The following is a 57671-nucleotide window of genomic DNA, read 5'->3' on the forward strand; positions in this document are numbered from 1 at the left end:
ATATGAAGGTGAAGAAAGCTCGAAGAACGTCTTTTATACCGGCGCGGCACCGAACCAGCAGGCCATTCCGGCGACTGATTACTTTTTAGAAGAGCTCGAAGTTGAAAAATTTGCGCTTTTGGGTACCGACTACGTGTACCCGCGAACCACAAACAACATTCTTGAAAGTTATCTTCAGCAAAAAGGTATTGCCGCTGAAGATATCTTTGTGAACTACACTCCGTTCGGACATTCTGACTGGTCCAAGATTGTGGCTGATGTGGTTGCGCTGGGCGCAGACGGAAAGAAAGTTGGTGTTATTTCGACAATTAACGGCGATGCAAACGTCGGCTTTTATAAGGAGCTTGCGGCCGCAGGTATCTCGGCTGACGACATTCCTGTCGTTGCATTCTCGGTTGGCGAAGAAGAACTGGCAGGACTTGATACAACAAACCTAGTCGGTCACTTGGCGGCGTGGAACTACTTTCAGTCGGCGGACAGCGAAGCAAATGAAGCGTGGGTCGAAGCTTGGAAAGCGCGTATGGGTGAGGACCGCGTGACAAATGACCCGATGGAGGCCCATTTCATTGGATTCAACATGTGGGTGAACGCGGCAACCGAGGCCGGAACGACCGAGGTCGATGCCGTGCGCGAGGCGATGTATGGTCAGGAATTTCCGAACCTTACCGGAGGTACTGCCGTAATGCTGCCGAACCATCACTTGGCCAAACCGGTGTTGATCGGTGAAATTCAGGAAGACGGCCAGTTCGATATCATTAGCCAGACCGAAGAGGTGCCTGGCGACGCGTGGACCGATTACCTGCCGGAATCCGCCGTTCTAAAGTCCGATTGGAAAGAATTGGGCTGCGGAATGTACAACACAGAAACTGAGAGCTGCGTGCAGATCAAGTCCAACTACTAAGATCTGAAACCTATTCCTCAAGGCGTTTGCATTGCGCCTTGGGGCACCACTCTGAGGTCACTTTCCATGCTGTTTATGATCCAGCGGGCTTTGCTTCTGCTAATCATTTTGATGGCTCCGACCCCGGTGTCGGCCCAATCCGCAGACGCCCCGGTTCAGCTTATTCTTCAGTCCCACTCCGAGGCGATCGTGAAGTCTTCGCGCAAAACGATCGGCCCCGCAATTGATGCATTGGCCCAAAGCGGACTTCCCGAAGCTCAGGTGGTTCTTGAACGTTGGCAAGCGAAAGAAATGTGGGTCAACAAAGAGAGTGGTCTGTTTGTTTTTGCGGTTAAGGCAAACGGTGGGCTGCAGACCTTTGATGTCTCTGACAATTCAGAAACTGGGATAGCAGACAAGAAAACTTTCAAGCAGCTAAAGCCGAACTCCGGCATTCGCAGTATGATCGCCGCGGCCTTGGTTCAGTTTCAGTTGAATGACCCAATCCCGGAAAACCGGCAAACTGCTTTGACCGCGATTGAACGTGATGCTCAACCAAGCCACTTGATCGCATTGCGCGGGTCATTGGAAGGCGAAGAAGATCCAGCAATAAGACTGCGTAAAACGCGGCTGGAACGTTTGTTGACGATCCGTTTCGACGAGGAAGAAGCAGCGCGAATTTCAGCGATCGAAGGTTTTGATGGCGACCTAAGTGTCGAAGTCCGCGCAGCGCTAAACCCTTTAATCGCGACTGAAATACAAGTTGGGGAAGTTGTTCCCGAAGGCAGCATTCCTGTTGAAGTTGGTTCGGATGAACTGACAGAATCACAAGCTTATTCTTTTCTGGTGGAAAACGAACTGGCCCCTGCAACAGTCAGCCCACAAGCTGTCAAGGAAACGCTGATTGCAAATATTGAAGGCACTGCTGTTGCAGGTATTCAGGTCGCCTCTTTGGATGACGTTGCAGCAAGGGAAACCGCTTATAAGCTACTGGCCCAGCAAGGGCTCGCCGATCCTTTGGTGACAAATGCGCAGAGGGCAGCCGAGATAGAAAAGCACCAATTCTTTAGAACCTATGTGGGTGCAAGTCTTCCCGTGGCGTTGGCCGCGCAAGCGGCATTGGACAATATCGAAACACAAGTGGCCCTGAATAGAACGGCCGACCTGATCCTTGACGCTCTTTCACTCGGATCGATTTACTTTCTTGCCGCAATCGGCCTGGCTATCACCTTTGGCGTCATGGGAGTTATCAACATGGCCCATGGCGAATTCATAATGATGGGTGCTTACACTGGCTATGTCGTTCAGCTATTCATACCGGATTTTACGATATCTATTCTTGTGGCCATTCCCTGTGCATTCCTGGTGACGTTTTCAGCGGGAGTTGCAATGGAACGGCTGGTAATCCGCTGGCTGTATCATCGCCCGTTAGAAACCTTGTTGGCAACATTTGGTGTATCGATAGCGCTGCAGCAATTGGCAAAAAACATCTTTGGAACTCAGGCCCGTCCGCTTACTGCGCCCGCGTGGCTGGATGGGTCATTTGTCATCAATGACATTGTTTCAATCAGTTATATCCGGATTGCGATTTTCGTGCTGGCTCTAATCTTTCTGGCGTTGTTCCTGTTTGTGATGAACCGCACCCGTATGGGGCTGGAAGTTCGCGCGGTCACACAAAACCCAAGGATGGCAGCTTCGATGGGTATCAACCCTGACAAAATCAACATGCTTACCTTTGGGTTTGGATCCGGGATCGCAGGTATCGCTGGGGTGGCAATCGGACTTTACGCAAAAGTCACCTCGGAAATGGGGTCGGACTACATTGTGCAAAGCTTCATGACTGTGGTCGTAGGCGGGGTAGGCAACATTTGGGGCACACTATTAGGCGCGACTATGGTTGGCACATTGCAGAAGGGGATCGAGTGGTTGAATCCTTCGAACACTTTGGCGGCTCAGACATACATGATCCTGTTCATAATACTGTTCATACAGTTCCGACCTCGCGGTATCATCGCGCTCAAGGGTCGGGCGGCGGAGGTGTAACATGGTAGACATCACCTCCGCTGGCGCCCCAACCCGAAAACCATTCGTGATGCGATATCCCTCGGTTGCGATTTTTTTGGCGATCCTTTCCTTATTCACGATTTGCGTGACAGTTCTTGGTGAAGGATTTGGCATTGGTGTCGTTTCGACTAGTTTCATAAAAACCCTGGGCAAAACCCTTTGCCTGTGTCTAGCTGCATTAGCAATGGATCTTGTTTGGGGATACACGGGTATCCTTTCTCTTGGTCATATGGCGTTTTTCGGCATCGGCGGCTATGCGATCGGAATGTGGCTGATGTATGCGCGCACCGAAGTTATTGTGCGCGAAAGTCTTTCAGCAGCGGCGTTACCTCCGACGCCGCAGGAGATTTCAGATGGTATAGCCACCCAAATATTTGGTGTAGTTGGTGCGTCCGAGTTTCCGCCCGTTTGGGCCCTTGCGCACTCACTACCCTTGCAGATGGCAGCAATCGTGATCGTACCCGGGCTTTTGGCGCTGGTATTTGGCTGGCTGGCCTTCCGCAGTCGAGTGACTGGCGTGTACCTGTCTATTTTGACCCAAGCGATGACTTTGGCGCTGTCCCTGTACTTGTTCCAGAACGACAGCGGATTGCGGGGCAATAACGGTCTTTCCGGTTTACAGAATTTACCAGGGCTGGAGGCGGTTCCCCAATCGAAAATCTCAATTCTGTTCTTTTGGGCTTCTGCGCTTGCTCTTGGCCTTGGATATCTGCTTTGTGCATGGGTCGTGTCGGGTAAGTTCGGTTCAGTCATGCGCGCGATCAGAGACGACGAAAGCCGTGTGCGTTTTCTTGGGTATTCAGTCGAAGCGTACAAGCTGTTTGTTTTTTCGTTCACTGCCGTGATTTGTGGCATTGCCGGGGCGCTGTATTACCCACAGGCCGGGATTATTAATCCGGCCGAGGTCGCGCCGATCGCATCTATATACCTCGCTGTCTGGGTTGCTATAGGCGGGCGCGGGCGGCTTTACGGCGCCGTGATCGGGGCTGCATTCGTCTCGCTTCTTTCGACGTGGTTCACAGGCGGCCAGGCGCCGGATGTTTCCCTTGGTTTCTTCACGATCCAATGGGTCGATTGGTGGACTATCCTTCTGGGCTTATCGTTTGTCGCAGTCACACTTTTTGCGCCAAAGGGCATAGGTGGGTTGATAGACAGATTCACTGAACACCGGTCGCCGGAACGCCATGGGGCCGATTTGGGTCCGGACGCAGGTGCTTTGCGGGAAAAGGAGGCGTTGGAATGAGCAACCTTCTTGAAGTGTCGGGTGTTTCCGTTTCATTTGATGGTTTTAAGGCCATCAACAATCTCACGTTCCAGATTGGCTCGACGGAAATGCGCGCCGTTATTGGCCCTAACGGTGCTGGAAAGACAACTTTCATGGACATCATAACCGGCAAAACAAAGCCGGATGAGGGGCATGTTTATTGGGGTGACAAACCCGTCTCTTTATTGTCGATGAGCGAAAGTCAGATCGCCCGGGCCGGTGTTGGGCGCAAGTTTCAACGCCCAACTGTTTTTGAAGATCAGAGCGTTCAGGAAAACTTGATGCTGGCGCTCAAGAACAATCGCGGGCCGCTTGCCGTTCTGCGGTTTCATCCGAGCCGAAGAGATCACGAACAAGTTGCTAAACTGGCCGATGAAATCGGTTTGGCAAAGGTAATGAGCCGTAAGGCAGGCGAGCTGAGCCATGGGCAAAAGCAGTGGTTGGAAATCGGGATGTTGCTTGCGCAAGACCCTAGGCTGCTTTTGGTGGATGAACCAGCTGCGGGAATGACACCAGCGGAAAGGGAGCACACGACTGAAATTTTGGTCGAGGCGGCGAAAACCCGAGCGGTCGTAGTCGTTGAACATGACATGGAGTTCGTGCGCAGGCTAAATTGTAAAGTCACCGTGCTCCATGAGGGTTCGGTTCTGGCCGAAGGTTCACTGGATCATGTAACCCGCAACGAAAAAGTTATTGAGGTGTACCTTGGGCGCTGATTTGTTGAATGTTTCGGATCTGTCTCTTCACTATGGGGGTAGCCAAATCCTAAATGGCGTAGACTTAGTTGCGCGCCGAGGGCAAGTGACCTGTGTCATGGGCACCAATGGCGTTGGTAAAACCAGCCTGCTGAAAGCCGTATCTGGAACGCACCCGCGAAGTGGCGGCACCTATTCTCTTGACGGTGAACCCGTAGAAAAGACGACCGCCTATGACCTTGCAAAGAAGGGCGTGGCCTATGTTCCTCAGGGGCGCGAGATATTTCCATTTCTGACGGTACAAGAAAATCTGGAAACCGGGTTTGCGTGTTTGCCGCGCAGCGATCGTCGACTCCCGGATTTTGTTTTCGAGCTATTTCCGATCCTAAAGGATTTTCTAGCGCGTCGAGGCGGCGATTTATCTGGCGGACAACAACAGCAACTAGCAATTGCACGAGCACTTATTACCAAGCCCAAGCTTTTATTGCTGGACGAGCCGACCGAAGGGATACAGCCAAATATTATCAAGCAGATCGGTGAGGTTATCCGCCTGCTTCGCGACCGTGGGGAAATGGCAATCGTTCTGGTCGAGCAATATTTTGACTTCGCGTACGCGCTAGGCGACAGCTTTCTTGTCTTAGAGCGTGGAAGCCCAATTCTCCAGGGGACAAAATCGGAAGTGAGTGAAAAGCAGCTTAGATTGGGCGTTTCGGTGTAGACTCAGGCTTTTGCCTAGTTTGGATATCGCCGATGAGTTCAAAAATGCTCTGGATTTTGTGGCAGCTTAGAAAACGCCTAGCTTCCGAGGTTGACTTGACCATCGCGGGTCTAGTCCGTTGAGTTATCCGGGGCGTCCAAACAGCACCACCCACTGAAAGTCTCAATTCTGGCGAAAACACTGCTTCACATCAAAGATGATTATGAACCACGGAAAGGGCGTGGTTTAGCGCTTGTTTCGCAAACTCCGATTCGCTGGGAATTACACCGTTGTTCAAGCGTGCTTCGTCGACGGAAACTTCACCAACTTTCTGTACACGCCCTTCCATAACTGTGCCCCAAACCACAATAGCTTTTATTGCCATTGGATCCACGGCCAACGGATTTTCCTCCAGAATGGTGAAGTTAGCCAGCTTTCCCGGTTCGATACTGCCAAGCTCATCTTCCAGATGGTGCGAATAAGCGGCATTTATTGTCACCCCACGCAACGCCTCTTCCGCTGAAACCTTTTGGTTCCCGCCTGCGACCCGGCCCGAGCTGGTGACCCGGTTTACCGCACACCACATCAAGAACAGCGGATCGCCCGGTGCCATAGGCATGTCTGAGTGTAAGGACCATGATACTCCTGCCCTATCCAAATCCCCCAGCCGAACCATCTGATCGGCGCGGTCGGATCCCAGACCTGTTTCACCATAGCGGTCCGACAGTGCTGTGACGTAGTAAGGGTTTGCACTGACGATGGCGCCAAGCCTTCTAATCCGATCGACCTGATCCGGTGCGCTTACTGCGAAGTGCACAATCACTGTACGATGATCAAATCGCGGGTTGCGCAACAGGTTGTCTTCCAATGTGTTCAGAACTCGGTCGAGACCGGCGTCTCCGTTGACGTGCACATGTATTTGATAACCTGCGTCCCAATAGACTCGAAAAGCACGCTCAAAGGCATCTTTGTCCATCATCCACTCTCCGTGATAATCGCCGATGGGAGGATCCCGAAGCTGGATCGCAAGAGAGTATATTGCTCCGTCAGAAAACAGTTTGACGCTGTCTGAAACCATGCTTGTCATGCCACCATACCAATCAACCAGCGCCTTGGTTTGTTGGATCACGTCAGCGTCGTTTTCGTAGGTTGCCACCAAGCTTTTGCCATCAGGGATAAACGTCCATCTAAACGGCATCGACGGGGCGGACATCACAGCATTGACCGCGTCTTGAATAGGTTTCGCCAATATACCGCCGGGTTCATTTCCGAATGTGACGCCCTTTGCGTGCATATAGTCACGCATCGTCAGCAAGCCTGAACGAAACTTGTCCGGGTTTGCGATCATAGGTGCGATGTTCGGAAGGACTGCAAACAATCCTTGTTCCCAGAAATGGCCGTCTTCAAAGTTGGATTGCGACTATTCGCCTTCCGACCAGGATTCAACCAGCTCCTTCGTCACACCAGCCTTGGACAATGCCGCAGAATTCAGAACGAACTCGTGACAAGACCTGGCCCAAGCAAAAATCGGCCGCTCACCGCTAATGCTATCGAGGTCAGAGCGTGTGAGCGGACCGTAGAACGCCGCGTGGTACCCCCATGTGAGTAATGGCTCAGAAGGATCGCTTAGTTCAGATTCCGCCTTCGCCAGCCGGGTCATAAAATCATCTTTGTCTTCTAGGGCGGTCGTATTCCCGTCGGGAAGATCCCAATCTTCAATAGAGAGGATCAACGATGACATGGTTAAGCCTGCCAAGATGGGGTGATCATGCTGTGCAATGAAACCGGGAACGATGACATGATCCTCGAAGGTTCTGTCAAGGTCATGCGGCCGATCTCCAATTAAGACCTGCACTTCTTCAAGAGTACCTGAGGCAAGAACACGATCATTGACGATCGCAACGGCCTGCGCAGTTGGTTGTTCAGGATCGAGTGTGACAATTTCTCGAGCGACAAAAATCGTAGCCGTATCGATGCCGATGATCGCGGCCCCAACATCCGAAAGTGAAGTAGCCTGCGCTATTGCGCGATTGGCAAGAACCATCGCGGTCGAACCGGTAAGCGCCATTTTCAAGAAGTGTCTTCTGGGAAAGTATGACATTGTTTTCTCCTTAAAAAGTGCGGCCGCTGATCACGTCCCGGTTTTCTGATAACTGCTGGTTCAATGTCTAAATATAGAAATGCCTTGTTTTGTCTGAATGGCAACGTTGTTGCTTAATCAGAGTGGTCTTTTAGGAATGGGCCAATCTCATGAAAAAACTCATCGAACCCGGAATGCCCGCGTATCATGCAGTGGTTAGCTCCGGGTAGCTCAACAAACTCGGCGGTTGGTATTTCCCGCGCGGTTTCACGCCCTTCGCTGATGGGTGCTGCCATATCGCCCTTTGCATGTAGCACCAGCGTCGGAACCTTCAGGCTTCGGGCGTCCACGCGTGCATCGGTGTAAGCGTTCATTTCCATGATCCGCAGGGCGGTTTCCGGACTTGCAGAGATTCTTTGCATTTCGTCAAAACTGGCACCCTCTTCCGGCGTGGCATCCGGCATATAGCTCGAGGTAAAAAAATGGCGATAAACTGGGTTGGGGGAACCCCAACCAGCTGATACCATCGCCCGGGAAGCGTTGTAGAATTGTTCAGCTTCGACATCGCCGCGCATCATTCGGCCGCGGACATAACCGCCCAGCAAAATAAGAAACTTAACACGCTCGGGAAATCTTGCTGCAAATCTGACGGAAAAGGCCGAACCTTGGCTGATACCCAGCAGTCCGAAACGTTCAAGACCTGCGGCGTCGGCAACTGCAAGCATGTCGTCGATCATTCGGTCCTCTGAAATGTCGTCGACATCCCAGTCTGAAAGACCATTGCCCCGCTGATCAAATCGAACCAGCCTGCAAAGTTTGGACATTTCTGAAAGGAAATCCCCCCAAACCGGACTAGTCCACTCATATTCAATATGATTCAACCAGTTTGGTGCTTTCAAAACGGCTGTGCCCTGTCCGGTGGAGGCCCACGCAAGATTCACGCCGTCGCTCGATTTGCAGAACTTTACTCTTTGCTGAAGAGATACATCCGGAGCCTTTCGCAATGGTTTTGCTTGCGGGGACCAATGCCAAACTCGAATTGGGCGGCTTATATTCTTTACCCTTTGCCCACCCATATCGCGGAATGCGGCGTCTACTCTGTCTTGAACAGCCTGGTGCACGACATCAGAAACGCAAACGCCACCCGGTTCAGCCAATCCTTCCAGGCGCGCTGCAACGTTAACACCGTCGCCAAAAATATCGCCCTCGTCGAAAATTACATCGCCTAAATTGATACCAACGCGAAAACGGATTCTTTGATCGTCGTCAAGATCTGTCTCGTTAAGGTTCATGGATTGCTGAATTTTAACCGCGCATTGAACGGCATCTTGAACCGATTCAAATGTGGCCAGCATACCGTCTCCGGTCGTCTTGACGATATTCCCACGGCTTCGAGATATCTCTGGGTCGATCAATTCGCGGCGATACTTTTTTTGTCGGGACAAGACACCCAATTCGTCCGCTTCCATCAAGCGCGAGTAACCAACCATGTCGGCTGCCAGTATCGCCGAAAGTCGTTGTTCCATATCCGTTTCCCCCGCGCCTGTTGTTTCAAGAACTTCAGTCAGGCTTCATCGTGTTCGGTCGCATATTCCGAGGACAGTATACCCGGAAATCGCTTGCTAGTAACGACAGCAAAATAGCGAGAGAATTTAGAGGCTATTTACACAAAAACACCGATCGAGATTGCACTGGGTTTCAATTGTCATTCGTACTGGATGATGGCGGCCTCAAAGTCACTTTCGCTTGTAACTTTGGTGTGGTGACCGTGCCCACCTTTGTCTTCCATGTGCCATACGTCGCCCACACGTATTTCTCGGCTTTCGCCAGATACGTCGGCATAAAGTCTGAAATACTTCAAAATCATTGTCCTTTCCAAAATTCCGAATGTCACACGTGCGGCTGTGGACAAAGGTCCAACTCTCTTTTCGCACTAGATCAAAGCTGCGATCCGATGGGCAAAATAGCGAGGAAACCGGAAACGATGTGATCCCAGGCCGAGCCTGTCGGTTCGGAGTCGTATTCCAAGATTGTGCCGTCTTCATCGCGAGTTTGCCACTTAAGCTGACCGGCATTCTCCAAAGTCACCCGATATGTGTAAGCAGGCAGTACTTCGTTCAGCGCACCCATGGTTTGAGCGGTCAATGAAGGCGAGTCTATCAGGATGCCCATTTCAGTGTTGATATTTACCGAGCGTGGGTCCCAGTTGAACGATCCTACGAATAGATAACGGTCATCAATCGCGAAGGCCTTGGAATGCAAACCCGAGCGTGATTGCGCCCAATTAATTCCGCGCCGTTGAACCTGATAAGCATCGGGTCTCAATTCATATAAATCCACCCCACCGCGCAGCAGTGCCCGGCGTTTCTTGGCGTAATGGGCATAGACTGGCGCGACATCGTTAGAGCGCAACGAATTGGTTACGACCGTTACGTCGACCCCACGGTTTTCCAGTTCGGTCATCCATCTGACGCCGTTGTTGCGGGGCACGAAATATGCGGAGACTATATTCACCTCATCCCGCGCATCTTCAAAATACGGGAGCAGTTGAGACGCGAGAATTGGGTCAGAGTTGTCAACGCCCGCAGCCTTGGAAGGCGGGTCCGCATATAACCTCGCTGGAACCCAATCCAAAGACAACGCTCCATCTGCGAAGTTTTCCCTTGCGGATTTTCTCAGAGCTTCTCCGTATTGGGTTTGCTTTGCCTCTTCTACAAGGGCATGGAGCCTTTCACGGGCTTCGCTAAGACCAAATGTTTCAGGCTCTCCAACAACCACACGCGCGGGTACGGCGAACTCGCTATTCCAATAGGCGTCAAAACTTTTAGAGACCTCTTCAACCACGGGCCCGGCTGCCAATACATCGAGATCAGCATAGTTCATTTCTTCCTGGGCCAGGAAATACTCGGCACCTATGTTTCGCCCACCCACGATGGTGAATACATTGTCGGCAGTCATCGACTTGTTGTGCATCCTGCGGTTTATGCGTTTGAAGTCCGTCAGCCCGGCGACAAGAAGGCTCTGATCCCGCCAAAAGGGGTTGAACAGCCTGATCTCGATATTCTTGTGATAGTCCAGAGCAGCTGTCATAGCGTCATAGCTGGAGGTATCCATATCATCCAGCAACAGCCGAATGCGAACACCACGGTCAGCCGCCTGCAAAAGGCTGGCCGCAAAAAGGTGCCCCGTTGGGTCATTGTGCAAAAGGTAGTATTGCGCATCGATCGATCGTTCTGCAGCGGCGGCCAACAAAAGTCTTGAGACCAGTGCTTGTTCTCCATCATTAATCAGCTTTACTCCGGATCGCCCGTCCTTTGGGTCCCCAAGTCTGTTGGCGGCTTGACTTAAAGCGCTGTTCGAATTTGTGGGAACAGAGCTTGTCACTGTCTTTTCGTAAGTGCGAACTTTTGGGGCACATGCGACAAGAGCAAGCGCACAAACTATTTGAACCAGTAATTTCCAATAGTTCATTCGTATCCTCCAGCCGTTTTTTAGGACTATACACAGCGTTGCAGTTCAGCTCGATTTTTCTTCGCTTTACGCCTTGGCCGACAGCCTCAAAAATAGACGCAACTCAGAAAGCAATTCTGTTTTTCAGTCCGTTTTACTTGAAAACTGCGTTGTGTTCGTCAAACTTCTCGAATGAGTGAATATTTTGATGAGATGTACAACAGTGACGGATCACTCCGCGGACCATATGAAGAGATAGGCCGTTGGTTTGATGCCGAAGATGTTTCGCGGTTGCGGGCAAAACAACGCGAAGCGGAAGAGGTTTTCAGACTGACGGGCATTACGTTTAACGTATACGGCAAGTCAGAAGCTGAAGAGCGTTTAATTCCTTTCGATATCGTTCCCAGGGTAATTTCCGGTCGCGAATGGCAGCGGTTGGAACGTGGTATTGAACAGCGTGTTCGAGCCATCAATGCGTTTCTTTATGATATCTACCATCGTCAGGAAATTGTTCGGGCAGGGCGAGTTCCCGCTGCAATGATAGCTGAAAACGAGGCATTTCTGCCGCAAATGCTGGGTGTTTCACCGCCCGGGCAAATATACACGCATATTGTAGGGATTGATCTGGTCCGCACGGGACCCGACGAATTTTTCGTATTGGAGGACAATGCCAGAACCCCGTCTGGCGTAAGTTACATGCTCGAAAACCGGGAAACGATGCTCAAGATGTTCCCCGAGTTGTTCAGCGCGACGAATGTCCGGAACGTCTCAGATTATCCGCTAAACTTGCGACGGTCCCTTGCGGCTTGCGCACCAGATTGCGCCGAAGGGGAGCCGACTGTAGCAGTTCTTACACCGGGTATCTACAATTCTGCATATTTCGAGCATGCGTTTCTTGCAGACCAGATGGCAGTGGAATTGGTTGAGGGGCACGACCTGCGCGTCGTTAAAGGGCGCGTTTGCATGCGCACCACGCGAGGGTATCGTCCAATAGATGTTCTGTATCGTCGGGTAGATGATGAGTTTCTTGATCCTTTGAATTTTAACCCAGAAAGTGCTCTGGGTGTACCTGGTATTTTGGACGTTTATCGCGCTGGGGGAATAACAATAGCAAATGCGCCGGGAACCGGAATTTCTGATGATAAGGCGATCTATTCCTACATGCCTGAAATCGTGGAGTTTTATACAGGCGAAAAGCCAGTTTTGAAGAACGTTCCAACGTGGAGATGCAGCGAACCTGACTCGCTTGCTTATGTCTTGGACAATTTGTCAGATCTGGTGGTCAAGGAAGTACATGGTTCTGGTGGTTATGGTATGTTGATTGGCCCCACTGCCAGCAAGAAAGAGATTGCGACTTTCCGCGACAAGCTCAGGGCGCGGCCGTCCAACTACATAGCACAGCCAACGTTGTCGTTGTCGACCGTCCCAATCTTTGCCAGATCAGGTTTGGCACCCAGACATGTTGATCTACGCCCGTTTGTTCTTGTTTCACCCGAAGGCATCAAAATTACACCTGGTGGGTTGACGAGGGTGGCTCTGAAGAAAGGTTCTTTGGTCGTGAACTCCTCCCAGGGTGGCGGCACCAAAGATACCTGGGTTCTGGAGGACTAAGCCATGCTGGGAAAAACCGCAGGCGGGTTGTTCTGGATGTCCCGCTATCTGGAAAGAGCTGAAAACACCGCCAGATTACTTGAAACCGGGCAACGTATGGCTTTGACCCGAGCCCAAAACTCGATCGAAGAGTGGGCGTCGGTTCTGAAAACCGCGGGTGTTCTGGACAGCTATCATTCAAAGTATGACGAGGTAACCAAAGACAATGCTGTTGATTGGGTTTTGCGGGACGCTGAAAACCCTTCGTCGGTTCGGTCCGTCATCAAACAGGCAAGGGACAACGCGCGCCTTGTGCGAACTGCCTTAACGCACGACGTTTGGAGCGCGGTCAATGCCACTTGGATGAAGATCGACGCGGTCATGAAACGCCGTGTAAACGAGCGGGATTTGCCCGGTGTCTTGGAACTGGTTCGTCATCAGGCAGCTTTGGTCCGAGGAGCGAATCTTGGTACAATGCTGCGCAATGACATCTTTGACTTTACAAGGTTGGGTACGTTCGTGGAACGCGCCGACAACACAGGGCGCATCCTGGACGTCAAGTATTATGTCCTTTTGCCCACAGCATTTTCAGTCGGATCCTCTTTGGATAACATCCAGTGGGAAAGCATCCTGCGATCAGTCGGTGCAGGGGGTGGATACCGGATGACGCATGGCCAAAAGACGACGCCTTCGGACATAGCCGCTTTTCTGATCCTCGATCAGCGAATGCCACGCAGTCTTCATTTCTGTTGCCGCAAAATTCAGGAAAACCTTTTTTATCTAAAAAAGGACTACGGATTTTCTGGTCCGTCCTGCGAAGGCTCCGATGCGCTTTTCCAAAAGTATATGGACAAGGATATCTCCGAAATTTTTGAGTTCGGGCTTCATGAGTTCATACAAGAATTTTTGAACGACCTTTCGATGTTAAGTCGCCAAGTTGAAATCGACTATCGCTTTTATGAGTAGAGCATGAAACTGCATATCAAACACGAAACCAGATATGACTTTGATGCGCCAGTTCCGTTTGGTCTGCAGCAACTTAGAAAAACCCCTAAGTCTTTCCGCAATCAAACTATCCAAAGTTGGGATACCCGCGTCAAGGGCGGGCGCAAGGAACTGACTTTCGAGGACTATCATCGAAATACTGTCGAGCTGGTTTGTTTTGAACCAAACACAAAGAGTGTGTCTTTGATTTCGGAAGGTGTAGTCGAGGTTGAAGATACGCACGGTATTCTTGGGCCTCACGAAGGGTCAACACCGCTTTGGCTTTTCAAACGCAGCACACGCCAGACAAAACCGGGCAAAGGTGTCGCTGAAATGGTCAGATCGCTACCGCAGGGCGAACTTGTCCAGCAGCTTCATGCACTGTCAGATGCCATCAGGGATCGTGTTGAATACAAGGTCGGAAGTTCACATACGGACTGGAGCGCTGAGGACGCAATCGAAGAGGGCAGCGGAGTTTGTCAGGACCACGCGCATATTTTTGTTAGCGGGGCACGCCAACTCGGTTTGCCTGCGCGCTACGTGTCAGGCTATCTGATGATGAATGAAACCGAGCTACAAGATGCGACCCATGCTTGGGCGGAAGTGCATATTGAAGGACTAGGTTGGGTTGGATTTGACGTCTCCAACGGGATATCTCCCGACAACAGATATGTTCGTGTTGCAACGGGGCTAGACTACTCACAGGCTGCACCGATAATAGGAAGTAGAATTGGGGCAGCGGGTGAGCAGTTGACGGTACAGCTGCAAGTCGCACAGCAGTAACGGAGACAAAGAATGACCTATGCTGTGGGGATGCGGCTGAACCGCGGGTTGGTTTTCATGTCTGACACGCGCACCAATGCTGGTGTCGATAACATTTCCACCTTTAACAAGATGTTCAACTGGACGATCGAGGGCGAGCGATTCATTACTTTGTTGACGGCCGGCAATCTGGCCACAACGCAGGCAACTGTAAGTCTACTGGAAGAAAGGACAAAGGCGCCTGCTGATCGTTCGCCGTCAATTCTTGAGGCGGAAACAATGTTTCAGGTCGCTCAGTTGGTTGCAGACACACTCAAAGACGTTATTGAACAGCACGGCTGCGCGGGCCAGCAGGCCGATAGCGCGTTCCACGCCACCATGATTTTGGGCGGTCAGATCAAAGGCGGACCATCGCGGTTGTTTCTGATCTATCCCGAAGGAAACTTTATAGAAGCAAGTGAAGATACTCCGTTTTTCCAAATCGGGGAGACCAAGTACGGTCGACCGATTTTGGTCCGGGCTTTCGATCCGGAAATGAGCTTTGCCGAAACCGTAAAGTTATTACTGGTTAGTTTTGATTCAACCATCAAAGCCAACTTGTCCGTTGGCGCACCGCTTGATCTGTCCTTCTACGACGAAGACAGTTTTGCTGCTGGCAAGCGAACTAGGTTCGAGGCAGATGACGCATATTTCCGAACCATTTCGGACGGGTGGGGTGACGCTCTAAAATCAGCGTTGTCCAAACTGCCCGCATATAAAACAGAATAAATGAACGGCGATTGAACAGCGGTTTGAACACAAGATATCTGTTCTGGATTTTACGGAGAGCTTTTCCCCGGCCCAGTAGCAAGATTAAAGCGGCTCAGCCAATGGTAGTCACTTCAATGCACGGGCAAGAAAAGTGCGTGTAGCTTCCTGTTGAGGCGCTTCAAATAGCACTTCTGGCGGGCCCTCTTCAACAATACGCCCGTTTTGCAAGAAACACACTTTGTCCGCCGCTTCGCGGGCAAATCCCATTTCATGGGTGGCCATCACCATTGTCATTCCCTGCTTTTTCAGCATTAGCAACACGTCAAGAACTTCACCAACCAGTTGCGGATCCAAGGCCGAGGTGATTTCGTCAAACAACATCACTTCAGGTTGCATGGCCAGGGCCCGAACAATGGCCACTCTTTGTTGTTGTCCACCTGACAATTGATCCGGGTAGTTATGCATCCGGTCGGCAAGGCCAAATCTGGCAAAAAGCGCCTCGGCTTCGGGTAACAATTCAGCGCGTGATTTTCCATGCACCCGACGCGGCGCGAGCATAACATTTTCAATCGCCGTCATGTGAGGGAACAGATTGAAACTCTGAAAAACAATTCCGATCCTTGCTCGTACCGACTGAGGGTCAAGCCCTGGAACGGAAATGTCTTTGCCATCCAGGAAAATGGCGCCGTCTTCGATAGGTTCCAACAGGTTTATACAGCGCAGAAGCGTGGACTTTCCAGCCCCGGATGCACCGATGAGACAAACCATTTGTCCCTCTTCCACATCCAGATCAATCCCATCGCAAACTGTATCGTCGCCAAACCGTTTCACGACGCCCCGTAGCTCAAGTTTTGCCATCAGCGTCTCTCTCGCATCTGGCGTGCCATTAAATGATCGGCGTAACGCGTAGCGGGGATCGTTACGATTAGGAAAATGATGGCGGCACCAACATAAGGAGTGAAGTTTGCGAGCAAAGACTTGAACACGCCGGCCTGACGGAAAATTTCCACGGGGCCAATGAAACTAAGCAATGACACGTCTTTTTGCAATGCGATAAGCATGTTCATTTGCGAAGGAACGACATTGCGGATGGCCTGCGGTAGAACCACATCCCGCATAACCTGCCTCTCGGAAAGGCCCAGCGACAGAGCAGCTGCGCGCTGACTGTGGTGAACGCTGTCAATGCCGGATCTGAAAATCTCTGCCACGTAGGCTGAATAAGTGAGTATCAGAGCCAACGAACCCCAGATGTAAGGTGAATTCCACGGCCTTGGCAGGCCAAGGCCCGGTATGCCGAAGCCGATGAGATATACAGTCAAAATGACTGGCACACCGCGGAAGATGTCCGTAAATGCAGCGCCAAATATACGCAAAGGAAAAAGTGCGGGGGATTTCGCGTCGCGGGCTAAAGCTATCAACAAACCAAGTACAGCAATCGCAGGAGCCGACCACGCAAAGATCATTACATTAATACGAAACGCTTCCAGCAGTTTGGGAAAAGTTTTTGCCAGCACTTCGCCGTTAAAAAAGCTCTGCTGTACCTTTCCCCATCCTGGTGCCATCGGAACCAGAACGACTAAGGCAACGACGACGATTATGGTGCTTGTCGCAGCAACCAAAATAGAACGCCGTCGTTGCTGCGCTTCGTAGAGTTCACGGCGAGTTATCCCCGCCGCCTTTGATCTTGCCATCTTATTTGATTAGGGGAACACCAGTGGTGTCCTGCAGCCATTTTGCCTCGATCTCTGCCAATTTTCCGTTTGAGGCGATGGCGGCGATAGCTTCGTCAACACAGGCCTTCAGCGGATTACCTTCCTCCATCAGCATCCCGAAATGATCAGGGTTGTCGCCTTCGTCAGCAGGGAACTGACCGATGACTTTGGAGCCTTCGATCATGACGGCGCTGAGAAACAACGCAGTCGGCAAGTCAAACAGTGCCGCGTCTATCTGATTGGCCGTCATGGCCGCATTGACGTCAGCGTTATCGCCGTAAAGCAGCGGCTCATTGTCTGGTTCGATGACTGCGGCCAGTTTTGGCACCGCCGTCGTCGAACCGACTGCCCCCCATTGCAATCCTTTCAGGGCCTCCAGCGTGGGTTCCGTGTCCGTCGCATTGGAACCAACCAGCACGGCCATTGGCGCCGTGTAATAAGGAGATGAAAAATCGACGACTTGATCCCGTTCCGGCGTGATTGAGTATTGTTGCATGTTCACATCAAACTCTTTAGCGCCCGGTTGAATTGCCTCGTCGAAAGAAGACCTGACCCAAACGACATCCTCCGCAGCAAACCCCATTTCTTCGGCTACGGCATAAGCTACAGCTGCCTCGAACCCTTCGCCACTTTCGGGCGCATCGTCCAGAACCCAGGGGAAGTAGGCGGGGTTTCCTGTTGCTATGGTGAATTTGCCGTCGGTAAGCGTTTTACCCGCCGCGCAATGACCGTCTGCAAATGCGGTCGTGGAAAACAATGCGAACGAAGCCGCGGTAAGCGAAAGCATCTTGGACATTGGCGCAAACCTCCTGTTGGACTGATTGTATTACGGTAATTCTGCCTGCATGTGCTGTCCAGCGGGTTAGAAGTTGATGGAGCATCGGATTTTCCACGCGAATCGCGGATTGCGCCGTGGCGTGAAGGATTTTGTTGACGATCCAACCATATCTCGTGCAATGCTTGTTACGGAAAAAGTAACAGGATCATGGCCGTTATGATCTTTATTCAACATCCAATGATGCGCCGGGATACCGGATCCGACCTTGTTACTTAACCTGGCGGCTTAGACACCCGTTGGGCAATCGGTCTTTGAGCCGCTTTTCAGTTTTAGCTAGCAGTCTTTCTAATGAGCAATGATTCCGGATTGCGTTTGGCAATCGATATCGGTGGAACGTTCACCGACACCGTTCTAATTCAAGGACCCTCGCAGATTTTGGCGACAACCAAAACTCCGACGACACCTGATCAGCCAGCCGTGGGTGCCATTGAAGGTGCGCGTTCGGTTCTGAAAGAGGCAGGTCGTGATTGGAGCCAGATCAACGGTATGATCCACGGCACGACGCTGGCAACCAACGCGCTAATTGAACGACGCGGGGCAAGGGTAGCCACAGTTACGACCGAGGGCTTCAGGGACATCCTCGAGATTGGATACGAGCGACGTTACTCTCAATACGCAATCAATTTGGTCAAACCAGATTTGCTTGTGCCGCGTACTCGGGCACTGACAATCGGAGGACGCGTGGATGCCCATGGAAAGGAACTGACGCAACTTGACGAAGGTGCAGTGTTAAGGCTGGTCGCTGATCTGCAAAGATTGAATTGCAAGGCTGTAGCCATTTGCCTCATGCACTCTTACGCAAACCCTGCGCAAGAGTTGCGATTGCGCGCGCTGTTGACTGAAAACGTGCCGGACCTTGTGGTTTCACTAAGTCACGAAGTAAGCCCAGAGGCACGTGAATTCGAACGGCTCTGCACGACTGTTGCGAATGCCTACATTCAGCCGTTGATGGGCAAGTATTTGGCTGACTTTAAGGCACGCTTTGCCGCTGAGGGTTTGAAATGCCCAATTTTGATGATGACTGCGGGTGGAGGGATGACAACAGTCGAAACGGCGGCTCGTCTGCCAATTCGTTTGGTTGAATCCGGGCCAGCGGGCGGGGCCATCCTTGCATCACAAATTGCCGAAGAAGTCGACGCGAGAAAAGTCCTGTCCTTCGATATGGGGGGCACAACCGCCAAGCTTTGTCTAATTGATGATTTCCGCCCCCAAACAGCGAGGAAATTCGAAATATCGCGCGCCGAACGATTTATCAAGGGTTCAGGGATGCCAGTCCGAATTCCTGCAATCGAAATGATAGAAATCGGTGCAGGTGGTGGGTCAATTGCCAGTTTGGACAGGCTGAACCGGCTTTGCGTCGGCCCGCAAAGCGCAGGCTCCGATCCGGGCCCGGCCGGTTTTGGCAAAGGGGGCATTAACCCAACTGTGACCGACGCAGATATATCTCAAGGTTATATTGATCCGGATCGTTTCGCTGAGGGACGGCTGCAAGTTGATCGCGCTGCCTCAGATCGCTCTGTGTCGGCCCATATAGGTTCGAGGCTGTCAATGGAAACAGATGACGCAGCTTTTGCGATCAGCGAGATCGTAGACGAGAACATGGCAAGCGCTGGGCGTATGCATGCAGTAGAGTCAGGCAAGGATCTGAGCGCTCGTTTGATGATTGCGTTTGGTGGCAACGGACCGTTGCACGCGACCCGTGTCGCAAGGCGATCGCAGGTTAGGCGCATTTTGATACCGCGTGACCCCGGGGTTGGGTCTGCAGTGGGATTTTTGTTTGCGCCAGTTTCCTTTGAAATCGTCAGATCTTTTTACACAACTATAGATTCGCTTGATTTATTTAAGCTGAACAGTTTCTTCGCGGACCTTTATGACGAAGCAGAAGAGGTCGTGCGCGCGGGCGCGCCGGACGCAACTTTGCGAACCCGGCGGGTGGCGTTTATGCGGTATCACGGTCAGGGTCACGAAATTGAGGTCGAGTTGCCAAACAGGACGCTGACCTTTGACGACCTAGAAAATCTGCGTAGCGACTTTGAGTCAGAATATATTGGGCAATTCAAGCGCATCGTACCGGGTATGACGATAGAGGTGTTAAACTGGGGGCTTACCGTTTCCGCTCCGGTTCCAGCGCCTTTAAAACATACCAACATGATCGAAGGTCAACCTGTCGACGCTTGGGAAACGCGCGATATCCTTTGCGACATTTCCGGGGTTTGGTGCAAAGCCGGTGTTTTCGAACGATCAGCACTCAAGCCAGACGACATTGTCTCGGGTCCCGCGCTGATTGTCGAACCACAAACCACCACCTTTGTTAGCGCGGATTTTACGGCGCAGATAGATACAGTCGGAAACATTTGGCTAACGGGAATCCAGGAGATACGCACATGAGAACTTCGCAGACGCGATTGCAGGTGATGTGGAACCGGTTGCTGGCCGTTGTGGAAGAACAAGGACAGGCGTTGGTCCGTGCCGCCTTCAGCCCTATTGTACGAGAGTGTGGTGATATTTCGGCCGGAATATTTGACTTTCACGGGCGAATGGTTGCGCAGGCCGTGACCGGGACGCCAGGGCATATAAACACGATGGCCGAAGCGGTCAAAACATTGCGAACCCGGTTCCCGATTCAGGATATGAAACCCGGCGATATTTACATGACGAACGATCCATGGATCGCGTCGGGACATCTGAACGATTTCTTGCTCATGATGCCTGTATTTTTCGATGACAAGGTTGTGGGTTTTACTTCTTGCACATCGCATCTGGTGGATCTGGGTGGTTTAGGCATGGGGCCGGAAGGTTCGGACATTTATGACGAAGGTCTGCTGATTCCGCCGTGCAAATTGGTGGATGAGGGCAAGGTAAACAACCTGTTGCTTGAGATCGTCAAGGCGAACTCACGCGAGCCGATTGCCAACGAAGGAGATATATACGCGCTGATAGCTTGTTGCGAGGCTGGCGCAGCCCGGCTGCACCAGATGATGGTCGAGTTTGGTTTGAAGGATCTTTACGAGTTGTCTGACTACGTCATCGAAACTTCGCGCCGTGGTACCATCGAAGCCATCTCGGAGTTGCCAAGCGGCACGTGGAGACACGTGCTCAAAGTAGACGGTTACGGTGCCGAGATCGAATTGCATGCCTCTCTGACGATTGCAAAGGACCATCTGTTGCTTGATTTTTCCGGTACGTCAGGGTGTTCAGACAAGGGTATCAACGTGCCTTTGAATTATGCTGCAGCTTATTCTGTGTTCGCGCTTCGTTGCATCATCGGGCCGGATATCCCGAACAACGCAGGTTCGCTTGCGCCCTTTCAAGTGACCGGCCCGAAGGGCTGTATTCTGAATGCCCAGCCTCCTGCTCCTGTTGCTATGCGGCATACGCTGGGTCAGATGACGCCCGATCTTGTTTTTGGATGTTTGTCACAGGCGTTGCCTGAACTTGTCCCTGCCGAGGGGGCGTCCTGCATGTATGATCTGCCGTTGCGCAATGTCCCCGAGGCCCAGGACCTTGGTGATAAGCAGTTTGCGCTTGAGCTTGTTTTTAACGGCGGTACTGGGGCAAGACCCACACTGGATGGACTGTCCGCGACGGCATTTCCCAGTGGTGTCTGGGGAAGCCAGATAGAAACCACCGAGGCGGTAGCGCCAGTGTTATTTCATCGTCGTGAATTTCGGCCGGATTCCGGTGGCGCAGGCCGCTTTCGTGGCGGTTTGGGGCAACACATAGAAATTAGCGCGTCGTCTGATCAGGACTTTCTGGTGTTTTTGTCGGTAGAGCGCATTCTGAACCCGGCTAAAGGGCGGTATGGCGGTCAGGATGGTGCCGCAGGACGTGTTCGGATAGGCCGTAGTGGTGAAGAATTGCCAGGCAAAGGAGAATTGCGGGTTAAGGCGGGTGAAACGTTGGTTTTCGAAACTCCCGGGGGCGGGGGTTATGGGGCGCCGCAAGACAGGTGTCGTAACGCGTTGGGTTGGGATATCGAAGCTGGGCTTGTCAGCGCAGATGCGGCCAAATCCAGCTATGGTGATACGCTATGACCCAACCTATGCCCCACGTCGCGCGCATGGCGCCATATACTCTGGTAAAAGTCCCTGCTGGGGATGATCATACGTTGATCTCGCTTTCTCAGAACGAAAGCCTGCGCCCACCAAGCCCAAAAGTGGTCAAAGCAGCATCGTCGGTTTTTACAAGGTCAATGCTTTACCCGGATCCTGATTGGACGGAGTTGCGGCTTGCATTGGCGCAGCATCATGAACTCAACGCAGAGTATATTTTGTGCGGCAACGGGTCCTTGGACCTGATCGGTTGCATCGCGCGCGTGTTTGCAGGACCCGACCGTTCTATATTGGCGCCTGAATATGCTTACCCATTCTTTCGATCAGCAACGCAAATGGCAAATGCCCGTTTTGACATCGCGAGAGAGTCGTTCTTGACGGTAAACGTCCAAGCTATTCTTGACTCGGTCGTAGCAGACACAGGTATCGTTTTTGTCGCGAATCCGGGTAATCCAACGGGAACCCGGATATCCCGTGGGGAGTTGGAACGATTACGCGCTGGCCTGCGCCCAGACATTTTGTTGGTTGTCGATGAAGCCTATGGCGAGTTTGCCGATCACCTGAGAGAATCATGTTTCGATATGGTGAATTCTGAAAATACGGTTATTTTACGTACATTTTCTAAAGCTTATGGAATGGCCGGTTTTCGTGTCGGGTGGGGGCTGTTTCCGCCTGCCGTCGCAGCCGAAATGCGAAAGGTCATGAATCCGAACAATGTAAGCGCCGTCGCGCAGGCCGCGGCGATAGCAGCCGTCCAAGACGAAAAGTACATGCGTGAAACCTGCGAGATTACAACGCAACTTCGCGAAGAGGCGACCACGAAACTCAAGGACGCTGGATTCGACTTGTTTCCGAGTTTCACAAACTTTGTCCTTATCGATATGGGCGATCCGGAATCTGCGCAAAATGCGGAAGCTGCGTTGAGACGCAATGGCATCCTTGTCAGGCCACAAGGCGGCGTCGGATTGCCCCATGCGTTGCGAATGACCATTGGGGCCAAACAGGACAACGAAGCGGCCATTTCCATTCTTGCTCAATGCAAAAAGGAACACGCCCGATGAAAAGCTCACGAGGCCGCGCGCGTTTTGGCGTTTTAGTTCCGTTTACAAACTCCAATCTTGAACCGGACATGGCGATGATGTGCCCTGAGGGAGTATCGCTACACTTTGGTCGGATGGGCGGCTACGACGAGGATAAAATCCCGGATGAAAAACAAATGCACGGGTTGGGAGCCGCTGACCTGGATGAACCACTACGGCTTTTGATGGGGGTCAAACCGGATGTTGTTATTTATGGTTGTACCTCTGCGACTTTGACCCATGGGTTGCAATTCGACAGCGCCTTGGCGGAGCGGATCAGATCCAGCAGCGGGGCTAAAACGGTGACAGCTGCTGGCGCACTGGTGAATGCCCTGAAAACGCTAGGTACGCGGCGTATCGGGTTCGCATCGCCGTATGTAAAGGCAATCAATGATATGGCCGTGAATTTCCTTGACGATGCAGGAATCCGGACCATCGCTCGTTCCGAGGTTGACGAGACCTTGGACAATGAAGGGCAGGGCGCCCTTGGAACAAGCCGCGTACTTGAGTTAGGGCTACGGGCTGATCACCCCGAAGCCGATGCAGTTGTTTTGTCGTGCACTGACATGCGGAGCGTCGAAGTGCTATCCCAACTTGAACAAGAGTTGGGAAAACCGGTGATCTGTTCGAACCAGGCGATGGTGTTTCAAGCGATGCAAATGTTGGAAATCTTTGAGCCGATTCAGGGGTTTGGTCAATTGTTGGATCAGGTTGGAACCTGCAACCAACATAATTGAAATATCACTTTCGCACTGCTCTCGCGGTGAAACGGGCACTTTCGGAAAATAGCCGGATGTGTCGATTCATAACGTTCGTTCGACCGCACTTCCTTATATCTGGGTTCAAACAAATAACTACCTCTACGGGAATTCCCTAATTTCGAAAATCGCTTTGGTGTAGTAATGACTTAGATATCGAAGAATCCCGGTGGGCTTAACCACTTTCACTGGATTTCCCCGATGAGGGGCTGGTTCTAAACCCCCTTGGCCGGCCCCTCTTATACATTGAAGTTACGGGTTAAATTTCCCATCTTTTATGATCTGTGACAACAAATCCGGCATGTCCGCATAATGATCAAAGGCCAACAGATGTGGTAGCTCCGCAATTGAGGACTTACGGTATCCTTCTGTGAAAAGAAGAAAGGGCACATCGGCCCGTTTTGCGGTTTCGGCGTCCACTTCACTATCGCCCACAAAGATACTCGGGCCAATATTTGGCATCGCTTTGAAGCAGGCGTTTAGATGTTCCGGATCAGGTTTGCACTTGTTCACTGTATCTCCGCCAACCACCGAGTCAAAATGCGGTAACAGTTCCAACGCTTCAAGTATGTGACGCGCCGGCGCTTCGGGTTTGTTGGTGCAGACACCCAAGGCACAGCCCATATTGCCCAATCTGCTTAGGGCTTTTGTAACACCGGGATAAACTGTCGTTCTTTGAGTTGGTGCCGCATTGTAATGGGTTAACGTAGCTCGGCTGAGTTCGGGATGTTTTTGACTGGGTAAACCCCGGTGGACCATAGCGCGCTCGACCAGTTTAGGTAGTCCATTTCCTACAAACCGCTTTACCGTTGCCAGCGGCAAGGGATCAACACCTTCGTCGGTCAACATTTGATTCACTGCGGCGGTTAGGTCAGCAACGCTGTCGACCAGCGTTCCATCAAGATCGAAAACCACCCGCGCGGACATAGAAAACCCCCTTGTAACAACCAGCCTCAAATTGACTATTTGCTGACCAAGCTGGTTGCAACCATGCAATTCACATTTAACAAATCGGGCTCTTGACATATCTTACTGTTTTTATCAGAAATAAATCATAAGCAATTAGCCAGCCCAGTTCAGGGTTAGCCGGATCGGGAAAAGATTGGACTCGGCGTTTCGCCAACCATGCATCCGGAGATGTCACCCATGAACGCGCAAAACCCAAACCCTTCAAAAAGTTACGCTGTCTCAATGCTGCCAGCCCACAAAGCCGAAGAATTGACCAATGGCGGCAAATTGGCCCATATCGAGTTAGGCGAACAGCTTTATACCTTGCGCATAACGCGCGCGGGCAAACTGATCCTTACAAAGTGAGCGCTAAATTCTCCTGCGGTGGTACCTTTGTTGGTCGACTGTCAGATTTGACGCCTATCGAGGCTGGAGCTGTCCTGTATCTGCGCCTTTGGAGCCAATGCGCTAAGAGCTGTGCAAATGCAGTAAGAGATTTCGCCATCGCGTTAAGTACCAGTCGAGGGCGTGCCGCGATTTCGACCTTGGACCATATGTTATCGTTGTGTGCCCAACATGGCCGAAGAACTTTCGTTCAGCATGGTACGGAATGCGGATGTCTAGGCGCAGAAGAAAATTGTTTTGCGCAGATGATCGCGGCAGGTGCAGAAGGTGAATGCGAGGACGCCATGACGATGGCGTCCCTCATCGTTCGGCTTGATTATTCTCCAGCTCTTTCCTCGTTGGCCGAGGAATTTGGGATAGCGCTGCGGTGAATAACATCCACGCTCCGGGTATTGAAGATCGGCCAGAAACCTTTGTCAATCACAGCACATTGGAATACAGGGAAAATCACCGGCCCTCGCTCCGGGGATTTGCGTTCTAGCAACAACTGCATCCAGCATGATGATGATCGTGATCGCAGGTAGCTGCTGGCACATAGTCTCCGATCTCAGACAACACATTGCGCATGGCCCAAAGGATCATGTCGACGTCTTCGGCTCCGATGGTCAGAGGCGGGCGAATTTTGAGAATATTGTCCTTTGGTCCCTCGCTTCCGATCAAAATTCGATGGTCGCGCATACGGTTTTTTACATAGCCACAAATCTCGGTCCCCTCGGTTCCATCAAGGTTGACTAGTTCAACCCCCAGAAACAGACCCATACCGCGAACATCACCGATCTGCGAGAACCCATCTTGCAAATTGATTAGCCCGTCCTTCAGTCGAGCCCCCATTAAGCTGGCGTTTTCCTGCAGTCCTTCGTCATCGACGATGTCCAGAACTTCCTTTCCGATACGGCACGACAACGTTGATCCACCAAATGTGGAAAAGAACTCAATACCATTGTCAAAGCTTTCGGCGATTTCACGGGTCGTGACTACGACTCCTAAAGGATGGCCGTTGCCGATAGGCTTGCCCATCACCACGACATCCGGCAGCGCCTGTTGATGTTCAAAGCCAAAGTAAAACTCTCCCAGTCGTCCCAACCCGGTCTGAACTTCGTCGGCTATGCAAACACCGCCAGCAACTCGGACTTTTTCGTATACTGCAGACAGATAACCAGAGGGAGGAATGATCTGGCCCCCAACTGAAGGGAAAGTTTCAGCAATAAATGCTGACAGCCCGTGTCCCTTCTGTTTAAGGGATGCAATTGCAGGGTCTACCAAATCCGCGAACTTGGCGGCACGTACGGGATCGTCGCGGCGGAACGAGCCGCGATAGTCGTCGGCCACTTCGACGAGCTCTACCCAGTCGGCCTTTCCTACTCCGCGGGGTTTGTTGAACTTGTAAGCCGATATCGCGACGGCAGCATTGGTGTTGCCATGATATCCATGGTCAGGCGTAACAATTCCTTTGGCGCCGGTATGTGCTCGTGCCAGTCGCAGAGCCAGCTCGTTCGCCTCAGAACCGGAATTGACGAAATAACAGACTTCGAATTGATCCGGCAGTTTTGAAAGCAGTTTTTCGGCAAATGCGGTTTGCGCAGGATGCAGATAACGGGTGTTTGAATTCATCCTTTTCAGCTGATCCGCCGCGACCAATTGAATGCGGGGATGCGCGTGTCCAACATGCGGAACGTTATTGTAAGCGTCCAGATATGGTCGCCCCCACTCGTCGAAAAGGTGATGTTTCCAACCGCGAACCAGCATTACAGGGTCGTCGTAAGTCAAAGACAGGTTGCCGCCGAAATGTGCTTGCCGATTCTGAAGAACGGACAACTTGTCGGTCGGGCGGTAAAAAACCTTCTCGTCTGACAAGTTCAACAGGGCAGCCGGGTTGGGGCAAACGGCGTGCCACAGATCCAACTCGTCCGGATCACCCACACCGGGCCAATCGGTTTGAATGCCATCCGTTGTCAGGGCGAGCTGGAAATGAACGTGCGGCGCCCAGCCGCCGTTTTGGGAGGGATTGCCCAAGCGTGCAAATGCTGCGCCTTGCGCAACAGGATCACCTGGCTTCAGGCGCGCGCAAGCTTCGGGGTCCAAATGACCGTAAAGTGTATAGAATGGATCACCTTCTGGCGTTTCATGGTGCAGGATCACAACGCCGCCATAGTCCAAATGTGCCGTCCGGTTCTCAACAGCTTCGACGCGCCCACTGACCGGTGCGTGCAAGACGGTACCTGCCGGTGCAAAAACATCAACAGCCAGATGAACAGTCCTACGGTCAGACGCCTTCCATGGCCCCTTGCGAAATCCGGGTTCGGTATAAATTAATCGGGGTTCATTGTAATAGCCCAGCCAGAAACCTTCACCAAACTCTTCACCTACACAGGCTGCCTCATCCAAAGGCATATGAAACGGATTTTGCGGCCAGGTGGAGTTTTCGACCGAAAGTGACCCCATGGGAGCTTCGTTCAAGTCTACTTCGAACATCTTTGCAAAATGTCCGCGATGCGCGTTCAGATAGGCTAGTATGCGTTCTGCACCGTCGACCACAGGTAAATCGCAAGCTGTACGCAGGCGGGCTGACATAAGCCCCTCATTGACATTGTCGCTTTCGAGAAAGCGCCACGCCGGTGCCTGACTGATCGTTACATAGGGATCATCCGGGTGCTCAGCTGCCATCAACGTCGAGTTGACAATCGAGACTGCCAGTCGCATCCGTAGTAGCGGCCAAACCAGATCAACCTCCTCGGCGCGCAGGCGGTTGGCTGCATGATAGCCTTGAACCAGAGAGGCAAGAGCACGTTCCGGTTTTGGATGGTCAAGGACCACATATGCCCCGGCGATGGCCAGCTCGCAAACACGTGGTGCGGCGCACATGTCGCCCAGGTCGATCAAACCCGAGACGCTGCGGCGTTCGCTCAACTCTCCTTGGACCAGAATGTTGTAGTCATTTGCGTCGTTGTGAATGGCCTGTTTCGGCAGGCGGTTCAACTGGCCGGATATTCTGGTGAAGTCCCGCACAATGTCTTCAAGTATTTCGCGTCGATCAGCGTTGGTTATTATATCCAATTTGCGCCTAATCCAGCTTGCTTGTACAAGGTCCCATTTGAAATCCGATCTATTTAAACCATTGTGCGAAAATTGTTCTAAAGCACGATCCGTTGCCCCCAAAACCCGGCCGAGTTTCAGGATCAGGTCCGTGGTCTTAGGTTTAGCGTCAGCGTAACAACGCCCTGAAAGATATTCGAGCAACCAAACAAGGCGCGGTTGACCTTGCTCATCCCTAATTGACGGCAGTTCTAAGCCGTCTAGTGACGGAAAAACCTTGGGAAATGGTAGGCCCGGTGCAGATGTTGCCAAATGGTCCAGCGCTTTGATTTGTAGGTCTACCAATTCTGGTTGGCAGTCGACGCGCATAACTTTAAGCACATAATCTTGACCGTTCTTGGCGTGTACCAAAAAATTTAGGTCATATTCCCCGTCCAAACGGGTTAACCGAGCGTCAAGCCCCCAGTGGCTCCGCAGGGCTTTCGCCCAATGATCTTCCGTTCCATTCATGTGCTAATCCATTGCCCTTAAACGTTTGAGCAGCGCCGAGGTGTCCCAGCGTCCGCCCCCCAGCATTTGAACATCCTTATAAAACTGATCCACCAGCGTTGTCAGCGGCAGAGAAGCGCCATTCTCGCCGGCGCAAACAACGCGCAGATCGTTGTAATTTCCTACGCAGGCAATGACAAATTCTGCCCCGCGTGCGGCTTCCTTTGGTGTGGCTGCCGCAGAGCCGCCGTGCTGTTCGACCCAAGGCTCTGCCTTCACCAAAGTACGGTTGAAAACGGTAACTTCATGGCCAACCGCCTGCAGATGACCGGCCATTGGATAACCCATGACCCCAAGGCCCAAGAACGCGATTTTTGCCACTTGAGTATCCTTCCGAGTGAGCAGTGGTTTCCTGACTAAGAAAACCCGATTGCGGTATCCGGAACCGACAAATCAAACGGTGGTACAAAGGGCAACCCCGCTTCAGGGTTTACCTCCCAAATCTTGAAGTATCGGGCAATCTGGTCGGTCGTCGCCGGCGCAGGCCTCTATTAGGTGGCTTAGCGTGTCACGCATTGCATTGAGATCAGTAATTTTGGCCTCGATCTGTCCGAGATGCTGGCGGGCAATGCGCTTTACATCTGCACTGGCACGGGTTTCATCCTCGTAAAGGGCCAGCAGGGTCCGGCAATCTTCAATGGTAAAGCCCAACGCGCGAGCGCGCCCAAGAAAATTCAGCTTGTGGACATCCTGATTACGGAACCGTCGATAGCCGTTGTCGTCACGCAAAGGTTTGATCAGTCCGATATCCTCGTAGTACCTGATCGTCTTTGCGGGCAATCCTGTCAGTTGCGATACGTCTCCGATGTTCATGATGTAACCTCCTGCGTTGCAAGTGGTGAATCAGGCTCCGGCAATTGAACTTGCGCCCGGCGCAAACGCAGGGCGTTGGAAACAACGAACACACTAGACAGCGCCATGGCGCCAGCGGCCAATGCGGGTGATAGCAAATGTCCGCCAAACGGGTACAACACACCTGCGGCTACTGGGATAAGCAGGATATTGTAGCCAAATGCCCACCCCAAATTTTGCCGAATATTTCGCATTGTGCGATGACTGATATCCAATGCATTTGCGACCCCGCGCAAATCGCCGGACATCAACACTACATCAGCGGTTTCAATAGCTACGTCGGTTCCTGTGCCGATTGCAATACCGATGTCTGCGGCCGCTAATGCGGGCGCGTCATTAATTCCGTCTCCGACAAAAGCCGTTGTTCCATACCGGCCTTGCAGCTCTGCTATGGCTTTTTGTTTACCTCCTGGCAGAACCTCGGCCGTTACATCATCGATTCCCAAAGTTTGAGCCAACGCTTTTGCTGTCAGGGTGTTGTCCCCTGTAATCATTACAAGCTTCAATCCCATTGCGCGCAGTGCCTTCAACGCCTCCGTTGTGCCGGGTTTGATCGGGTCTGAAACCGCTAAAGCGGCAGCTGCGCTGCCGTCAATTGCGACAAATAGTGGGGTTGCACCAGTCTTGGCGTGCACCTCTGCGACATGGTTAAGAGCAGCTAGGTCCACCCCGTTCTGCGCCATAAAGCGCCCGGATCCGACCAAAACAGACTGTCCTTCGACTCGGGCACTGACGCCTTGCCCAGTTATTGAGCGAAACTCGGTAACTTCCGGTAGCTCTGCTGGGGCAGCTCGAGTGATAGCATTCGCGACCGGATGTTCGGATTGCGCTTCGACCGCGGCGGCCAGCCGCAGCACGTGTGTTCGTTCAAAACCATCTGCAGCGACAAACTCGGTAAGTTCTGGTCGGCCAAGCGTCAGCGTCCCGGTTTTGTCCATGGCAATTACTTGGGCCTGCTGAAGGGTCTGTAGTGCGTCGCCCTTTCGAAAGAGGACACCCAATTCCGCGGCTCGTCCCGTTCCGACCATGATCGATGTCGGCGTCGCAAGACCCATCGCGCAAGGACAGGCGATGATTAACACCGACACTCCGGCAACAAGCGCAAGCGGTAACGCAGGGGTCGGTCCAAGTATCATCCATGCCAGGACCGTAAGAACAGCAACCGCAATTACGACGGGAACGAAACGATGCGTGATTTTGTCGACCAGCCCTTGGATAGGCAGCTTGGCACCCTGAGCCTGTTCAACCATACGAATTACTTGCGCCAAAACTGTGTCTTGGCCAACGCGCGTGGCCCGAATTTGCAGCGCACCAGTACCGTTCACTGTCCCGCCAACCACTTGTTCCCCGACGGTTTTCCCGACGGGAACTGGTTCGCCCGTAATCATGCTTTCGTCGATGTAAGAGTTGCCGTCCAAGACCTCTCCGTCGACGGGAACTCGTTCGCCGGGGCGGATAATCAACTCATCGTTCTCTGCCACCTTTTCAATGGGTTTATCCACCCATAAACCGTCCTGAAGAACACGGGCAGTGTTCGGTTGAAGGCCCACCAGCTTTCGGATTGCGGCACCGGTTTTTCCTTTGGCTCGGGCTTCCATCAGTCGTCCAAGCAGGATCAGAACAATGATTACCGCGGCAGCTTCGAAGTAAACATTAGCAGTGCCTTTCGGCAGAGCTTGCGGCAAGAAAGTCGCGACTATCGAATATAGATAGGCTGCTCCGGTACCTAATGCGACCAGCGCATTCATGTCAGGTGTGCCGCGCAACAATGAGGGTAAACCCTTGGCAAAAAACACATGCCCGGGACCGATCATCAGCACAGATGTCAAGGCAAACTGGATCAGATGGCTGTTTTGGGCGCCAATCGTGGCTTGAATCCAATGATGAAAGGCGGGGACCATATGGCCACCCATTTCCAATACGAAGACCGGCAAAGCAAGCGCTGCGGCAATCACCGTGGTCCTAGTTAGCGTTTGTATTTCATCCGATTGCGTATCAAAGCCTTGATTTGGTTTGACGTCCTGCGCTTGACGCGCTGAATACCCGGTTTCCTTAACGACCTGCACCAAAGATGCCGGGTCACAGGCTCCTTCAACAAAGGTCACAGTCGCACGCTGAGTGGCCAGGTTCACACTGGCGCTCAAAACTCCGGGGCTTTCCTTCAGTGCGTTTTCGAGCCGACCAACGCATGACGCACAACTCATGCCATCGACTTTTAGATCGATTTTCTGTGACTTCGCGGGATAACCGGCTTCATCCAAAGCATTCGTGATAGCCGAGAATGCTCCATCGTATGTGACCTGCGCGACTCCATTGGCAAAATTTACAGACGCCGCCTTTACACCGGGAGCGTTACATAGCGCTGTTTCCACACGCGCAACGCACGACGCGCAGCTCATCCCTGAAACTTTCAATTGAGTTTGGTTTTGATCAACCATCCGAGTCGTCCTGACACTAGGTTCTTGCCTCAGATGGGGCTTCCAGTGACGGGAAGGTCAAGGGTCAATGGCATATTTTTGTAACTTAAATGTCGTTCGGGCCCTTCAGCTCTGCGAGCTCAGCCTTCAACTTTTCATTCTCTGACTGAAGTTGGGCCAATTGCTTACCTAACTCGTTCAAGTGCGGGCGCAGTTCGGCCTCGGTAAAGCGCGGTGTGATATGGCGCGGACAGTTCCAGTCTAAGGCTTCTACATGGATGATAGCCGAACGTTCCGCTTTAGCCTCTGCCCCATTTGGGTAAAGGGAGGCGGCAGCGCCAGGACTTTCTGTAAATGTCATGCGCCCTAAAACCTTGAGCCGCTTTTTGTTGGCATAATCCATTAGGATCAGGGCAACGCGGTCATTGCCGTCCAAATTGCCGCGTGAAATATATTGTCTGTTCCCAGAGAAATCTGCGTAGCCGAGCGTTTTTGAATCCAGGACTCTTAGAAAACCAACCGGTCCGCCACGAAACTGAACATACGGCCAGCCAGTTTCTGATACGGTGGCTTGATAGAACCCATCCCGGGCCTGAATAAACGCCTGCTCTGCCGGACCGATTTCATGACCCTGTTGCGGGCCAGTTTCCAAGAATTTGCTATAAGTTTCCGCTGATCCCATGCGCTCTTGATGGGCGCGGACAGAAGGCGTGAATGTCAGTTCTGAAAAGGCGCGGGGCATGATCATTTTCCTTTGCAGGCTAGAGTGCTCGGATACGTAACTCGAATAAGGTGTGCGTTGCTCCGCAATCAAGCCGAATCCCACGGTATTGTCATCGACAAGACTGTTTTCGTGATCACTTAACCGTCTGATTTAAAAAACGTTACGTTGCATTCCTCCGACACGACGTCATATGGATTGGAAGGAATCGCAGGTGAGGTTAGCTTTGGTTGACGCCAATGAACGAGGTTGCGATGCCACTTTTCACCAGTTCCGCCGCTTGGGTTACTGAAGAACATCGGATGTATGCTGACATGGCCGGCCGATTTCTGGACGACGAGCTTGTGCCCAATGTCGAGACTTGGATCGAGCAGGGAGTGGTCGATCGCGCCTTTTGGGAAAAAGCCGGGCAGGCCGGATTGATGGCTGGTGCTATCGCCGAGGAATATGGCGGCGTTGGCGGGGGAATGGGTTTTGATGCGGTAACCCTCTATGAACAAAGCGCGCGCGGCGACGCAGGTTGGGGCTACGGCATCCAATCTATCGTGATACACTACATCGACGCTTACGGCAGCGAGGAACAAAAGCAGAAGTGGCTGCCTAAACTGGCCTCCGGCGAAATGATCGGCGCGTTAGCAATGACTGAACCTGGCACAGGATCGGATGTGCAGGCTGTGCGCACTTCGGCGGACAAGGATGGCAACTCTTATTGTATAAGCGGGTCGAAGATATTCATAACGAACGGTCAGTCTGCCGACTTGATTATTGTTACGGCCAAAACCGACAAGGCTTTGGGCGCCAAAGGAGTATCTTTGATAGTTGTCGAAACGGATGGAGCAGATGGCTTTCGCCGGGGCAGGAACCTTAAAAAACTAGGAATGAAAGGCAACGATACCGCTGAACTGTTCTTTGAGGACGTGAAAGTTCCTATGACCAATCTGCTCGGTCCGGAAGAGGGTCAGGGGTTCTATCAATTGATGACCCAATTGCCTTGGGAGCGATTGACGATTGGCATAATGGCCTTGGGTGCAATCGATTTTGCCATCGCCGAAACAGTGAAATACGTGCAGGAGCGGAAGGCTTTTGGTCAGCGCGTAATGGACTTTCAGAATACACGGTTCAAATTGGCGGAATGCAAAACGAAAGCGGAAGTTCTACGCAGTTTCGTGAATGAGTGTATTGCCAAGCTTGAAACCGGAAAGTTGGATGCCGCTACGGCGTCAATGGTAAAATACTGGGGATCCGAAGTGCAAAACGAAATCATGCACGAGTGCTTGCAACTGTTTGGCGGATACGGGTTCATGATGGAATATCCGATTGCCAGACTTTACGCCGATGCGCGAGTTCAGATGATATACGGCGGGACAAATGAAGTGATGAAAGAGCTAATTGCCCGATCATTAGATGTCTGAACTGAACGCTAAGGTGCCGGAACGACATCGGCAAAACTAGTTGATCGATCGGTAGGCCAATAGTCTGTCACTGGTGTGATTTATCTGACAATTGTCCTTCCAGCCAAATACGAAACGACTTGACTGGTTCGGGCAAGGCTCGATCCTTAGGCCATACAAGATAGTAGTCTCCCAGACTGATGGCGGGTGCATTCCACGCTAGCTTTAACCGCCCTTCAGACAGATCTTTCTTGACTAAAAATGTAGGAAGCAGCGCAACACCGAGGCCGTGGATGGTTGCTTGAACCATGGTTGAAAATTGATCAAACAGCATTCCCTGTAAGCCTTGGACCGCTTGGCCTTGTGTTGAAAACCACTGCTCCCAGGCGTCAGCGCGCGTATCCAAATGCAAAAGTGGCGCATCACGCAACATTTCCAAGGTGTTCAAGCCTTGCAAGGCCAAGGCGGGTGAACAGACGGGTAAAACCTCTTCTCGCATGATTTTCAGGTAACTCACACCGGCCCAGTCTTTACGTCCGAAATGTATTGCTGCGTGAAAATGCTCATTTGAGAAATCAAAAGGTTTTAGCCTTGTACCCAAATTCACTGTCACCTCTGGATGACTTTGCGCAAAGTCAAGTAATCGTGGGGCAAGCCAGTGCATTCCAAATGCAGGCAGGATCGACAGGTTTAAAGAACCACCAGCCGGGTTCGCCGTAAGGCGTAAGGCAGCCTGCGCAAGATCCTTCAATGAGGACCGGGCGGTTTCAACATAGTCTTTTGCGGCGGGTGTTAGTTGCAGGCGCATTTGACTGCGCTCGATCAAATCGATCCCCAACTGGTCTTCAGCAGCCTTAAGTTGCCTGCTGATGGCGCTTTGCGTGAGCGAAAGCTCGTGCGCGGCTGCAGAAGCGCTGCCCAATCTGTCCACGGCCTCCAAGGCCAGCAGGGATGAAATTGATGGAAGGAAACGACGGGGCGCTATCATATGACAAATCCTCATACCTTTTGAATGCAATATCACTGGTGTTTGACGTCGGCCAGAGCCATGACAAACATGCGACCTTGCTAGTCGTGCCGTCAGTATCTGTATGGTGGTAACTGTGCAGATCGCTCAAACTGCTAAGACTGGCAGGGAAAAACCAATGACGAATTGTTGCAGGCGTTATTAAGGCTAACGATGCACTGCTGAAATTGAGGTATGCCATGGATCGCGCCCAGATCGTTCACCAGAACTTCCTGAACCGGGTCGCCAACCGTGAATTTCCGCACGGGAACGCCCCTGTATCAGGATTATCCAAAGAAGATGCGGTTTCTCTATTCCGGTCGCAGGTTCTTAGTCGGGCGTTGGATCAAACAAGCCGGACTATGCAGAAAGAAGGTAAGGGCTTCTACACGATCGGTTCGTCGGGTCACGAGGGGATGGCCGCCGTAGCCCATGCATTGCGACCGACCGATATCGCCTTTTTGCACTATAGGGATGCGGCGTTTCAGATAGCGCGTGCCGAACAATTGCCGGGCCAGCAGATCGCCTGGGATATGCTATTGAGTTTTGCCTGCTCATGCGAAGATCCGACATCCGGCGGCCGCCACAAGGTTCTTGGGTCCAAGGCGTTGATGATACCGCCACAGACGTCGACAATAGCCAGCCATCTCCCAAAGGCGGTCGGTGCGGCCTATGCGCTGGGCGCGGCTCGGCGAAACGCTCCCGAGCATAGGCAGTTGCCTGAAGACGGCATTGCCATGTGTTCGTTTGGGGACGCTTCTGCAAATCACTCAACTGCGCAAGGGGCGATCAACACCGCCGGGTGGACAAGCGTGCAGTCGACACCTCTGCCATTGTTGTTCGTGTGTGAGGATAACGGAATTGGAATATCGGTAAAAACGCCTAAAGGCTGGATTCAGATTTCTATGCAGCGTCGACCTGGCATCAAGTATTTTCAGGCCAACGGGTTGGATATCTATGAGACTTATGCCGTCGCCAAAGAGGCTGCAGAATACGTACGCACCAGGCGAAAGCCTGCATTCCTGCACTTAAAGACTGTTCGTCTTTATGGTCACGCAGGCGCAGATATGCCAACGACGTACCTAAGCAAATCCGAAGTCGAAGCGGACGAGGCCAATGACCCGCTTTTGCACTCGGTCCGATTAATGGATCAAGCCGAGGCTCTCTCTCCCGATGACGCGTTGAGAATCTATACAGACACATGTGCGCGAGCCAAACGGATCGCGGCTGAAGCATCCTCGCGCCCGCACTTGGCCGATGCACAGGAGGTCATGAAAAGCTTGATTCCCCCTAAACGTCCATGCAAGCCCACTAATGGACCGGGCGCCAAGGCGCGAGCCGACGCTTTTGGAAACGACCTGCGCGCTTTGGACGAACCGCAACCCATGAGCCGCCTGATCAACTGGGCGCTGACTGATCTGATGCTGGAACATTCTGAGATCGTGTGTATGGGCGAAGATGTGGGACGCAAAGGCGGAGTGTATGGTGTTACGCAAAAACTGCAGCAACGTTTCGGCGCTGATCGAGTGATCGATACTTTGTTGGATGAACAGGCCATTTTGGGATTGGCAATTGGAATGGGGCATAATGGATTTATCCCGATCCCAGAAATTCAGTTCCTCGCTTACTTGCACAATGCTGAGGATCAAATCAGAGGTGAAGCGGCCACGCTTCCATTCTTCTCGAATGGACAATTTACCAATCCAATGGTGGTTCGTATTGCCGGACTCGGTTATCAGAAAGGTTTCGGCGGACACTTTCACAATGACAATTCACTTGCTGTTTTGCGGGATATTCCTGGGGTCATTTTAGCGTGTCCGTCGACCGGCGCAGACGCGGCAAAAATGCTGCGGGAATGCGTGCGGCTCGCCCGCGAAGAACAGCGCGTCGTGGCGTTTGTGGAACCAATAGCGCTCTACCCAATACGTGATCTTCACCAGCCTCAGGACGGGGGGTGGATGACCATTTATCCGTCGTCGGAACAACGGATCGCACTGGGCCAGGTTGGTGTGCATGGAAACGGTACCGACCTGGCGATTGTGACCTATGGCAACGGGAACTACTTGTCGCAACAGGCTTTACCGGAATTACAGGCCGCAGGTGTTAAGACACGTGTTATCGACATGCGTTGGCTAGCGCCATTGCCTACTAAAGGAATTTTAACAGCCACCAAGGATTGTCGACACGTGTTGATCGTCGATGAATGCCGCAGAACTGGAAGTCAATCAGAAGGCTTGATGACCTTATTCTGCGAGGAACGGTCTCATATTCCGATTGGACGCGTAGTTGCCGAAGACAGCTTTATCGCAACAGGGCCAGCCTATGCGGCGACCCTGCCCTCACGCAAAGGCATAGTGAAAGCAGCTTTGGAATTGACGGGAGAAGCTATATGACCCGAACCGCCGTCGTGATTTGTCCTGGACGGGGGACATATAACAAGGCCGAACTGGGCTATCTTCGTCGCAATCACCCAAGCCGGATGGCTCTGTTTAAAGGCTTTGACGCCATACGAGCCGAGAACGGGCAAGAAACAATAACGGGCTTGGACGGTGCAGATAGGTTCTCTGCCGCTAAATATTCACGCGGAGATGTCGCCTCGGCGCTGATATTCTCAGCCTCGTTGGCGGATTCGCAGAATTTGGCTAGCGACATCGAAGTAGTCGCCGTTACCGGGAATTCCATGGGATGGTACAGTGCGCTGACCGCGGCGGGAGCACTGAGCGCAGCGGAAGGTTTCCGCGTCGCTAATACAATGGGCACGTTAATGCAGGCCAATTTGATTGGGGGCCAGTTAGTTTATCCGTTTGTAGGTGATGATTGGGTGAATGACCCCATTCGCAAAGCATCAATTTTGAAGGAAGTCGCTCGAATAAATGATGTGCAGGGACATACACTGGCATTATCAATTGATCTGGGTGGAATGTTGGTTCTGGCCGGAAATGATGCAGGCTTGACAGACTTTGAGGAATCGCAACCTGTTGTTCAGGAAAGATTTCCCCTGCGTCTTCACAACCACGCGGCCTTCCATACTCAGCTACAAAGTCCCGTCGCGGCGGAAGGACAGGCGGTTCTCAGTGAGATAAAATTTACCCAACCCAATCGTCCGATCATTGATGGGCGTGGCAAAATTTGGTGGCCCGGCGCGGTCGATACGCAAAAGCTGAGGGACTACACCTTGGGGTATCAGGTGACTGAAGCCTATGATTTCACGCGCGCTGTACGAACAGCGGCCCGGGAATTTGCACCGGATCTTTTCATCGTAACGGGTCCCGGAACAACGCTGGGTGGAGCAGTCGCCCAATCATTGGTTCTGGCAAATTGGCGAGGAATGAAAGATAAAGCAGCGTTCTCGGCAGTGCAGGAAAGTCAAAACCTGCTTGTGGCGATGGGCCGGGAAGACCAAAGAGCACTTGTAGTCGGTTGAATTTGTTTCAATTGTCGGCGCGAAATGCAGGGAACTATCTGTCTGTGAATTCTGTTGATCATTCGTTGTGGCGGAAGACCTGTGCTGAAAAGGTCGAAACGAATTCATTAACCGGGAGTGTTTCGGTTGATTTGGCAGTAATAGGCGGCGGTTACACGGGCTGTTCTGCAGCCCTTACAGCCGCAAAGGCGGGTGCTGCGGTTTGCCTACTTGAAGCGGAAGAGATCGGTCATGGCGGCTCTGGTCGCAACGTAGGGTTGGTAAACGCGGGGCTTTGGCTGCCTCCGAAGAAAATCCGCGAACGCCTGGGAGAGCAGGTTGGGAATCGGCTAATTCAGCTTTTGGCGGCAGCCCCTGCCGAGGTTTTTAAGTTGATCGAACGTCATCAAATCGATTGCGATCCGCTTCAAAATGGAACATTGCATTGCGCCCATTCAAGGGTGGGCGAGATGGATCTCAAGTCACGGTACGCCCAATTAAAAGAATCCGGAGCGCCAGTAGAATTGATTTCCGCAGAAGATACGAAATCCAAAACAGGCAGCGACCAGTTTCAAGCGGCGCTGTTTGACCCGCGTGCGGGGACGATCCAGCCATTGGCTTATTGTGTGGGACTGGCCCGAGCAGCGTCGCAGGCAGGTGCACAGATATTTGAACAAAGCGCGGTGCTGTCGCTTGATTATCTGGATAACCATTGGGTTTTGGCCACGTCGAATGGTACAGTACACGCCAAGGCCGTTATTCAGGCCACAAACGCTTATCATCAAAACCTAAATCTGACGCGACCGCAGTATGTTCCGATGTACTTTTTTCAATACGCGACAGCCCCACTAGCCGAAAATCTTCGTGCCTGCATACTGTCAGGTGGTGAAGGATGCTGGGATACCGAGTTGATTATGACATCGTTCCGTATGGATCGGGATGGTCGATTTATTATAGGCGGAATGGGTGATTTGAGCAGTTTTGGGCGCTCTTTTCATCATGGTTGGGTTAGGCGCAAACTTTCCGCGCTTTTTCCTTCGCTTGCGGATCAGCCCTTGGTTGACGAATGGCACGGCAGAATTGCTATGACCTCTGATCATTTACCAAAGATTATAAAACTCGGCCCAAATGTTTTGGCTGTGCACGGGTTTTCTGGGCGCGGGATCGGGCCGGGCACGGTTTTCGGCGGGATGATGGCCGAAAGCCTGTTGAAGGATGACCTGGCCCGGTTGCCAATTGCACCAGTGGCTCAATACAATGAGTCATGGACGCGGACGCGCCGGACTTTTTTTGAGACCGGCGCAGCGCTTACTCACCTGTTCAAGGCACGTTCTTAGCGGATTACACTGATCGCGTTATGCCACCGTCCACCCGAATATTTTGGCCGGTGATGTATCCACCGCCTTCAGAGGCCAGCAGGGAAACAACCGAGGCAATCTCATCATAACTGCGGCCATAACGACCCATCGGAATGCGGGCGCGGAATTCTTCCTTTTCCGGAAGGCTGTCGATGAACCCGGGCAGGACGTTGTTCATTCGGATGTTCTCAGCCGCATACTTGTCAGAAAAAAGCTTGGTAAAGGCCGCAAGTCCTGCTCGAAACACGCCGGATGTCGGAAATACCGGGTCGGGTTCGAAGACGGCAAAGGTCGAGATATTGATGATTGAACCGCCACCCTGTTCTTGCATTATTGGCGTCACCAGCCGGGTCGGACGAACCGCGTTCAGAAAGTATACTTCCATACCGGCATTCCAGTCTTCATCCGACAGTTCCAAAATGGGCGCTCTTGGGCCGTGGCCAGCTGAATTGACCAAAACATCTACACGTCCCCAATGTGACATTGCCGCGTCGACCAGTTTTCTCAGATCATCGTTGGATTGGTTCGACCCCGTAATCCCCACGCCCCCCAATTGTGCGGCCAATGCCTCGCCTTTGCCCGAGGATGACAAAATTCCAACTTTGAAACCATCTGTCGCCAACCTACGTGCCGCGTCAGCGCCCATTCCACTGCCGCCTGCGGTGATCAATGCCACTTTCGTCATTTGTTTTTCTCCTTTCTTTGTTTGTCGGCATTTTGCAATCTGCGCGGGCGTTTGACCAATCAGTTCTTCTGACTTTATGTTGTAGAAAAACTACTGTTAACGGTCATGTCGGCACTACCCCCACTCAATTCCATTCGCGCCTTTGAAGCTTCGGCAAGGCATCTGAATTTCCGTTTGGCCGCTGCTGAGCTAGGTGTCACTCAGGGTGCAGTTGCACAGCACGTTCGTGGGCTGGAGGCCCGACTAGGGCAGGCCCTGTTCGAACGGTTGCCCCGCGGACTGAGATTGACCGAGGCTGGTCGTCGTTTTCATTCTCCGTTGCGACGGGCATTTAGGTTGATCGAAGAAGCTGTGGACGACCTATCGGGCCATCGCCAAATAACTATCTCCGTCACGCCAAGCTTTGCGTCGAAATGGCTCGTTCCGCGCCTTAACGACTTTATAAGAAAGAACCCGGAAATAGCGGTGCAAGTAGATGCGCGTGAGCGTTTGGCGGATTTCAGAACAGATGGTGTGGACATTGCTGTTCGGCAAAGCCGCGGGCCAATTGGCGACGGCTTCAATGCAAAGCTGTTGTTTTCGAACGAGTTCATTCCCGTATGCAACCCCTCGCTGGGCGACCAAATTTCCGTTCCAAATGACCTGATGCGTTTTACCTTATTAACCGACTCACATGGTCTGTGGCCGCTGTTCCTTGAACGGGTCGAAGTGGCGGGTCGGGCTAGGACGATGAGCTTTAGTCAAACAAGCCTTGCGATTGATGCGGCAGTATCGGGGCAGGGAGTGGCTTTGGCGAACGCTGCATTAGTCGCATCTGAGCTCGCTTCAGGCGAGCTTGTTCAACCACTGAAAGAAACCTTGTTCGACGATCTTGTTTTTTTCGTCGTTGCCCCCCTAAAGCCCCGCCAACCCGAACTTGTTTCGCTTATGCGCGACTGGCTTCTTTCTCAGGCTTGAAGGTTGGCGGCAATCGCTTCGACCCGCGTGCGCAACCAGCGATGCGCAGGATCATTCGCGGATCTCTGATGCCAAACCATGTATATGTTCACAGGTTCGCAATCGAACGGGAGTTCTGCGCAATCCAAACCTGCCAGGGGTCCTTTCTTCATCAGTGCTGTGTCCGTCGAGATCAAATCGCTGCCTTTTACAAACGATGGGATCGCGTTGAAATGGGGCAGTGTCACCGTTGCAGGGTTAATCTGGCTCTGGTCGACGCCGCGCATAACGCTGCGGGCGCTGCGACCATCGGCAAAACGCACGTCGACATGCTCGCTTTGGCAATAAGTTTCCCAACTGTCCGGCGGATCGCGTCTGCTGGCGTCAAAAAATATCATCAAAGGGCTGGTTAAGAGCCGCTTTTGAAAGATATCTGGACCATCTGGCGGTAACGGCGTCAGCATCATCTGACACCGGTCACTTCGTAGCAATTCAGGGTCTGGTACTCCGGAAGATATGAACTCCAATCTCAATCGGACGTTCTCGGCGCGGACAGAACGCAGGAGATCGGGAAAAATTAACTCACGTGGCATGTCATTAGCAGCGATCTGAATATTGATTTGTTCAGACAATGGATCAAAAGGTCGCTCTTGGGTCAGAGCACGCATTCCATCCAGAACAAGCTGCGCCGGGTCTTTCAACGCCAACGCGCGTTCGGTCGGGGTCAAGCCTTGTCCCGAACGTACGAACAATGGATCTCCCAAAATTTGTCGCAACTTTGATAGTGTGTGACTGATCGCCGACTGCGTGACCCCAAGCCGATCCGCTGCTTTTGAAACCGAACTTTCCTGTAAAATTGTCAGAAAGACCCGTAAAACCTTTCCATCCAGTTCAGTAAAATCAATTTTCCTCATACCATCTATGATTATCTATGAATGGTTTTGCTGTCTACGGCGGGATACGTCACGATAACAATCAGGAGGCACGCGATGGGTATCCGTTTTTTCTCGGACAAAAACCGCCCCGTTCACATGGGGCCGTATCCGTTGGAACGGTTGGCGCGGCAATCTCGGATGCCGGATCTGTCGCAGGTTAAACCCATGCGGCGTCTCAACTTTCATCGACCTGAGCGTCCTGAAAACATCGTAAACGCGATGGGTGAGTTTCAGGCCATGATGGATGCCATCCGAGACGGAATTGTTAATCCAGTGATTTCAGAAATCCCAACCGATCCGGTCGAGCGAACAAATCATTTAAAAGCCTTTGGTTACTTCAATGATGCATCGATGATGGGGTGCGGTCCATTGCCATCTGATGCGTTCCTACCCGAGCCGCGACGAAATCCCGATATCGACCGTTTGGCTAATGCGTTAAAAACTCGTCAGACAAAAACGTTGGCTTCGGGCATCGATGTCATAATGGCTGATCTAAAAGAGAGCATGGAAGCTGCACCTGGCTCGATAGAGAACCACAGGCATTCAATCGTTTTTCTTTATGAACATCACCGGGACCCGGAACCGTCTGAACCTGGCTCTGACTGGATATTGGATGCTCAGGATCACCGAGCCTGCCTGAGGGCCACGGAAAATGCAGTCGTCATAGCAAATTACATCCGACTTTTGGGATTTGACGCGCGGGCTCATACATCCATGTCGTCAGAAGTTGATTTAGGCAAGTTGGCAGTAGCTGCAGGGCTGGCTTCGGTCGAAAACGGCGAGCTAGTTGCGCCTTGGTTGGGCCGACGCTTTGGCCTCGCCGCCGTAACGACAGAACTGGAACTCTCCCATGATCAACCTTTGTGTCCGCTGGCACAGCAGCCTTGGTTTCGTACGCAAGGACCGGCTTGGTGGCTGGGTGCCGGATTTGCCAAGAACGCGTTGAACCGAGACGCTTATGCCAAGCGGAGGTATGTGGACGGCGCGCATCCTTTTGAAAAACTCAAACGAGTCGACAACCCGACAACGTATATCGACGAAGAGAATGTTGCGCGCGTACCCAAGCGGGCAGACATGTTCGCGCGCGCCCAATTTGGTGATATGGGCAAGGCGCTGCAGGACAGTGCGAAAGGTGGTTACTATGTTCGCAAGTCGGCGCCGAGTTTTGCGCAGCGTCGGGCATTGGGTGCTTTTGTTCTCTTACAGGACGGCGAAAGCGCCAATGACGTAAGACCCTCAGATCCGGTCAGAAATGCCGAAAACATCAAGGCCGCCAGTTATTTCCTAGGTGCCGATGCCGTGGGCCTTAGCAGATGCCCCGAGTGGACTTGGTATTCTCACGACGCAACCGGAGAAGAGATTAAACCGCCCCATGATCAGGCGGTCAGTATGATCATTGACCAGGGTTATGAGACAATGGAAGGCGCAAGCGGCGACGATTGGATAAGCGTTGCCCAGTCTATGCGCGCGTATTTGAGGTTTTCGCTGCTCGGTGGGGTGATAGCCCAACAAATCCGCAACCTTGGATATAAGGCCAAAGCCCACACGGTGATGGATGGTGAGGTTCTGCAACCTCCGTTGCTGCTGCTGTCAGGATTGGGCGAAGTCAGCCGGATCGGTGAGGTTATTCTAAACCCCTATTTGGGCCCTCGCCTGAAATCGGGTGTGGTTACGACCGATATGCCGATGACTCATGACAAACCTATCGACTTTGGCCTGCAATCGTTTTGCGAAAGTTGCAACAAATGCGCCCGTGAATGCCCTTCTGGGGCAATCACGGCAGGACCAAAACTTATGTTCAACGGCTATGAGATCTGGAAGTCCGACAGTCAAAAATGTGCCACGTATAGGATCACGACGCCGGGCGGCGCCATGTGCGGGCGGTGCATGAAAACCTGCCCGTGGAACCTTGAAGGTATTTTCAAAGAACGTCCCTTTAGATGGGCGGCAATGAACGTCCCTGCCGCCGCACCTGTGCTGGCCAAATTGGATGACGCCGTCGGAAATGGTGGCTTGAATGATATCAAGAAGTGGTGGTGGGATAACGAACTGCAAGCTGACGGGGCCTATCGCCCATCGGCTAATCCGCTAAATCGGCGGGACCTGCAAAGGGATTTGGACCTGAAATACGAGGATCAGACCTTGGCCGTCTATCCCGCGAATCTGGCACCGCACCCATGGCCGTACCCTTTTGCAATGGACCGCGAAGCAGGTATCGCCGCGTATCGGACCATGGTCTCGGCCGAGGAATATAAGGCTCGAAAGTCGGATGGTGATCTTTCGGTTGTCCATCACTATCGAATTGCAGGGGATGCACCGGTCATGAGGGTCGAGCTGACCCTGGCGGACAAAATGACTGCAAATGTGAGTAAATATGAGTTCTCTGCCTTGGATGGCAAACCATTACCCAAATGGACAGCGGGGGCGCATTTGGATGTTTTGGTGGCCCCAGAATTCCTGCGGCAATATTCCATGTCTGGTGACCCGTCCGACCGAAGCATCTATCAGATCGGCGTCCTTCGCGAGGATGAAGGGCGGGGCGGGTCCGCGCTTTTACACCGAATTTTTCAGGAGGGCCGAAAGGTTTTCATTTCAAAACCGATCAACCATTTCGAACTTGAGGAAACCGCATCAAGAACTTTTTTGATGGGCGGTGGAATCGGAATCACGCCGATGATTGCATTTGCCCATCGTTTGCATGCGTTGCAGCTTCCGTTTGAATTACACTATTCGGCCAGCAAGAGGGATGCGGCAGGGTATCTGGAGGACTTGACCGCAATGCCTTGGGCGGATCAGGTTCATTATCACTTTTCTGATGAAGGTACGCGCGCCGACCTGGATGTTATTCTGGGCAGTTACCGAGAAGGTTGGCACGTTTATACGTGCGGACCAGATCGCTACATGGATGGAGTCATTCAGGCTGCGGAACGCCAGGGTTTTCCCGAGGAAGCCCGACATCTTGAGTATTTTTCAGTTCCTGAGCAACCTGAATATGAAAATCACCCGTTCAAGCTGCGTTTGGTGCGTTCAGGACGAGAACTGGTTGTTCCGGCAGACAAGAATGCGGCACAAGTGCTGAACGAAGCGGGTATCCATGTGGACGTAAAGTGCTCGGATGGAATATGCGGTGTCTGCAAATGCGGTTTAATTTCTGGCGATGTCCAGCATCGAGATTTCGTTCTTTCCAACAAACAACGTGAAGGCGCGATCATCCTTTGCCAAAGCCGAGCTGCCCTAAACGAAGGTGTTATCGAGATCGATCTATAGAGCCCTTTTCAGTCAAGGGTCGCTGCGGTAAAAAATAGGTCGCTCCTGCCATGGACGTTGGTCGAATGCTGCACTAACGTCCCCTCCGAACCCCAGTAGACCCTGATCCACAGGTGCGAGGTAAATTCATGGATTATCACAGCCCCGCCAACTTTGCAGAAGCTTCGGCTCTGGCATCCAAGGCGACGGGAATCACTCGGTTTTTAGCAGGTGGTACAGATGTTCTGGTACAGCTGCGTTCGGAACTTGTGACGCCTGATACGCTGATCGACATCAAGAAAATAGATGGCGTGCGGGACATTACACGAAACGCTGACGGTAGCTGGACGCTTGGTGTCGCAGTGACAGGCGCCGAGATGAGCGAACATCCCGATTTGGGTAACGACTGGCCCGGATTGGTCGAAGCAATGGACCTGATCGGTTCGACCCAAGTGCAAGGTCGCGCAACGCTTACCGGCAACTTGTGCAATGGCTCTCCGGCCGCTGATTCCGTTCCAGCCATGATCGCTGCTGGGGCGACGGTGACCGTAACCGGACCGAAAGGCGACCGAGAGGTTGCAGTGGAAGACATCCCAACTGGTCCTGGGAAAACTGCGTTGACCAAGGGTGAGGTAGTTTCTGCAGTAAACATTCCGTCCCGAGGAGAGAGTGGTGGTGACGCGTACCTGCGTTTTATCCCACGCACCGAGATGGACATTGCCGTCGTCGGTGTCGGGGTTAATCTGCGTTTGGACGGTGACAAGATCACCGAAGCCCGCGTTTCGCTCGGTGCAGTTGCGCCGACCGTTTTACTGGTTGAAGATTGCGCCAACGCGATCATCGGCAGCTCGCTTGATGATGAAGCTTTGGAAGCACTGGCTGTTGCGGCCTCGGCAGCGTGTAACCCGATTGATGACAAACGGGGCACGATTGAGTTCCGTACCGAGGTCGCGGGTGTTCTCGCAAAGCGTGCCGCTAAAATCGCCTATGCCCGTGCGAAGGGAGAACAAGCATGAGCAAGTTTCACGTAACTACTCAGGTCAATGGGGATGAAGTTGAATTCCTTTGCGACCCACGCGAAACCCTACTTGATTGTCTGCGGGACAAGCTGAACCTTACCGGCGCTAAAGAGGGCTGCGGAACAGGTGACTGTGGTGCTTGTTCGGTTTCGGTTGATGGCCGTCTCGTCTGTTCCTGTCTGATGCTTGGCGTGGAAGCCGAAGGAAGGGCAATAGAAACAGTCGAAGGCCTTGCCGATGGTAAAGTATTGCATCCGCTGCAGCAAAAATTCATCGAACACGCGGCGCTGCAATGCGGTATCTGCACGCCGGGTATACTGGTTGCAGCCAAAGCGCTGCTGGAAAAGAACCCGGACCCGACCGAGGAAGAAACTCGTTACTGGCTGGCAGGCAATCTTTGCCGTTGCACGGGTTACGACAAGATCATTCGCGCCGTTATGGAGACGGCGGCTGAAATGCGGGAGGCTTCGTAATGGCACTCGACGATCGCAAATCTCAATTCACTTTTGTTGGCACAAGCCCGGATCGACCGGATGGTTTGGACAAAGTTACCGGACGCGCCAAATTTGGGGCAGACGCTTATGCACCAGGGATGTTGCATGGAGCGATTCTTCGTTCACCGCATGCGCATGCTAGGATCGAGAAGATAGACACCTCAAAGGCGGAGGCGCATAAGGACGTAAAGGCGGTAGTAACCCGCGCTGATTTTGCCGATGTACCGTTTAAACCAGGGCTTGAGGGCGAATTCTGGAATGTTCTAGAAAATGTTATGGCCGGAGATAAGGCGCTGTACGACGGTCACGCAGTTGCGGCGGTCGCTGCGACTTCAGCACTGTCGGCGCGTGATGCACTAAAGCTGATCGACGTCGAATACGAAGTGTTGCCACATGTTACCGACGTAGACAAGGCAATGGCCCCGGATGCTCCGGTCATTCGGGAGGGCGCCGCTGATTATTCTGTTCCTGAAGGGATGCACCCAAACGTCGTGCGTTATCATGAAAGTGGACATGGCGATGTCGAGGCCGGCTTTGCCGAAGCCGATCTTGTAATCGAGGATAGTTTTGTAACAGAAGCGACCCATCAGGGCTATATCGAACCTCACGCGTGTCTGGCATCGCTCGGCAACGATGGGAAAGGTGAGCTGTGGTGCACGACGCAAGGTCACTGGATCGCCCAAAAAACCTGCGCTGCACTGTTAGGGATTGAAACCGCGCAACTGCGCGTTACGGCGTCCGAGATAGGCGGCGGGTTTGGCGGTAAAACCACCGTTTTCATCGAACCCGTCGCACTTGCGTTGAGCCGCAAGGCCAATCGCCCTGTGAAGATCGTGATGACGCGGTCCGAAGTCTTCAGAGCTACCGGTCCGACCTCATCTGCCTCAATGGATGTAAAGATCGGTATGAAGAAGGACGGCACAATTTCAGCCGCTCAGGGCGTATTCCGTCTTCAGGGTGGGGCTTTCCCCGGCGCACCGGGCGACTTAACGGCGATGTGCGCCTTCGCCCCTTACAATCTGACCAACGTCAAACAGACCGGTTACGACGTGATGTCAAACCGTCCAAAGCAAGCCGCCTATCGCGCGCCGGGTGCGCCAATGGCGGCTTTTGCCGTTGAATCGGTGATTGACGAGATGTGTAATGAACTGGGTCTTGACCCCGTCGAAGTTCGACTGAAAAACGCTGCACACGAAGGTACTAAAGCCAGCTTTGGCCCCAGATACGAACGTATTGGTTTGGTCGAAACGCTCGAAGCTGCGAAGGCGCATCCTCACTATTCAGCGCCGCTTAAGCCGGGGCAAGGTCGTGGAATATCCTGCGGGTTCTGGTTTAACCACGGCGGCGAAACCTCGGTCTCATTGGCGCTGTCCGAGGATGGATCGGCCCAGTTGATGGTCGGAACGCCGGATATCGGCGGCTCTCGGGCCTCGATGGCATTGATGGCCGCCGAAGTTCTGGGCATTCCTTATGAGAATATTCGGGTCACTATCGCCGATACAGCGACGCTTGGGTACAACGACGTGAGCCACGGCTCCCGCGTGACTTATGCGTCAGGTTTGGCTACGATCAAGGCCGCCCATCATGCCGTCGAAAAGCTGTGTGAGCGGGCGGCGGCAAAGTGGGGTATTCCTGTCGATGCTGTAAAATGGGAAAACGGCTGCGCAGTACCCTCGGGTTCCAACGCAGGTGACTTCGATCCGATGCCATTGGCAGATATTACCGCAGACATGGGCTCGACTGGGGGTCCTATCTCGGGCCATTTCGAAGCCACTCCAGAAGGCGCCGGGGTTTCGTTTGGAACTCATATTGTGGACGCCGAGGTCGACCCTGAAACCGGAAAGACCAGCATCACGCGTTACACGGTTATTCAGGACGCGGGCAAAGCCATCCACCCTTCCTATGTTGAAGGTCAATTTCAAGGTGGTGCGGCACAAGGCATCGGTTGGGCGCTGAACGAAGAATATGTTTATGGCGAAGACGGTCGATTGCAAAATTCGATATTCCTTGACTATCGCGTTCCGGTAGCCAGTGACCTTCCAATGATCGATACAGTTATTGTCGAGGTACCCAACCCTGGCCATCCGTTTGGCGTTCGTGGGGTCGGTGAAACCGGGATTGTTCCGCCTCTTGCGGCTATCGCCAATGCCGTTTCAAATGCAGCCGGTGTGCGGATGCGGCAACTGCCTATGTCTCCGCCGCGCATCTTGGCCGCGCTGAAGGGCAATGGTTGAAGTTCATCTCTGGTCTGGTCTCCGCTCATTGACCGGAGGCCAGCAAGTTGTTGAGGTGCAAGCGCGCACGACCGGAGAATTGTTGCGCGAACTCGTGCGTATCCATCCTCAGCTGAAGGGCCCGATTGACGCTGGTGTGTCAATCGCCGTCGATGGCCGCGTCATTGCCACGGGTTTGACCGAACCAATTCCGGAGGGCAGTGAGGTTTATCTGATGCAACGCTTAAGAGGGGGCTGACGCGGGGAATTGCAGCACAGATAAATACCGCCTTAATAAGGTAAAAAACAAAAAGGCATTTTGCTTTTAGGCCATTGTCTTCGTTCAACTTTCAAAGAATATGCAATTGGCTTTCAATGCTGAAAAAACGGTGACTTTGGTTTTTCTCAGCAAAACCTACTAGTCTTATTAGATACCGTAAATCGCGATGATCAATTCGACTAAGAAGCTACTTCGTTAATTTCTTCAAATATTGTTTGCAGACCAACTTCTTACAATAAAAATAGACAAAAACGAATTATTGAGTACATTTAACCTTGGCAACTTAGATTACATAGTTTCCGTGTTTTAACCAGTTTCGGGGGAAATTATGAAAAAGACTAAAATAGCTATCATAAGCGCATTTACGGCATCAATGATCCTAGCGGCACCTGCTTTCGCAGTTATAGAAGAGCCGGATCCGGATCCGGAACCAACTACAAGAGGCGATAACGGTTGGGGTAACGGACCCGACAGCACCAACGCTGGAAGCTTTTCCGGAGGCACAGCGTCATCAAAGAGTACAAACGGTACAGAACGGAATGACAGGAATTATCCTGATGCTCTAGATAAGTTCGACGGGCGTTAAGATTTGTGTGGCGGCAGCGCTTTATCGGTGCCGCCAACCCAGAATAATGTATTACAATCAACGATTGTCCAAAAATCTGTGAATTGCGGTTGAGCATTCCAAACTAACCTGTTGGAGATGCCGCAAGCGCTGAAATTGCTGATCAATAACAGAGGCTAACACTTTTGTCGTGTAGGTAAGTGCACAACATTTCTGCAATCTTTGGTCATACATTCAGCCGAAAACCCGTCTACTGTAATGACGATAAATCCAACCTAAAACCAGCCTAAGACTTGCCGCACTTTTGCTGAGCGATGATGTGCGCAATGCATAAGCGCGCTGCTGCGAACGGGGGCGTGGAAAGGGCGATCAGATAAGTGATATATTTATGGTGCTGCTGGAGAGAATTGAACTCTCGACCTCTCCCTTACCAAGGGAGTGCTCTACCTCTGAGCTACAGCAGCACTGTGGGCGGGTGATTAGACTCAAAAGAAACGTCGCGCAAGGGTGTCTGGACGGTTTTTTGTCTCTCCTGTAGAGAAAGACAATGGCAGACAAAAATTCAATAAAAAAACACGACAATTCTGGCGGTGCGCGCGAAGACCGACTGAAAGCAGCGCTGAAAGCCAACCTTGCACGGCGAAAGGCGCAGGCCAAGGCGCGTGCGGCGGCAGAGGCTAAGCCGGATCAGAATGAGGAATAAGAGCAAATGGATTCGATATTGGTTACGGGCAATGGGCCGCTCAGTGGTCAGATACCGATTGCGGGTGCAAAAAATGCCTGCCTGACCCTTATGCCTGCGACCTTACTGAGCGAAGACCCACTCACACTGACAAACGCGCCAAGGTTGAGCGATATCAAAACAATGACGCAACTACTGCAGTCGCTTGGTGCAGAGGTCTCGTCATTGCAGGATGGACAGGTCTTGGCGATGTCCAGCCATGATCTGACAAGCCATACGGCAGACTACGACATCGTGCGGAAAATGCGGGCTTCCAATCTTGTTCTGGGCCCTATGCTGGCGCGCCTTGGGCAGGCTGTGGTTTCTTTGCCGGGTGGATGTGCGATTGGTGCTCGGCCCATGGATTTGCATGTCGAAGGGTTGGAAGCTTTGGGTGCTGAGATTGAGTTGAAAGACGGGTATCTGCACGCCAAGGCCTTGGGGGGTCTTAAGGGAGCCGTGCACGAGATGCGTTTTGCTTCCGTTGGAGCGACTGAGAACATTGTCATGGCCGCAACTCTGGCCAAGGGCACGACTGTTCTGAAGAATGCAGCTCGCGAGCCTGAAATCGTGGATTTAGTCAATTGTCTGCGCAAAATGGGAGCCCAGATTGCGGGTGAGGGGACATCAACCATCGAGATTCAAGGCGTCGACCGTTTGCATGGCGCCACGCATCAGGTTGTTTCTGATCGGATCGAACTCGGCACCTATATGCTGGTTCCCGCAATTTGCGGCGGTGAGGTCGAATTGCTAGGGGGGCGGAAATCGCTGGTGGAATCTTTTGCGTCCAAGTTGGAAGAGGCTGGCGTGAGTATTTCGGAGACCGCCAAAGGCCTAAAGGTGTCGCGCAAGAATGGGCCAGTGACATCGGTAGATGTCATTACCGAACCGTTTCCGGGGTTTCCGACCGACCTGCAGGCACAAATGATGGCGCTTATGTGCACAGCCCAAGGAGTTTCTGTTTTAGAGGAACGCATTTTCGAAAACCGCTTCATGCATGCCCCGGAACTTGTTCGCATGGGCGCACAGATCGAAGTTCACGGCGGTACGGCGAAGGTCACTGGCGTCGATCAGCTAAAAGGTGCACCTGTAATGGCGACCGACTTGCGGGCCTCGGTCTCTTTGATTTTGGCTGGTTTGGCAGCCGAAGGTGAAACGACGGTCAGCCGAGTATATCATTTGGACCGCGGATACGAACATGTCGTGGGAAAGCTGGAAGGCGTGGGCGCAAAGATTGAACGGATAAAGAGCCAATGACCGATGCGAGTTTTGAAGACGGGCGCGAAGCCCCGCTGAATTTGGGTGCGGAAGACGCGGATGATTTGCAGGTCATTTCGACACTTTCGCAGGATGCTGTATTTCCAGTAACAGAGATGAAGTGGCGGCCTGCAGACCGTCAATTTGCACTGCTGCTGAACCGTTTCCGGTGGGAAGATAAGGATGCCGCAGCCCAACGTGGCCGTTCTTTCGAGCGTGTTCAATCGGTATTGATGTTCGCCTCAGTCCTTTCAGTCGCCAGTCAGGGTATCGATAGAAACGACAAGGATATGATCCTGTCCTTGTTGTCGATCGATTTCGAGCCGGGTGAAGATGGAGCTGGTCAAATACTACTGACATTGGCGGGCGACGGAGCGATAAAACTGCGTGTCGAAGCGGTGGATGCCACACTGAAGGACGTAACCCGCCCTTATCAGGCTCCCTCTGGCCATGTGCCGCGCCATCCGGAATAGATCTCGCATTTTCATTATCTTCGGAAGGCAAATTGCAGCACTTGACCAACCGAGGGTTGAGGGTGGCCAATTCGGGCTTTAAGACCCGACTAAACGCTTGAGAGTATATGCCATGCCTGCCTTTCTCGACACCGGTTCACCTGAGTTTGAAGCTTCGTTTCAGGCGCTGCTGACTGCTAAACGCGAAGACAGCCCCGACGTTGATGCAGTTGTTGCGCAGATCATTGAAGATGTGCGTAATCGGGGTGACCAAGCGGTGATCGAATTCACTGCCAAGTTTGACCGGCTAGAGTTGACGCCAGAGACCCTGGCATTCAGTGCAGATGAGATCAGCTCTGCTACAAATCTTGTATCAGACGATGATTACAACGCACTTGAAATGGCTGCCGAGCGAATTCGGGATTATCACTCGAAGCAGATGCCGGAAGACCAACAATGGACTGACTCTAATGGTGCGACGCTTGGCTGGCGGTGGTCTGCTGTATCTGCTGCCGGCTTGTATGTGCCGGGCGGTCTGGCTTCGTACCCGTCTTCGGTCTTGATGAACGCGATCCCAGCGAAAGTGGCTGGCGTTCAGAAGTTGGCTATAACCGTTCCAACGCCAGATGGGCAGGTCAATCCGATGGTTTTGCTTGCGGCAAAGCTGGCTGGGGTGGACACGATTTATCGAATTGGCGGCGCTCAGGCTATCGCAGCGTTGGCCTATGGGACTGAAACCGTTGCTCCAGTGGATAAGATTACAGGCCCGGGAAATGCTTTTGTTGCCGCTGCGAAACGGCGGGTTTTCGGCAAGGTTGGAATCGACATGATTGCCGGGCCTTCCGAGATTCTTGTCATAGCCGATAAAGACAATGATCCAGATTGGATAGCGTTGGACCTACTGAGCCAAGCGGAGCACGATGAGAGCGCCCAGTCCATCTTAATTACCGATAATGCGGATTTCGCAAGGGCCGTTGCCCAAGCTGTTGAGAGGCGATTGGAAACGCTGGAGCGCCGCACAATCGCCGGTGCCAGCTGGCGTGACTTTGGCGCCGTGATAGTAGCGCGTGATCTGGATGAGGCCGCCAACCTTTCGAACCGCATCGCGCCGGAACACTTAGAACTGTGTGTTTCAAATCCAAATAAGCTAAGCGCCAAGACTATTCACGCAGGGGCTATTTTTCTGGGTCAATACACGCCGGAAGCGATCGGAGACTATGTTGGCGGCCCGAACCACGTTTTGCCAACGGCTCGATCGGCCCGGTTTTCCTCAGGTCTTAGCGTGATGGACTTTCTCAAGCGCACGACGCTCAGCCAGATGACGCCCGAGGCGTTACGCGCCATCGGCCCTGCAGCCGCTCAATTGGCCCGATCCGAAAGTCTCGAGGCGCACGGTTTGTCGGTGCAAGCAAGGTTAGATCGACTGAACGGCTAAGACGTCGCGGCAGTCCATTGCCCCGCCGGAACGGTTGATATACTTCTGATCCGAACTGACTGGACCAACCTGAAAATGACCCGCATTTCACAAATCGAACTGGACGACAGAAACCTTCCGCCTCCGACGCCGGAGATCGAGCAAGAGCGCAAGGTAGCGATCTACGATCTGCTAGAAGAAAACTCATTCTCTTTGCCAGCACGGGATGATCGGGCCGTGCCCCAAGGTCCATATCATGTTCAGTTGTCAATACGGGATAAGCGGCTGGTTTTCGATATTTCCACCGAACAGGAGGAAAAGGCGGCTGAGTTTCATTTGTCGCTTGGCCCGTTCAGGCAGGTTGTCAAAGACTATTTCCAAATCTGCGAAAGCTATTTTGACGCGGTCAAATCACTGCCGCCCAGCCAGATCGAAACGATCGACATGGCGCGCCGTGGCATCCACAATGAAGGTAGCCGTGTTTTGCAGGAACGACTTGAAGGAAAGGCAGAGGTCGATACCGACACTGCGCGCCGGTTGTTCACGCTAATCTGCGTATTGCATTTTGGGGGCTGACACGTGAAACCCTTGCCGCAGTCGGTCCTGTTTTGTTGTGACCACAACGCGGTTCGTTCTCCCATGGCTGAGGGTATCATGAAAAAGTTTTATGGCACCGGGACGTATGTTCAATCCGCCGGTGTCTACAACGACATGGAGATCGACGGTTTCTGCATCGCGGCCTGTCAGGAAATCGATGTTGAGTTGTCCCGCCACAGGTCCCGTTCATTTGATGAGATGCAAGATTGGGGCGACGATCTGAGCTCTTTTGACCTGATCGTCGCACTTTCACCAGCGAGCCAACGAAAAGCATTGGAATTAACCCGGATTTTTCATTTGGACGTAGAGTACTGGCCAATCATGGACCCTACTGGAATGGGTGACACACGCGAACAAAAACTGCATCACTATCGTCAGACCCGGGATCAGATCATCCATCACCTAAAGGAAAAATGGGGCGACCCGACGGAGCTACAATGAGCGCGACTATCAAAACCTACTTTGAAGCCTTCAATGCCGGTGATGTCGAAGGCATGTTGGATTGCCTTACGGAAGATATCGCACACCATGTCAACGAAGGTGAGATACGTGTCGGAAAAGAAAAATTTGCAGCGTTCTGCGCTCATATGAACCGCTGTTACAGCGAAAACCTGACTGATATTGTGATTTTCGAGGCCGCAGGCGGTTCACGCGGAGCCGCAGAGTTCGTCGTTAACGGCAAATATCTGGAAACAGATGATGGGTTGCCCGCGGCAAATGGCCAGCCCTATCGCTTGCCCGCAGGATCTTTTTTTGACCTCAGCAAGGGAAAGATTACCCGCGTAACGACCTATTACAACTTGTCTGATTGGATCAGGCAGGTTTCCAATGGCTGAAGTGATCGAAGTTCGGCCATTGACCGGTTCTGCATTGAAGGATGCATTGGTCGAAGTCGCGCGGTTGCGGATCGAGGTTTTTCGCGACTGGCCATACCTTTATGACGGCGACTTGGAATATGAACGAAAATATTTGCAATCTTATCGCGATAGCAAAGAAGCCATTATTGTTGGTGCGTTTGATGGAGAAAATTTGGTTGGTGCGTCAACAGGGTCCCCGCTGGTCGACCATTCAGAGGATTTTTCAGCCGCATTCGAAGGAACAGCGTTTGATTTGAGCGAGATTTTCTACTGCGCGGAATCTGTGTTGTTGAAGGATTATCGTGGCAAGAGAGTCGGTCACAAATTCTTTGATCTACGCGAAGCACATGCCCGCCATCTGGGATTCTCCAAATCGGCGTTTTGCAGCGTTCAACGGCCTGAGGAGCACCCAATGCGCCCTAAGAATTACCGACCGTTGGATTCATTTTGGCGTGCGAGAGGATATCAACCAATCCAGGGGGTTGTCGCTCAGTTTTCGTGGAAGGATATTGGCAATAAGAACGAGACCGCAAAGCCACTCCAATTCTGGTTACGGGAACTGTGATGATAGTCGCCACCGCCGCATATCCGCTTGACTGGCTTGAAAGCTGGGCGCAGTACGAAGATAAGCTGGCGCACTGGGTCGACGACGCCGTCGAACACGGCGCACAGCTGTTGGTGTTTCCCGAATATGGTGCAATGGAGTTGTCCACGTTGGAAGGGATTGACGTTGCCCGCGACTTGGAACGCTCCATCCATGCTGTGTCAGACCGGGTCGAAGAAACCATCGAACTGCACAGACGCCTCGCCCAGGAGCAAAACGTTTATATTCTGGGCAGTTCCGCTCCGGTCTTGGATGGTTCGGGCCGCCCGGTCAACAGGGCCATTCTCTACGCACCTGACGGTGTTCACAAGCACCAAGACAAGCAGATCATGACCCGTTTCGAACGTGAAACGTGGAACATTGCAGCGGGCGGGCCACTTAAGCTGTTCGATACTGCATTGGGTAAAATCGGCATTCTGATCTGTTACGACAGCGAGTTCCCTTTGCTGGGACGTGCCCTGCAGGACGCGGATCTGATCCTTGTACCGTCCTGTACCGAAGCTCTTTCCGGATATTGGCGCGTTCGCATAGGGGCGATGTCCCGCGCGTTGGAAAACCAATGTGTTTCGGTGATGTCTTCTTTGGTCGGCGAATATGCGTGGTCGGAGTCGGTCGATGTGAATACAGGGATGGGCGGCGTGTTTGGGCCGCCTGACGTTGGGTTCCCTTCAAACGGTGTCTTGGCAGAGGGCACAATGAACCAACCCGGCTGGACATATGCCGAGGTTGATCTGACTGCCATTTCCACCGTCCGAGCGGATGGAAGAGTGCTGAACAGGGCACATTGGATCGAACAGCAGCCCCGAGTCGATTCGGTCACAATCTGTGCTCTTTAAGTGATTCCGCCCTTGAATTAGCGCCCAAATACGCTCATTTAGGCGCACACCTCCGCAGATTCTGCGGGTGCAACGTAATGATGGAGATAACATGGCCAAGGAAGATACGCTCGAATTTCCCGGTGTCGTGAAGGAACTCCTGCCTAATGCGACGTTTCGGGTCGAGCTGGAAAACGGCCATGAGATTATCGCACATACAGCAGGTAAGATGCGTAAAAACCGCATCCGCGTTCTGGCTGGCGACAAAGTACAGGTCGAGATGACCCCATATGATCTGACTAAGGGTCGGATCAACTACCGCTTTAAGTAACGCAGTTTTCAATGGCGTTCATTCTTGGATCGGGCAGCCCACGGCGGCTGGACCTGCTGTCTCAGCTTGGTGTAATACCCGATATCATCGTTGCGCCCGACATTGATGAAACGCCAATGAAAGGGGAATTACCTGTTCCCTATTGCCACCGAATTACTCGGGCCAAAGTCACTGCGGTCCCCGCAGACCATGATGACATAACCCTTTGCGCGGACACTACTGTTGCTTTGGGTCGCCGCATTTTGGGAAAGCCAGAGGATGCCGGGAATGCCGCGGAATTTCTGCATTCTTTGTCTGGGCGTCGGCACAGGGTGATCACCTCAGTTGCTGTGCGACGCGGCGATAAGGTTTTGCAAAGGGACGTGATCAGCCAAGTTAAAGTCAAACGCCTTTCGGATATTGAGATTAATGCCTATCTCGCGACTGGCGACTGGAAGGGCAAGGCAGGTGCCTATGCGATTCAGGGGCCAGCTGGGGCATTCATTCCATGGATTTCCGGATCTTTCACCGGC

53 protein-coding genes, 1 tRNA gene and 1 pseudogene (1 of these 55 running past the window's edge) are annotated in these 57671 nt (G+C 52.5%); 37 read left to right on the forward strand and 18 right to left on the reverse strand.

Annotation, left to right across the window (positions count from 1 at the left end; translation table 11 throughout):
* From AC2FNV_RS08060 to urtE, 5 genes are all read left to right on the forward strand, one after another.
* The coding region (locus AC2FNV_RS08060) for a transporter substrate-binding protein (RefSeq protein WP_496772929.1) at positions 1–901 on the forward strand (901 nt) is incomplete at its 5' end.
* A 66-nt stretch (positions 902–967) separates the two neighbouring features.
* Complete coding sequence (gene urtB / locus AC2FNV_RS08065) at positions 968–2923, forward strand: urea ABC transporter permease subunit UrtB (protein ID WP_437440867.1); 1956 nt, start codon at positions 968–970, stop codon at positions 2921–2923.
* A gap of 1 nt (position 2924) precedes the next feature.
* Positions 2925–4187, forward strand: a complete 1263-nt coding sequence (urtC, locus tag AC2FNV_RS08070; protein ID WP_170603456.1) for an urea ABC transporter permease subunit UrtC — start codon at positions 2925–2927, stop codon at positions 4185–4187.
* Positions 4184–4924 (forward strand): urea ABC transporter ATP-binding protein UrtD, encoded by a 741-nt coding sequence (urtD, locus tag AC2FNV_RS08075; protein WP_170603458.1) that lies wholly within the window; start codon positions 4184–4186, stop codon positions 4922–4924. Before urtC ends, urtD begins: the two co-directional genes overlap by 4 nt.
* A gap of 1 nt (position 4925) precedes the next feature.
* The gene (gene urtE, locus AC2FNV_RS08080) at positions 4926–5621 is read left to right on the forward strand and encodes an urea ABC transporter ATP-binding subunit UrtE (protein ID WP_170603711.1); all 696 of its coding nucleotides are present in this window, start codon (positions 4926–4928) and stop codon (positions 5619–5621) included.
* 190 nt (positions 5622–5811) lie between these two features.
* On the opposite strand, the gene AC2FNV_RS08085 is transcribed toward urtE, so the two are convergent.
* The 5 genes from AC2FNV_RS08085 to AC2FNV_RS08105 all read right to left on the reverse strand — a co-directional run bounded on the left by AC2FNV_RS08085 (position 5812) and on the right by AC2FNV_RS08105 (position 11151).
* A complete protein-coding gene (locus tag AC2FNV_RS08085; protein WP_496772932.1) occupies positions 5812–6978 on the reverse strand; it encodes an amidohydrolase in 1167 nt (388 codons plus the stop codon).
* 42 nt (positions 6979–7020) lie between these two features.
* Entirely contained in the window at positions 7021–7701 is a 681-nt protein-coding gene (locus AC2FNV_RS08090) for a hypothetical protein (protein WP_496772934.1), read from the reverse strand.
* Positions 7702–7814: 113 nt separating this feature from the next.
* Entirely contained in the window at positions 7815–9206 is a 1392-nt protein-coding gene (locus tag AC2FNV_RS08095) for an alpha/beta fold hydrolase (protein WP_170603462.1), read from the reverse strand.
* Positions 9207–9385: 179 nt separating this feature from the next.
* Entirely contained in the window at positions 9386–9547 is a 162-nt protein-coding gene (locus AC2FNV_RS08100) for a hypothetical protein (RefSeq protein WP_170603465.1), read from the reverse strand.
* Between the two features lie 71 nt (positions 9548–9618).
* Positions 9619–11151: a phospholipase D family protein gene (locus AC2FNV_RS08105; RefSeq protein ID WP_170603467.1), complete on the reverse strand. Its 1533-nt coding sequence runs from the start codon at positions 11149–11151 to the stop codon at positions 9619–9621.
* A gap of 171 nt (positions 11152–11322) precedes the next feature.
* Here AC2FNV_RS08105 and AC2FNV_RS08110 point away from each other — a divergent pair, with 171 nt between their 5' ends.
* The 4 genes from AC2FNV_RS08110 to AC2FNV_RS08125 are packed head-to-tail and all read left to right on the forward strand — an operon-like array spanning position 11323 to position 15234.
* Positions 11323–12741, forward strand: coding sequence for a circularly permuted type 2 ATP-grasp protein (locus AC2FNV_RS08110; protein WP_170603469.1), 1419 nt, complete (start codon positions 11323–11325; stop codon positions 12739–12741).
* A gap of 3 nt (positions 12742–12744) precedes the next feature.
* Positions 12745–13686: an alpha-E domain-containing protein gene (locus tag AC2FNV_RS08115; protein WP_170477142.1), complete on the forward strand. Its 942-nt coding sequence runs from the start codon at positions 12745–12747 to the stop codon at positions 13684–13686.
* 3 nt (positions 13687–13689) lie between these two features.
* On the forward strand, positions 13690–14487 hold the full coding sequence (locus tag AC2FNV_RS08120) for a transglutaminase family protein (RefSeq protein ID WP_170603471.1): 798 nt from the start codon (positions 13690–13692) through the stop codon (positions 14485–14487).
* Between the two features lie 12 nt (positions 14488–14499).
* On the forward strand, positions 14500–15234 hold the full coding sequence (locus AC2FNV_RS08125; RefSeq protein ID WP_170477144.1) for a proteasome-type protease: 735 nt from the start codon (positions 14500–14502) through the stop codon (positions 15232–15234).
* A gap of 108 nt (positions 15235–15342) precedes the next feature.
* Here AC2FNV_RS08125 and AC2FNV_RS08130 read toward each other — a convergent pair whose 3' ends face one another.
* The 3 genes from AC2FNV_RS08130 to AC2FNV_RS08140 are packed head-to-tail and all read right to left on the reverse strand — an operon-like array spanning position 15343 to position 17724.
* Positions 15343–16074: an amino acid ABC transporter ATP-binding protein gene (locus AC2FNV_RS08130; RefSeq protein WP_170603473.1), complete on the reverse strand. Its 732-nt coding sequence runs from the start codon at positions 16072–16074 to the stop codon at positions 15343–15345.
* Positions 16074–16907 carry an amino acid ABC transporter permease gene (locus tag AC2FNV_RS08135; protein ID WP_170477146.1) on the reverse strand — a complete coding sequence of 278 codons (834 nt, stop codon included), beginning with the start codon at positions 16905–16907 and terminating at the stop codon, positions 16074–16076. The genes AC2FNV_RS08130 and AC2FNV_RS08135 overlap by 1 nt, the downstream gene beginning before the upstream one ends.
* 1 nt (position 16908) lies before the next feature.
* Positions 16909–17724: an ABC transporter substrate-binding protein gene (locus AC2FNV_RS08140; protein WP_170477147.1), complete on the reverse strand. Its 816-nt coding sequence runs from the start codon at positions 17722–17724 to the stop codon at positions 16909–16911.
* A 330-nt stretch (positions 17725–18054) separates the two neighbouring features.
* On the opposite strand from AC2FNV_RS08140, the gene AC2FNV_RS08145 reads away from it, so the two are divergent.
* From AC2FNV_RS08145 to AC2FNV_RS08160, 4 genes are read left to right on the forward strand one after another with little or no spacing between them, the layout of a single operon-like run.
* Positions 18055–20154 (forward strand): hydantoinase/oxoprolinase family protein, encoded by a 2100-nt coding sequence (locus tag AC2FNV_RS08145; protein WP_170603475.1) that lies wholly within the window; start codon positions 18055–18057, stop codon positions 20152–20154.
* The gene (locus AC2FNV_RS08150) at positions 20151–21800 is read left to right on the forward strand and encodes a hydantoinase B/oxoprolinase family protein (protein ID WP_170603477.1); all 1650 of its coding nucleotides are present in this window, start codon (positions 20151–20153) and stop codon (positions 21798–21800) included. Before AC2FNV_RS08145 ends, AC2FNV_RS08150 begins: the two co-directional genes overlap by 4 nt.
* Entirely contained in the window at positions 21797–22879 is a 1083-nt protein-coding gene (locus AC2FNV_RS08155; protein WP_496772940.1) for a pyridoxal phosphate-dependent aminotransferase, read from the forward strand. Before AC2FNV_RS08150 ends, AC2FNV_RS08155 begins: the two co-directional genes overlap by 4 nt.
* Positions 22876–23634: a maleate cis-trans isomerase family protein gene (locus AC2FNV_RS08160; RefSeq protein ID WP_170603479.1), complete on the forward strand. Its 759-nt coding sequence runs from the start codon at positions 22876–22878 to the stop codon at positions 23632–23634. Before AC2FNV_RS08155 ends, AC2FNV_RS08160 begins: the two co-directional genes overlap by 4 nt.
* 273 nt (positions 23635–23907) lie before the next feature.
* On the opposite strand, the gene gph is transcribed toward AC2FNV_RS08160, so the two are convergent.
* On the reverse strand, positions 23908–24582 hold the full coding sequence (gph, locus tag AC2FNV_RS08165; protein WP_170603481.1) for a phosphoglycolate phosphatase: 675 nt from the start codon (positions 24580–24582) through the stop codon (positions 23908–23910).
* Between the two features lie 219 nt (positions 24583–24801).
* Between gph and hemP the strand changes: the two genes are divergently transcribed.
* Together hemP and AC2FNV_RS08175 are read left to right on the forward strand one after the other, a co-directional pair.
* On the forward strand, positions 24802–24969 hold the full coding sequence (gene hemP / locus AC2FNV_RS08170; protein ID WP_170477159.1) for a hemin uptake protein HemP: 168 nt from the start codon (positions 24802–24804) through the stop codon (positions 24967–24969).
* Positions 24966–25379 carry a hypothetical protein gene (locus AC2FNV_RS08175; protein WP_170603483.1) on the forward strand — a complete coding sequence of 138 codons (414 nt, stop codon included), beginning with the start codon at positions 24966–24968 and terminating at the stop codon, positions 25377–25379. The genes hemP and AC2FNV_RS08175 overlap by 4 nt, the downstream gene beginning before the upstream one ends.
* Before the next feature lie 106 nt (positions 25380–25485).
* Here the strand turns inward: AC2FNV_RS08175 and AC2FNV_RS08180 are convergent, their stop codons facing one another.
* The 5 genes and pseudogenes from AC2FNV_RS08180 to AC2FNV_RS08200 form a co-directional block, all read right to left on the reverse strand.
* Positions 25486–28551 carry an aminotransferase class III-fold pyridoxal phosphate-dependent enzyme gene (locus AC2FNV_RS08180; protein ID WP_496772943.1) on the reverse strand — a complete coding sequence of 1022 codons (3066 nt, stop codon included), beginning with the start codon at positions 28549–28551 and terminating at the stop codon, positions 25486–25488.
* 114 nt (positions 28552–28665) lie between these two features.
* Positions 28666–28911, reverse strand: a pseudogene (locus AC2FNV_RS08185) (NAD(P)-binding domain-containing protein); the annotation flags it as partial.
* Positions 28912–29013: 102 nt separating this feature from the next.
* On the reverse strand, positions 29014–29403 hold the full coding sequence (gene cueR, locus AC2FNV_RS08190; RefSeq protein WP_170477172.1) for a Cu(I)-responsive transcriptional regulator: 390 nt from the start codon (positions 29401–29403) through the stop codon (positions 29014–29016).
* Positions 29400–31880: a heavy metal translocating P-type ATPase gene (locus AC2FNV_RS08195; RefSeq protein WP_170603489.1), complete on the reverse strand. Its 2481-nt coding sequence runs from the start codon at positions 31878–31880 to the stop codon at positions 29400–29402. The genes cueR and AC2FNV_RS08195 overlap by 4 nt, the downstream gene beginning before the upstream one ends.
* A gap of 85 nt (positions 31881–31965) precedes the next feature.
* On the reverse strand, positions 31966–32601 hold the full coding sequence (locus tag AC2FNV_RS08200) for a pyridoxamine 5'-phosphate oxidase family protein (protein WP_170603491.1): 636 nt from the start codon (positions 32599–32601) through the stop codon (positions 31966–31968).
* Between the two features lie 233 nt (positions 32602–32834).
* On the opposite strand from AC2FNV_RS08200, the gene AC2FNV_RS08205 reads away from it, so the two are divergent.
* Positions 32835–33992: an acyl-CoA dehydrogenase family protein gene (locus AC2FNV_RS08205; RefSeq protein WP_170603493.1), complete on the forward strand. Its 1158-nt coding sequence runs from the start codon at positions 32835–32837 to the stop codon at positions 33990–33992.
* 67 nt (positions 33993–34059) lie between these two features.
* Here the strand turns inward: AC2FNV_RS08205 and AC2FNV_RS08210 are convergent, their stop codons facing one another.
* Positions 34060–34959, reverse strand: a complete 900-nt coding sequence (locus AC2FNV_RS08210) for a LysR family transcriptional regulator (RefSeq protein WP_170603495.1) — start codon at positions 34957–34959, stop codon at positions 34060–34062.
* Between the two features lie 218 nt (positions 34960–35177).
* Between AC2FNV_RS08210 and AC2FNV_RS08215 the strand changes: the two genes are divergently transcribed.
* Genes AC2FNV_RS08215 through AC2FNV_RS08225 form a run of 3 tightly spaced genes read left to right on the forward strand, consistent with a single transcriptional unit; the run spans position 35178 to position 39717 of the window.
* Positions 35178–37370 carry a dehydrogenase E1 component subunit alpha/beta gene (locus AC2FNV_RS08215; protein WP_170603497.1) on the forward strand — a complete coding sequence of 731 codons (2193 nt, stop codon included), beginning with the start codon at positions 35178–35180 and terminating at the stop codon, positions 37368–37370.
* Positions 37367–38401, forward strand: a complete 1035-nt coding sequence (locus AC2FNV_RS08220) for an ACP S-malonyltransferase (protein WP_170603499.1) — start codon at positions 37367–37369, stop codon at positions 38399–38401. Before AC2FNV_RS08215 ends, AC2FNV_RS08220 begins: the two co-directional genes overlap by 4 nt.
* A 44-nt stretch (positions 38402–38445) precedes the next feature.
* Positions 38446–39717: an NAD(P)/FAD-dependent oxidoreductase gene (locus AC2FNV_RS08225; protein WP_367648145.1), complete on the forward strand. Its 1272-nt coding sequence runs from the start codon at positions 38446–38448 to the stop codon at positions 39715–39717.
* 4 nt (positions 39718–39721) lie between these two features.
* Here the strand turns inward: AC2FNV_RS08225 and AC2FNV_RS08230 are convergent, their stop codons facing one another.
* Positions 39722–40423 (reverse strand): SDR family oxidoreductase, encoded by a 702-nt coding sequence (locus tag AC2FNV_RS08230; RefSeq protein WP_170603501.1) that lies wholly within the window; start codon positions 40421–40423, stop codon positions 39722–39724.
* 105 nt (positions 40424–40528) lie between these two features.
* Here AC2FNV_RS08230 and AC2FNV_RS08235 point away from each other — a divergent pair, with 105 nt between their 5' ends.
* The gene (locus AC2FNV_RS08235; protein WP_170603503.1) at positions 40529–41380 is read left to right on the forward strand and encodes a LysR substrate-binding domain-containing protein; all 852 of its coding nucleotides are present in this window, start codon (positions 40529–40531) and stop codon (positions 41378–41380) included.
* Here the strand turns inward: AC2FNV_RS08235 and AC2FNV_RS08240 are convergent.
* On the reverse strand, positions 41371–42273 hold the full coding sequence (locus tag AC2FNV_RS08240; RefSeq protein ID WP_170477198.1) for a LysR family transcriptional regulator: 903 nt from the start codon (positions 42271–42273) through the stop codon (positions 41371–41373). The two genes, AC2FNV_RS08235 and AC2FNV_RS08240, sit on opposite strands and share 10 nt — an antisense overlap.
* A 75-nt stretch (positions 42274–42348) precedes the next feature.
* Between AC2FNV_RS08240 and AC2FNV_RS08245 the strand changes: the two genes are divergently transcribed.
* From AC2FNV_RS08245 to AC2FNV_RS08270, 6 genes are all read left to right on the forward strand, one after another.
* Positions 42349–45561 carry a reductive dehalogenase gene (locus AC2FNV_RS08245; protein WP_496772949.1) on the forward strand — a complete coding sequence of 1071 codons (3213 nt, stop codon included), beginning with the start codon at positions 42349–42351 and terminating at the stop codon, positions 45559–45561.
* 128 nt (positions 45562–45689) lie between these two features.
* A complete protein-coding gene (locus AC2FNV_RS08250) occupies positions 45690–46556 on the forward strand; it encodes an FAD binding domain-containing protein (protein ID WP_170603507.1) in 867 nt (288 codons plus the stop codon).
* Positions 46553–47032, forward strand: coding sequence for a (2Fe-2S)-binding protein (locus AC2FNV_RS08255; RefSeq protein WP_170603509.1), 480 nt, complete (start codon positions 46553–46555; stop codon positions 47030–47032). Before AC2FNV_RS08250 ends, AC2FNV_RS08255 begins: the two co-directional genes overlap by 4 nt.
* Positions 47032–49287: a xanthine dehydrogenase family protein molybdopterin-binding subunit gene (locus AC2FNV_RS08260; protein WP_170603511.1), complete on the forward strand. Its 2256-nt coding sequence runs from the start codon at positions 47032–47034 to the stop codon at positions 49285–49287. The genes AC2FNV_RS08255 and AC2FNV_RS08260 overlap by 1 nt, the downstream gene beginning before the upstream one ends.
* Entirely contained in the window at positions 49280–49525 is a 246-nt protein-coding gene (locus tag AC2FNV_RS08265; protein WP_170477213.1) for a MoaD/ThiS family protein, read from the forward strand. Before AC2FNV_RS08260 ends, AC2FNV_RS08265 begins: the two co-directional genes overlap by 8 nt.
* Positions 49526–49874: 349 nt before the next feature.
* Positions 49875–50132 carry a hypothetical protein gene (locus tag AC2FNV_RS08270; protein ID WP_170603513.1) on the forward strand — a complete coding sequence of 86 codons (258 nt, stop codon included), beginning with the start codon at positions 49875–49877 and terminating at the stop codon, positions 50130–50132.
* Positions 50133–50500: 368 nt separating this feature from the next.
* Here the strand turns inward: AC2FNV_RS08270 and AC2FNV_RS08275 are convergent.
* Positions 50501–50575 (reverse strand) — tRNA-Thr (locus tag AC2FNV_RS08275).
* 83 nt (positions 50576–50658) lie between these two features.
* On the opposite strand from AC2FNV_RS08275, the gene AC2FNV_RS08280 reads away from it, so the two are divergent.
* From AC2FNV_RS08280 to AC2FNV_RS08330, 11 genes are all read left to right on the forward strand, one after another.
* Positions 50659–50814 carry a hypothetical protein gene (locus tag AC2FNV_RS08280; protein WP_170603514.1) on the forward strand — a complete coding sequence of 52 codons (156 nt, stop codon included), beginning with the start codon at positions 50659–50661 and terminating at the stop codon, positions 50812–50814.
* Between the two features lie 6 nt (positions 50815–50820).
* On the forward strand, positions 50821–52089 hold the full coding sequence (gene murA, locus AC2FNV_RS08285) for a UDP-N-acetylglucosamine 1-carboxyvinyltransferase (protein WP_170603516.1): 1269 nt from the start codon (positions 50821–50823) through the stop codon (positions 52087–52089).
* Positions 52086–52562: a DUF2948 family protein gene (locus tag AC2FNV_RS08290; RefSeq protein ID WP_170477223.1), complete on the forward strand. Its 477-nt coding sequence runs from the start codon at positions 52086–52088 to the stop codon at positions 52560–52562. Before murA ends, AC2FNV_RS08290 begins: the two co-directional genes overlap by 4 nt.
* 112 nt (positions 52563–52674) lie before the next feature.
* A complete protein-coding gene (gene hisD / locus AC2FNV_RS08295; RefSeq protein WP_170603518.1) occupies positions 52675–53976 on the forward strand; it encodes a histidinol dehydrogenase in 1302 nt (433 codons plus the stop codon).
* A gap of 75 nt (positions 53977–54051) precedes the next feature.
* Positions 54052–54531 (forward strand): UPF0262 family protein, encoded by a 480-nt coding sequence (locus AC2FNV_RS08300; protein ID WP_170477228.1) that lies wholly within the window; start codon positions 54052–54054, stop codon positions 54529–54531.
* Between the two features lie 3 nt (positions 54532–54534).
* On the forward strand, positions 54535–54993 hold the full coding sequence (locus AC2FNV_RS08305) for an arsenate-mycothiol transferase ArsC (protein ID WP_170477231.1): 459 nt from the start codon (positions 54535–54537) through the stop codon (positions 54991–54993).
* Positions 54990–55388, forward strand: coding sequence for a ketosteroid isomerase-related protein (locus AC2FNV_RS08310; protein WP_170477234.1), 399 nt, complete (start codon positions 54990–54992; stop codon positions 55386–55388). The genes AC2FNV_RS08305 and AC2FNV_RS08310 overlap by 4 nt, the downstream gene beginning before the upstream one ends.
* Positions 55381–55974, forward strand: coding sequence for a GNAT family N-acetyltransferase (locus AC2FNV_RS08315; RefSeq protein ID WP_170610729.1), 594 nt, complete (start codon positions 55381–55383; stop codon positions 55972–55974). The genes AC2FNV_RS08310 and AC2FNV_RS08315 overlap by 8 nt, the downstream gene beginning before the upstream one ends.
* Entirely contained in the window at positions 55974–56849 is an 876-nt protein-coding gene (locus AC2FNV_RS08320; protein WP_496772955.1) for a carbon-nitrogen hydrolase family protein, read from the forward strand. The genes AC2FNV_RS08315 and AC2FNV_RS08320 overlap by 1 nt, the downstream gene beginning before the upstream one ends.
* Positions 56850–56940: 91 nt before the next feature.
* Positions 56941–57159, forward strand: a complete 219-nt coding sequence (gene infA, locus AC2FNV_RS08325; protein WP_005978431.1) for a translation initiation factor IF-1 — start codon at positions 56941–56943, stop codon at positions 57157–57159.
* 11 nt (positions 57160–57170) lie between these two features.
* Positions 57171–57671, forward strand: partial view of a Maf family protein gene (locus AC2FNV_RS08330; protein WP_170603526.1) — the 5' portion only. 78 nt of this gene lie beyond the right edge of the window; only the first 501 of its 579 coding nucleotides appear in the window; its start codon is at positions 57171–57173; its stop codon lies off the right edge, out of view.

It is taken from the genome of Ruegeria sp. BHSA163 (assembly GCF_059613365.1).

Excerpts from the sequence above, each read along its gene's own strand:
- AC2FNV_RS08155 (WP_496772940.1), top strand. The coding sequence starts at position 21,797 with ATGACCCAACCTATGCCCCACGTCGCGCGCATGGCGCCATATACTCTG.
- AC2FNV_RS08280 (WP_170603514.1), top strand. The coding sequence starts at position 50,659 with ATGGCAGACAAAAATTCAATAAAAAAACACGACAATTCTGGCGGTGCG.
- AC2FNV_RS08265 (WP_170477213.1), top strand. The coding sequence starts at position 49,280 with ATGGTTGAAGTTCATCTCTGGTCTGGTCTCCGCTCATTGACCGGAGGC.
- AC2FNV_RS08125 (WP_170477144.1), top strand. The coding sequence starts at position 14,500 with ATGACCTATGCTGTGGGGATGCGGCTGAACCGCGGGTTGGTTTTCATG.
- AC2FNV_RS08205 (WP_170603493.1), top strand. The coding sequence starts at position 32,835 with ATGCCACTTTTCACCAGTTCCGCCGCTTGGGTTACTGAAGAACATCGG.
- AC2FNV_RS08310 (WP_170477234.1), top strand. The coding sequence starts at position 54,990 with ATGAGCGCGACTATCAAAACCTACTTTGAAGCCTTCAATGCCGGTGAT.
- murA (WP_170603516.1), top strand. The coding sequence starts at position 50,821 with ATGGATTCGATATTGGTTACGGGCAATGGGCCGCTCAGTGGTCAGATA.
- AC2FNV_RS08270 (WP_170603513.1), top strand. The coding sequence starts at position 49,875 with ATGAAAAAGACTAAAATAGCTATCATAAGCGCATTTACGGCATCAATG.
- AC2FNV_RS08210 (WP_170603495.1), bottom strand. The coding sequence starts at position 34,959 with ATGATAGCGCCCCGTCGTTTCCTTCCATCAATTTCATCCCTGCTGGCC.
- AC2FNV_RS08135 (WP_170477146.1), bottom strand. The coding sequence starts at position 16,907 with ATGGCAAGATCAAAGGCGGCGGGGATAACTCGCCGTGAACTCTACGAA.
- AC2FNV_RS08290 (WP_170477223.1), top strand. The coding sequence starts at position 52,086 with ATGACCGATGCGAGTTTTGAAGACGGGCGCGAAGCCCCGCTGAATTTG.
- hemP (WP_170477159.1), top strand. The coding sequence starts at position 24,802 with ATGAACGCGCAAAACCCAAACCCTTCAAAAAGTTACGCTGTCTCAATG.
- AC2FNV_RS08300 (WP_170477228.1), top strand. The coding sequence starts at position 54,052 with ATGACCCGCATTTCACAAATCGAACTGGACGACAGAAACCTTCCGCCT.
- AC2FNV_RS08320 (WP_496772955.1), top strand. The coding sequence starts at position 55,974 with ATGATAGTCGCCACCGCCGCATATCCGCTTGACTGGCTTGAAAGCTGG.
- AC2FNV_RS08145 (WP_170603475.1), top strand. The coding sequence starts at position 18,055 with ATGAGCAATGATTCCGGATTGCGTTTGGCAATCGATATCGGTGGAACG.
- gph (WP_170603481.1), bottom strand. The coding sequence starts at position 24,582 with ATGTCCGCGCGGGTGGTTTTCGATCTTGATGGAACGCTGGTCGACAGC.
- AC2FNV_RS08260 (WP_170603511.1), top strand. The coding sequence starts at position 47,032 with ATGGCACTCGACGATCGCAAATCTCAATTCACTTTTGTTGGCACAAGC.
- AC2FNV_RS08150 (WP_170603477.1), top strand. The coding sequence starts at position 20,151 with ATGAGAACTTCGCAGACGCGATTGCAGGTGATGTGGAACCGGTTGCTG.
- AC2FNV_RS08220 (WP_170603499.1), top strand. The coding sequence starts at position 37,367 with ATGACCCGAACCGCCGTCGTGATTTGTCCTGGACGGGGGACATATAAC.
- cueR (WP_170477172.1), bottom strand. The coding sequence starts at position 29,403 with ATGAACATCGGAGACGTATCGCAACTGACAGGATTGCCCGCAAAGACG.
- AC2FNV_RS08140 (WP_170477147.1), bottom strand. The coding sequence starts at position 17,724 with ATGTCCAAGATGCTTTCGCTTACCGCGGCTTCGTTCGCATTGTTTTCC.
- AC2FNV_RS08200 (WP_170603491.1), bottom strand. The coding sequence starts at position 32,601 with ATGCCCCGCGCCTTTTCAGAACTGACATTCACGCCTTCTGTCCGCGCC.
- AC2FNV_RS08095 (WP_170603462.1), bottom strand. The coding sequence starts at position 9,206 with ATGGAACAACGACTTTCGGCGATACTGGCAGCCGACATGGTTGGTTAC.
- hisD (WP_170603518.1), top strand. The coding sequence starts at position 52,675 with ATGCCTGCCTTTCTCGACACCGGTTCACCTGAGTTTGAAGCTTCGTTT.
- AC2FNV_RS08120 (WP_170603471.1), top strand. The coding sequence starts at position 13,690 with ATGAAACTGCATATCAAACACGAAACCAGATATGACTTTGATGCGCCA.
- AC2FNV_RS08245 (WP_496772949.1), top strand. The coding sequence starts at position 42,349 with ATGGGTATCCGTTTTTTCTCGGACAAAAACCGCCCCGTTCACATGGGG.
- AC2FNV_RS08100 (WP_170603465.1), bottom strand. The coding sequence starts at position 9,547 with ATGATTTTGAAGTATTTCAGACTTTATGCCGACGTATCTGGCGAAAGC.
- AC2FNV_RS08240 (WP_170477198.1), bottom strand. The coding sequence starts at position 42,273 with ATGAGGAAAATTGATTTTACTGAACTGGATGGAAAGGTTTTACGGGTC.
- urtD (WP_170603458.1), top strand. The coding sequence starts at position 4,184 with ATGAGCAACCTTCTTGAAGTGTCGGGTGTTTCCGTTTCATTTGATGGT.
- AC2FNV_RS08160 (WP_170603479.1), top strand. The coding sequence starts at position 22,876 with ATGAAAAGCTCACGAGGCCGCGCGCGTTTTGGCGTTTTAGTTCCGTTT.
- infA (WP_005978431.1), top strand. The coding sequence starts at position 56,941 with ATGGCCAAGGAAGATACGCTCGAATTTCCCGGTGTCGTGAAGGAACTC.
- AC2FNV_RS08195 (WP_170603489.1), bottom strand. The coding sequence starts at position 31,880 with ATGGTTGATCAAAACCAAACTCAATTGAAAGTTTCAGGGATGAGCTGC.
- AC2FNV_RS08255 (WP_170603509.1), top strand. The coding sequence starts at position 46,553 with ATGAGCAAGTTTCACGTAACTACTCAGGTCAATGGGGATGAAGTTGAA.
- AC2FNV_RS08250 (WP_170603507.1), top strand. The coding sequence starts at position 45,690 with ATGGATTATCACAGCCCCGCCAACTTTGCAGAAGCTTCGGCTCTGGCA.
- AC2FNV_RS08090 (WP_496772934.1), bottom strand. The coding sequence starts at position 7,701 with ATGTCATACTTTCCCAGAAGACACTTCTTGAAAATGGCGCTTACCGGT.
- AC2FNV_RS08105 (WP_170603467.1), bottom strand. The coding sequence starts at position 11,151 with ATGAACTATTGGAAATTACTGGTTCAAATAGTTTGTGCGCTTGCTCTT.
- AC2FNV_RS08180 (WP_496772943.1), bottom strand. The coding sequence starts at position 28,551 with ATGAATGGAACGGAAGATCATTGGGCGAAAGCCCTGCGGAGCCACTGG.
- urtC (WP_170603456.1), top strand. The coding sequence starts at position 2,925 with ATGGTAGACATCACCTCCGCTGGCGCCCCAACCCGAAAACCATTCGTG.
- AC2FNV_RS08110 (WP_170603469.1), top strand. The coding sequence starts at position 11,323 with ATGAGTGAATATTTTGATGAGATGTACAACAGTGACGGATCACTCCGC.
- AC2FNV_RS08230 (WP_170603501.1), bottom strand. The coding sequence starts at position 40,423 with ATGACGAAAGTGGCATTGATCACCGCAGGCGGCAGTGGAATGGGCGCT.
- urtB (WP_437440867.1), top strand. The coding sequence starts at position 968 with ATGCTGTTTATGATCCAGCGGGCTTTGCTTCTGCTAATCATTTTGATG.
- AC2FNV_RS08315 (WP_170610729.1), top strand. The coding sequence starts at position 55,381 with ATGGCTGAAGTGATCGAAGTTCGGCCATTGACCGGTTCTGCATTGAAG.
- AC2FNV_RS08115 (WP_170477142.1), top strand. The coding sequence starts at position 12,745 with ATGCTGGGAAAAACCGCAGGCGGGTTGTTCTGGATGTCCCGCTATCTG.
- AC2FNV_RS08235 (WP_170603503.1), top strand. The coding sequence starts at position 40,529 with ATGTCGGCACTACCCCCACTCAATTCCATTCGCGCCTTTGAAGCTTCG.
- AC2FNV_RS08130 (WP_170603473.1), bottom strand. The coding sequence starts at position 16,074 with ATGGCAAAACTTGAGCTACGGGGCGTCGTGAAACGGTTTGGCGACGAT.
- AC2FNV_RS08215 (WP_170603497.1), top strand. The coding sequence starts at position 35,178 with ATGGATCGCGCCCAGATCGTTCACCAGAACTTCCTGAACCGGGTCGCC.